This window comes from Shewanella sp. T24-MNA-CIBAN-0130, assembly GCF_040310185.1.
In the GTDB taxonomy this organism is placed as follows: domain Bacteria; phylum Pseudomonadota; class Gammaproteobacteria; order Enterobacterales; family Shewanellaceae; genus Shewanella; species Shewanella psychromarinicola.
Genome location: NZ_JBEOPP010000037.1, coordinates 1 through 48,030, shown reverse-complemented (window position 1 = coordinate 48,030; position 48,030 = coordinate 1). Strand labels below are relative to the sequence as shown.

Here is a 48,030-nt window from a genome sequence, read left to right as displayed (position 1 = left end):
GTGTACGAGCCATCAGCGTTAAGAACTAAAACACCGTCATCCAGAGTCACTTCGGTACCGGCAGAATAAGTCTGGCCGTCAACTTCAAAGCTCACTACGCTTAAATCTGAATCAACATCGCTGTCGTTATCTAATACGTTTCCGGTGGCGGCAGTATCTTCTGCAACGCTATTGCTGTCATTAACAAGTACAGACGCATCATCAACAGGCGTAACTTCAATCGTTAGTGTCGCGGTAACACCAGTATTGGTGGTATAGGTGATGACAGGGACTTGGCCATTCCAATTTTCATTTGGCGTGAACGTGTACGAGCCATCAGCGTTAAGAACTAAAACACCGTCATCCAGAGTCACTTCGGTACCGGCAGAATAAGTCTGGCCGTCAACTTCAAAGCTCACTACGCTTAAATCTGAATCAACATCGCTGTCGTTATCTAATACGTTTCCGGTGGCGGCAGTATCTTCTGCAACGCTATTGCTGTCATTAACAAGTACAGACGCATCATCAACAGGCGTAACTTCAATCGTTAGTGTCGCGGTAATGCCAGTATTGGTGGTATAGGTAATAACCGGAACTTGACCATTCCAATCTTCATTAGGAGCAAAAGTAAAAGAACCATCAGGATTGATAACGAGCACGCCACCTTCAAGCTCGATTTCTGTACCTGCAGGATAGGTTTGACCATCTACTTCAAAACTGACTACGCTTAAATCTGAATCAACATCGCTGTCGTTATCGAGTACATTGCCAGAAGCAACTTGATCTTCGTTAACTGTAATGACGTCATTTAATAAAATCGATGGGGAATCATTTTTAATAACAATTTCTTCTTGAGTCACTGCTGTTGGGGCAGCAGTTTGTCCTGTCGTGTCGTAGCCTGCATTTGCAATTGTCTCGCCAGCATCTCGTGTTACAGCAACATAACCAGAATCACCTTGGTTGACAGTTGGGGTGCCAGCGGCAGTTTCTGGTAAATCTTCAGTTGGGTCTTCGCCAGATGCAATCAATGCCTGTAAGGCTTCTATTTCATCCAAAGATTGTTGATCTGCTGCTTGTCCAACAATCGCATCATTATTAGTATCAGCTGGTGTTATGAGTGATTCATCATTAGGAGTATTAGCACTATTAAAAATAGTACCGTCATCAAAAGTTATAACAAAACCAAGCTCATCACTGCTAGCGACTATTGCGCCTGCCGGAGCTGTCTGACCAAGTTGTAGTTCCTTGGTTTCATTGTTAATAGTTATTGTCACCGAACCTTCTGAAGCAGAAAGTATTCCATTCTTTGATGTAGTCATCGATCCCATTTGAAGCTCCCAACAGCTTTGATACACTTAAGATATTAATAGGTTAATATGCAAAGTATCTGCGTATTAACCTATCAGTATTAACATTAAAATAAATAGTATTAACATTAAAATAAATTTAGAAACAATCTACTAAGAATAATATCATTGGTTGCTAAAATAGTCAATTTTTTGACGTTTAATAGATTGTTAACTAAGGTGTTGAATTTGATATATAAAGATATTATTATGATGTCTATTCTAACCATGTTGTACGTTTTAAGTCACGATAAGTTCACTATTTTGGATTAACTCTTCTGTCTATATATCGGCCTAATAAACAAAAAGTTAACAAATTTAACAAAAAAAGCCTGCAAATTGCAGGCTTTAAGTGTGTACCAAATAATAAAATCACTGTTTACATGATATTAGCCGCGTTGCGATAGCTATGGGCCGCAGTAGAGTTTTCACCCAACTGTTCTTGTGCTTGCGCCAACGCGAGCCATGATTGATGAGTGGGTGCTATGCGACATACGTTTTGCCAATGAATTTTGGCTTGTTTAGTGTCACGACTTTGAATGGCAAGTTTTGCTAGGCACATTTGATAGTCAGCATCATTTTCATGAGAGGTTTCTAATCGGCCGAGTAATTTTCGTATATCTTGATCTTGTGCACTAATTAAATCTGGTATTGCCGAAAATAAAGCCGCCGATGGCGAAGCGTTAACTTGTTTATGAATTAACTTTATCGCTTGTTCTTTGTGACCATACTGAATAAGGCCATGAGCATAAGCTAATATTAATTCATCTTGTTTACGTTCTGACTTATTTAACCAATGCCAACATTTATTCAACTCTGCTTCAGAGGTTTTTGCTGCATTCAACATTAAAATATTGTTCGTTTTAGTGTTTAATTGACTCCACTCCGTTTCAGCTAACAATTGGCGCTTTTTCAAAATAGGTAACAGCAACTTTAATGCCTGCCAATCCTGTTGCTGTAGATATAATTCTTGAGCCAGTTTCAACACTGGGGCACTGCTTTTACTTGTGGGGCTGAGTGTATCTAGTATTGCACGGGCTTTAACGAATTCACCCTGCTTGATTAAATAACGAGTACGCGAAGTATATACCGCCGTTTTTGCGATAGGGTGGACCTCTGCTTGAGTTAAATAATGATCCCGCGCGGTGATATCACCTTGATAGTGTGCTGCTCTGGCCGCTGCAAATAAGTTTAATACTGGAATTTCACCTTTTTCAGCACCTTTAGCCATGGCTCGTTCTGCCGCTGGCCAATCTTCTTCTGCCAGTGCTAAAGCGCCGATTAAAGTATGTTTTTTAGCCGCTTTTCTTCGCCATTCTTCTGGAAGATATCGGCTGCTTAGTACGATATTTAATAGAAGGACGATTAACCACTCGAGTAATTGCAGCGCAAAATAAAATACAATTAATCCAATCACTCCTACTACTAAACTGGTTTCGACTTGGTAGTCGCCAATCGCGATATACACGTAACCACTTTGCCCAACAATAAGTGGACTGAGACACAGTCCAATTAAAATGAGCACCACATAAACTAGCGTCTTAATCATTGTGCAGGCTCCTCAGTAGGCATAATCTCACCATAGATAACGAGTTGCTGCAGTAGTGGCGATGCTTGAAATTTATTGAGTGTAATTTTGTCAATCTTAACCTTGGCAAGTTTATCTAAAGACTTAATCGTTGCTTTGGTCTTTGGATCCCTTAAATCAAAGTACTGTTGTAACCACTTGTCTGCTAAAGAAATAGACTGTTGATAATTCACTTGATCAAAACGGTACAATGCTAATTGTGCTTGCAGTAATTTGTTGCGAATGTTTTCGACCAAATACCACTGTTGATCCGGTGACAATAGCGGTTCTAAATCAGTAGTACGTTTACGGATAGTGATGAAGCCATCAGTTAAATCATGCCAAGTACGGGCCAGGTTCTGTTGCCAGTCGTCAATTGAGTCCGTTACTGGAGGGGTATTTTTGGTTGCAGCAAAATTTTCATCAACACGATTTAACGTTAATTGTGTTAAGCCATCGATAAGGATATCTAGGTCAAAAATAGTATTGGTTACGTCTGTGGTTTTTAATGCTTTAACGTTGGTGATGTCATCAGCTAAGGCCTTACGCAGAGATGTTAATGCAGGATCTTTCATGGCGCTGATGCGCTCATCTGCTGACTGTAATAAACCAATTGCAGTTTGTGGATCATTTTCTAACCACAGCTTTCGGCCCGCCATGCGCACTAGGTATTCCGCTTCTGATGCCATCCAATGGTTAGGACTGCGCTGGGCAATAATGGCGACGCGTTCTTGCAATTGTTTAGTTGATTGCTGCAGATCGGCCAACTTCGCATAAGCTTTGGTATCGTTTGACTGTTGTTGATCTAGTGTACCAATGCGCTTATTGGTTGCCATTGTCGTTTGTTGTAATTCATCTTTTAACGATTTATTTTGTGTTACTTGCTCAGTGAGACTTTGTTCCAACTGAGCTTGGTCATTGCCTTGTTGATCAAGCTGCAAATAGAGCCAATAACAAGCTGCGATAGCAATAATTGCCACGATTAAACTGAACAAGACTCCAAGGCGGATCCACCAAGAGCTAGGTTTAGCTTTGCGTCGGCTCTTATTTACAGGAGAATTTACAGGAGAATTCACAGAGGATTTTGCAGAGGGATTGGACTGATTATTATTGGTTTTGTCAGCAGACTGCTGGCTGGTCGCATTGCCTTTTTTGGCCTGTGCCGGATTGTCCGTTGGACTTGGCGCAGGAGACATAACGTTCTCATCCTTGTGTGCTGGCGAGTTTGGATCTTTTTTATTGTTTTCCATGAACAGTCCTTGAAAGCAAAAATACAACCAATAAAAGCAATATTAATAAATGCGTGTCGATGCAACATAACAATACAATAACAAATTATAAAGCAAGACTCGTTAGTATAGCTTGAGTATTGGCTCCATTTGCATTGGTAATATGGCTCAATCCCATTGCTTTAGCTTGTAACTCGACGCGATTACTGGGGACTATGATATGACATGCACGTAACCATGCAAATAATTCTTTTGGTACAAGCTCGATTAAATTGGATAATGTTTCACCACTGGTAATCACAATGGTATCTATCCCAAACGATTTCCAGTGTTGAGTTATCTCTTTGCCGTCAAGTTTTGGTAGCGCGCGTTGGTAGACCTGCCAGTAGCTCACATTGGCGCCACGTAGTTGTAACTGTTCAGCGAGTGTTTCTCGTCCGCCTAAGCCTCGAACAATAATAAATGATTGTTTTTCGACATGCTGTAATTGGGGCAGTGACAATAAGCCTTCGCTATCTTGACTGTCTTCTGGCGAGCTAACGGCATGGATATTATATTGGGCTAGGCTATCTGCCGTTGCTTGACCGACAGCAAAATAACGGCAATATGAGGGGAAATTGTTGTGGAGTTTTTTTGCCGCAAAATCGACGGCATTGGTACTAATAAATAATAAATTATCAGTTTGGTCTAGTACGGCGTTAGTAATCGATTCGTTTGTATCAATGATCGCTAAAAGTGGAGTAACAAGATAAGCAACATCTCGACGTGAGAGTTGCTCCTCCATTGCTTGATTGCGCCCGAGTGGGCGCGTTAACAAGACTTTCATCGTCTGTTATCTTGATGACAAAATATTAACGGGCATACACAGCATCTAAAATAGTTTTAGCGCCGCGACTGATTAAATCTTCCGCAAGAGATTTACCAAGCGCTATACCATCCTGCTTAGCGCCCGATACTGTGCCATGGACTATTTGGCTACCATCAGGATTACCGACTAAACCTCGTAAGGTTAAGGTATCACCGTTAATTTCAGCAAAAGCACCAATAGGGACTTGGCATCCGCCTTCTAAACGGGAATTCATTGCTCTTTCAGCAAGCACTCTATAACGGGTTTCTAAATGTTCAAGTGGCGCTAATAATGCCTTAACGCGCTCATCATCGGTACGGCACTCAATACCCACCGCACCTTGGCCATTAGCTGGAAGTGACTCTTCGGCAGAGATAAAACCTGCAATACGGTCATTCAATTTTAAGCGTATTAATCCTGCAGCTGCCAAGATAATGGCTGCGTAATCACCGCTGTCGAGCTTGGCTAAACGGGTGCCAACATTACCGCGTAAATCTTTGATCACTAAATCAGGGCGAGCGGCTCTAATTTGGCACTGTCGGCGTAAACTTGATGTGCCTACCACCGCGCCCTGAGGCAATTCGCTGATAGATTTATAATTATTTGATACAAAAGCATCGCGTGGATCTTCACGTTCGCAAATAACTTGAAGCCCTAACCCTTCTGGAAAGTCTACCGGCAAGTCTTTCATTGAATGCACTGCAATATCGGCACGATTCTCAAGCATGGCAACTTCAAGCTCTTTAACAAACAGTCCTTTGCCACCGATTTTAGCCAACGGAGTATCTAAAATGACATCACCTTTGGTGCTCATCGGCAATAGTTCAACGGTTAATCCAGTGTGAATGCGTTCAAGTTCAGCTTTGACAAATTCAGCTTGCCACATTGCCAGTGGACTTTTACGTGTTGCGATACGAATTATATTTTCAGACATTGTAGTAGATCCATCAGATAGCCTCATTGAGGTAATGCTATCATTGCTCAAGCGATGATGTAACAAATCGATGGCAATTGTTTGAAGTCTGTAGAGCTTATTCTGGGCCTAGATCCTCGATTAACTTCTGGCGAAACCAAAAAAAGTGCTACCATTATCACTGTTTTGGCGAAAACGTGAGGTTGGTTGGCTTTATTGGTGGTAATTGTAATAATAAATTAGTTTCTTATAATTATTTGTTATTAACGGTTTGTTTTTAAGCGTTTGTATTAGCCAAAGTATAAAGGATGTGAGTCTTGACCGATAAAACGGCATATTATCAAAAGGATCTAGCTGAGAAACTAAATAGCATCAGATTGACTAGAGTGCTTAATGTGTTGCCTGATTTACAGCAACATTTATTTCATCTCATCCCATTTTTAATTCAATATAATCAAATAGATGTTTCTGACATTATTGATCCTAAGACGCCGTGTGGAATACACAATTTTATATTGTCAGACGCGATGATTTCAGCATGTGATGCCTTGAGTTTACCTATTTCGGAGGCTATTGATTCAAGTGCTACGGCTTTTGAAGGCATATATGCCATGGGTAGCACTGCCAGTTTTGGACAAAACCCGCAAAGTGATATAGATATCTGGTTGGTTTACAACAGTAATCTTACCCAAGACCAGCTTAACTTAATCGAATATAAGAACAAACTCATTACTGACTGGTTTGCCGGTTTTGAGTTTGAAGTTAACTTTTATCTTGTGCATCCCATGCAATTTAGAGAATGCAGCGCATTTGATAATTGCCAGTCAGTAGGCATAGAACACAGTGGTAGTAGCCAACATTGGCTATTGTTAGAAGAGTTTTACCGCTCTCACATTCGACTCGCAGGCAAAATTGTTGCTTGGTGGCCCGATGCCGATAGTCAAGATACTGAATCTGATCCTAACTTACTGTATCTTGGTGATGTCAATTCATTGCCAGCAGGAGAGTATTTTGGTGCCTCATTATGGCAGCTTTATAAGGGCTTAAATAAACCTCATAAAGCTTTATTAAAAGTGTTACTGCTTGAAACATATGCTTCTGAATACCCACATACCCAGATGATAACCCAGCAAATTTGGCAATATTGCCAACAACAAGATTTTAGTGTTGATAACGATGCTTATTTACTGCTTTATCAACGTATAGAAGCTTACTTGATTGCTCAGGGAGAGCATAATCGTTTAGAAATTGTCAGACGTTGTTTTTACTTAAAGTCTGGCGTTACGTTATCGTGTGTATCACCTCATAGTGCGACAGACTGGCGGGTTGAAAAAATTAACAGTCTCGTTAAGCAATGGGGGTGGAGCCATGAGTTAGTTGCCACATTGGATAATAGCCCTTATTGGCATGCCGGCCAGTTAAAATGGTTCAATCAGCAGCTCAGTGAACTGCTATTAGTCAGTTACAAGAATCTATTAAAATTTGCCTCGAAACAAACGCTAAGTGAACGTATGCGGGTTGAAGAACTCGGCTTGTTGGCGCGTAAATTACACACTTATTTTAGTCATGATGACCATTTGTTGCAGCCTCTAAATCGTTTATGGAGTTTATCGACCGCGGAAAAGTCGTTAACGATCCGCCATTGCTTAAAGACATCACGATTTTATTTATATCGTCAACCTTATGACGAACTGGATCAATTTCAAGTCGATACTCGTTATCAACAAAACGCCTTTGATAATCATGCTATACACGATGCTGACAACATATGCAGCCTAGTTGCGTGGTCAGTGATGAATGGTCTGGCAACTTCAGAGACTCATTGGTTTCAAGTTGGGCGCAATAAAATGCGCGCCGACAAGCTAGGCTACCTTTCGCGTAAATTGATCCCTATCATGCATCATGTGCCCACGGTGTCTAAGCGCGATTTATGTGAGCCATGGTTTTATCAAAAAATTGTGTTTATTGCGAATATGGATGGTGATCCGACGACTCAATGGTTTGGACCTGAATCGATGCTGGATTATGCAAATGCCACTGTTTTATCCCTAGGTCAAACTAAACAGAATATGTTGTCATCAGTTGCAATCGTTTGCTTAGACAGTTGGGGTGAATGGCAATGTCATCGTTTTAACGGTCACACCGCATTACTTGAAGCGATTTCATTTATTATATTGGGATTAAAGCGTTCGAATGAACAAGTTGATTTATCGATTATTAGTTGCTCAGCCAAGTTAAAGCAACAGATTTTCAATCAGCTCAAAACACTGCTGTTACGTTGTTATGGTTTAATGAAGAAGGCGGATCAGACGAATACATTGATGCATTCAATAACGATTGGTGATCAACGATACCGTCTGTATTTTAATTCTTTAGGGATGATGTATCGTAAACGTGACTCGATGGCTCATAAAAAGAGTGATGAAACTTATGTGTTGCCGCGGCCTGATTTAGCGGATGATCCTCATTCGAGTGCGCCATCGGTGATCTACCAATATACAGTGATGGGTGCGAAACAGTACTTTTTACATAAACGTAATCAAATGCTGGATGTGTATATCGCGGATGAAATTAATCAGCTTGAGCATTTACAATATCAACATACTAACATCAATGATTTTGTTGCCCAAGAAAGTCACTTATACGTATTTGACGAGAAAAAACAACGACATCCTGTTTTTAATATGCCGCAGTTTTTCCAACTTGTACGCATAGAAGGTGAATTAACCGTTATGCCCTTTGGTTTGTCAAAAGATGAGATGGGCTCAGCATTTTAAGCATAAGCCCAATATCAATCACTATTTAATAACTCACTCAATCGCTATCACAAACTCAAACAATGGGACATTTATGGGTTTATCTTGAGCACAATACCGCTTTGCTTGTTAATTGCATCAATCACGAAAGGCATAAATTCCAACCCATTACGGGTATCTAACCATTTTTCGTCATTATAATTAAAGTGATAGCCACCAGATTTCGTGGCTAGCCAAATTTCATGAAGCGGTTCTTGTTTATTGATGACGATTTGCGAACCATCTTCAAAAGCCAACTGCAAAACATTGCCGCTTGCATTGATATCGACATCGGCATCTTGCTCGTCAATTGCTTTTTCTACCGCGTTTTCTATCTCGGCAAACATTTCATCGGCTAATCGATGAAATTCAGTATCTGTAATAGCCATGTATTTCTATCCTTTGCTTTCTGCGTTATGAATGCGATTATAAGTCCATTATTAACTAGATGCACAGATGTTGAGAAAAATGAGACTGCTTTTATTTATTATGCTTGCTAGCCTATTCGTAACCGCATGTGGTCAAAAAGGGGTTTTGTACAAAACACCTGAGCCAGTGGTCAATAAAGTCGCCCCAAAATCTGCCAGCACAGATGTGCTAAAGCAAACAGAGGAACTCGACTCTCAATCCTCAATTTCACAACAAGAATAGCATTTATAAGGGACCGTATTTTGGATTACTTTTCTTATCAAAATAATTCACTATTCGCAGAAGACTGCGATGTAGCAAAATTGGCCAAGACTCATGGCACGCCGCTGTACATATATTCTCGTGCCACATTAGAGCGTCATTGGCATGCCTTTAATAATGCCGTTGCTGATCATCCTCATCTTATTTGCTATGCAGTGAAAGCCAATTCAAACCTTGCGGTATTAAATGTATTGGCCCGTTTAGGCAGTGGTTTTGATATTGTCTCTGGCGGTGAGCTCTCGCGTGTGCTGCAAGCGGGCGGCGATCCTAACAAAGTGGTTTTTTCTGGTGTGGGCAAAACCGTTGCCGAAATGGAGCAAGCTCTCAACATCGGGATTTACTGTTTTAATGTTGAGTCGAGTGCCGAACTTGAACAGCTCAATGATGTTGCCGGGCGATTAGGGAAAGTGGCACCTGTTTCGTTGCGAATTAATCCTGATGTTGATGCCGGTACTCATCCTTACATTTCGACAGGTCTTAAAGAAAATAAATTTGGCATCGCAATGGATGAAGCCGAAGTGGTTTTTGCCCGTGCGGCTCAATTAGCTCATTTACATGTTAAAGGGGTTGATTGTCATATTGGTTCTCAGCTCACTGAAATAAAACCTTTCTTAGATGCGATGGATCGCATGCTTGCGTTGATAGACCGTTTAGGTGAGCTAGGTATTGAGATAAAACATTTTGATGTAGGTGGCGGCTTAGGCGTGACTTATAACGCTGAAACCCCGCCACATCCCGATGCTTATGCTGCAGCATTACTTGAACGATTAAATGGACGTAAGTTAACGTTAATTTTTGAACCGGGTCGTGCGATTGCGGCTAACGCAGGTATTTTCGTCACTCAAGTGCTTTATTTAAAAGAAAACAGCGATAAGCGTTTTGCGATTGTCGATGGGGCAATGAATGATCTTATTCGTCCATCACTTTACAGCGCATGGCAAAATATTATTCCGGTACAACAAAATGATGCGCCAACGTTTGCTTATGATATCGTAGGCCCAGTGTGTGAGACCGGTGACTTTTTGGGTAAAGACAGGCAGTTAGCGGTAAAAGCGGGTGACTTCTTAGCGGTTCGCTCTAGTGGCGCTTATGGTTTTGCGATGGCCTCAAATTATAATTCTCGCCCAAGAGTCGCTGAAATTATGGTTGATGGTGGTGATGATTTTGTTGTTCGTCAGCGCGAAACGCTACAACAACTTTGGCAAGGCGAACATTTATTGCCATAGGCAGTAAGCTAGCGGCATAACGTTTTATAAGGAAACTTTTGTGATCCATTTCACTAAGATGCACGGACTGGGTAATGACTTTATGGTTGTTGATGGCGTAACACAAAATGTGTTTTTTTCGCCTGAGCAAATTCGCCGTCTTGCAGATCGCAATTTTGGGATTGGTTTTGATCAACTACTGTTGGTCGAGCCGCCCTATGATCCTGATTTAGATTTCCATTATCGCATCTTTAATGCCGATGGCAGTGAAGTTGAACAGTGTGGCAACGGTGCTCGCTGTTTTGCTCGTTTTGTTCGAAATAAAGGCTTAACCCAAAAAAATAAAATTCGCGTGAGTACTAATTCAGGCAAAATCACTTTACGGATTGAGCGTGATGGTAACGTGACAGTCAATATGGGTGTACCTGTTATCGAGCCAAGCCAAATTCCGTTTAAAGCCAAAAAAAGCGAAAAAACATACTTACTACAAACCTCAATGCAAACTTACCTATGTGGCGCTATTTCAATTGGTAATCCACACTGTGTCATCGACGTCGAGGATGTGCAAACCGTGGCCGTTGATGAAATTGGTAGTATGTTAACCCGTCATGAGCGCTTTCCTAAAGGCGTGAATGTGGGCTTTATGCAAGTCATTACCCCTGGACATATTAAATTACGGGTATATGAGCGTGGTGTGGCAGAGACGTTAGCTTGTGGTACAGGAGCCTGTGCCGCTGCAGCGGTTGGGCAATTACAAGGTAAGCTTGATAAGCAGGTGAGAGTTGACTTACCTGGTGGTAGTTTAGTGATCAATTGGGACGGTGAGGGTAAACCTCTGTGGATGACTGGACCGGCTGAACACGTATATGACGGACAAATACAATTATGAGTGACATTACCACTGAAGCCAGTTTAACCAATGAGGCCACTGACGATACTGTTAGCAGCGCTCAAGCAAAAGATATTAATTCAATTGGCCAAGATCTTGGTGCCGATATGATGGTGAGTATGCAGCAAGCGCCGTTTGATGAAATGTTGATCCGCGAATACTTATTGGATAATCCTGACTTTTTTAATCGCTATCCTGAGCTGTTAGTCGCCATGCGTATACCGCATACTGAACGCGGCGCGGTATCATTAGTTGAACGCCGACAAGAGCTATTGCGTCAACGAGTGGGTCAGCTCGAAGAAGAAATTACTTCGCTAATGAATATTGCGACTCATAACGAGAGAATATTTAAATTTAATACTGAGTTATCGTTTAAAATGCTTGCGAGCCAAGACTTGGGTGAGCTGCGTCTAGTGCTGTCAGAGGGGTTAAAAACCGAGTTTGGCTTTAGTCATGTCAGGTTGATTACTGTGCACGATATCGACAGTGAATTAGCTAAGATTTGGCGTCATCGAGTCCAAAACGGTTATTACTTTGGCCGGTTAACCCAGTCAGAATCTAAACGTTTGTTTGGTAGCGAAGTCGGCTCTGTGGCATTAACTAAATTATCTGATGAAAATGGTCAGGTGATATTTGCCATCGCAAGTAAAAATCCAACCCATTTTCATCCCGACATGGATTCGTTGTTATTTAGCCAATTGCGTCGTTTGCTGGACCATATGTTGCCGCAACTGTAATCGTTAATGCCAAGTGTATTGTTTAGGATACACGGATTAGGTCAATCGTTTGTAACCACTTAGTCGCCATTCTCATTTGAGATGTTGGTATCAAAATGTAATCTAAATGCTCAGGACTAAGTCATTTATGCTTAGTTCAAGGCAAAAAGCGTAGTTTAGTGTGTTAAATGAGTATTTTTCAACAATGAAATAGGCTTAAATGGCGACGGCCTGAGTAGTTACAATCTGGGAGTACCTTGATGAAGCCAACAGACTGGCAAACGATATTTAGCCAACATTTGACCTCAGAAAGACAGCTTTCAGCCTATACCGTGCGTAACTATATGTTTGAACTGCGTCGAGTTGAAGCCATCTTAACGGAACCAACCAAGCTCATAGATGCCACTCGTGAACAACTGCAATCTGTACTGGCAAGGTTACATCGTAAAGGATTGAGTCCTCGATCTTTGTCTTTGTGTTTGTCTGCCTTAAAACAGTTCTTTGATTTTTTATTGCGCGAAGGTGCCGTAACGGTAAACCCAGCACAGACATTAAGTGCACCAAAACAAAATAAACCCTTACCAAAAAATATGGATGTGGATGCCGTTAGTCATTTATTGTCCATAGCGGGCGATGATCCTTTGAGTTTGCGTGACAAAGCCATTATGGAATTATTTTATTCAAGTGGTTTACGTTTAGCCGAGCTAGCCAGCTTAGATTGCGCTGACATCAAGTTTGATCAACGTGAAGTTAAAGTCATGGGTAAGGGCAGTAAACAGCGTGTTGTGCCTATTGGTAAGCTAGCCTTACAGGCATTGACCGCTTGGCTGAATTGCCGTAATCAACTACCTTGCGCTGAAGCCGGAGAGGCGTTATTTGTCAGCAGTCAAGGCAAACGATTGTCTCATCGTAGTATTCAAGCGCGTATGGCTAAGTGGGGGCAAGAGCAAGCCATGGCGGTCAAAGTTCATCCGCATAAGTTGCGCCATTCGTTTGCAACCCATATGCTTGAATCAAGCCAAGATTTACGTGCCGTACAAGAATTACTCGGTCATGCTAACTTATCGACGACACAAATTTATACCAGTTTAGACTTTCAACACCTTGCCAAAGTGTACGATAACGCGCATCCAAGAGCAAAAAAAGACAGGGGGAAATAATGATATCGCCATTGCCTAAAGCTTCAATAATCCAATATCAGCGTCTACAAACGTTTAGCGCGATTAGTTTTGACTTAGACGACACGCTGTACAATAACCTTCCTTATGTAATGCATGCCAGTGAGCAACTGTTTTGGTTCATTAATCAAACCTATCCCGCTACAACAGCGTGGAATGTCGATCAATGGCAGCAACTCAAACATGCGCTGTTTACGCGACACCCAGAGTTAGCTCATGATACCAGTGCCGCCCGCTATGCCATGTTGCACCAAGGTCTTTTACACTTTAATTATAGCGAAGTTGAAGCCAGTAAAGGGGCACAAGATGGGATGACCTGTTTTCATCATCATCGTAGTAATTTTACCATTGATAATAATGTGATGCAGTTGCTAGAACGTCTCAGTCAACGCTACCGACTTATCGGTATCACCAATGGTAATGTCGACACCCAACGTATTGGGTTAGATAAGGTGATGCAATTTGTATTACACCCAGGTCATGGCGTTAAAATGAAACCTGCAGCCGACATGTTTACCCTCGCTTGCCGCCAGTTAGATATTAGGCCGTCGGCGTTATTGCATGTGGGCGATCATCCGCTGTCCGATATTGCTGGGGCGAAAATGGCGGGCTGCCAAAGTGTCTGGTTAAATCCATGTATGCAGCAACGGCATAAAAAAGCACAACCGGTATTACCGCATATTGAAATCAACCAATTGGATTTACTGCTCGAGTTGCTTTAGCGCGGATTTAGCCTTTTAGGTCGATACCTGCTTTAAGGCTCATTTGTTCCACTTGCTCGCGGCTAGCATGCATATCAGCATCACCTACACGAAAGTAGGTGCCGCTATAAGGATCGGTGCCGACGTAGATAGGTCTTATTTTTACGTCGACGCAGGGTACATGGATGCGAATAAGCTTTTTAGACATAATTTCGATAATTTGCACATCAGTCGGCGCTAAAATATTGTGACTGATTTTTTTCGGATTTTGTAGAATTGTCCAAATTTCACTGAGCATCGGCATCGGATTAACAATCCCTTCAATCGTAAAATCACCATGCAGTTCTTTTACGCCTAAAATAATTTCACCGCCTAAGGTATTGGCAAAAGCGCTGTAGCTTTCCCACATGCCTTCGGGCAAAGTACCCTTGCCGTCTCGTCCACCCGCTAACTTAAACTCTACTTGGGCAGACTCATGTAAATTGGCGATGTCGTCTAGGGCAAATGTTGGGTAATGATGAGGGGACATACTGACTCCATAATATTGCTGGCAATGTTACTGTATGAAGTTTCGCTAAAAAAAGGAAGCAAATCCGCTTGGGTTAAGTCGGCGTTGCTTCTCAAGAAGGGGATTTGAGTAAATTATAGCGCTAATGTTTTGGGGAACAATAGGGTGTTTTCAACGTCAATATGAGTTTGTAAGTCGGCATCAAATTCAGCCAAGGTGCGATAACATGCTTGCCATGTGTGGCAAACGCCTGCAGGAATAGTGTAGTCATTGGTTAAGCGTCGAATAGTATGAAGCATGAGGTCGGCATTATCATGCTCGTGCAACATCATGTTAATCGGGTTGCCAATATGGCCAAAACAGCCATTGACAGGCTGACCTAAGCTGAGGGATTTAATCGCTGGAAACAGGATCTGTTCTTCTTTCATCAAGTGGGGCATTAATTCGTCAATTAACTCGCGTACACATTGCGCCAATGGTTTGATCTCATCATGATCATCACCATGAGCACGAAGCATTTTTTCGGTGTACTCAATCAATAATGGCGCTGTTTCACGGATATACCTATGGTGAGTCGCTTCAATATGATCGATTAAATCAACCAGCGATAATAGTGATAACTGTTCAGTTGTTTGCGGTGTTGACATGAGCCACTCCAAAGATGCACATAATTTACATGTATATTATATGCATCTTTTAATGGCTTCAATTTACTCGCAATGGTTTTGTTAGCTGGTTCACATATTCGGTGCCAATTTATACATTATTGAGTAGACGATTCAGCGCTATTTAATCTAGTTGCTCTAGATTGATTTGGCTTGTTTTAGTTTAACGACAACGGAACAAGGCGATAATTATGGCTAATTGATATGTAAATAATTGTTTGGGTCCACTTCACCATACCAACAAACCCTTGTTGGTATGTGGCTGCAGTTATGTCATCAACGGCGACCAGCATGTCAACAATGCGGATGTAGATGAGCATTTTTCGATAATTTATCGGGTGTTCAATAGGCCGTCGATCGCCGCGTTACACTAAAGGCGATATCGCGCTATAGGTTATTGACAACATTTCGGGGGGCTCTTCGTTAAGCCTGTGAGTTGCTTAGCACATTCACTTAATCACCGACGAGGTGTATTATTGCTTTAAATCCGTAATGGCTAATTATTTGCTGTAAAGTTATCTTCAATATTAGTCGGTTAACCCCTGAAACCATTTAGTCGTAGGTTTTACATTGTCAGCAGAATATTCAGTTAAGCATATCCCTCACAGTTGGTTTGGACATTTGTATCAGCGCAGTGCCAATGCGCTTGAGTTAACGACAGAGGGCATCACCTTTATTTCAACTCAAGGGCAGTTTTTAGCACGATTTAGACAGACTCATCAATTGCTCAATGCTGGCCACCTATCGTGGCAGCAGTTAGATCACCCGCCAGTTTTTAGTGCCAGTTTACTCGGTAGCTTGCTAAGTGTGAATGCCGCCGGTACTTGTTATCAAATTCCATTTCTGAGCTATTTCGCTAAGTCTCAATTTAAACAACAAGTCGAATTACTCTGGGCCTTATCCCATGAAAACCAGTTATGTGATTTGATCTCTCGAATTGAAAAAGCAATATCGAGCCGCTATTTACGCCAGTCATTGGTTGACAAAATACGCCCGAGAATTGAGCGAGAATACCGCCGCTGGTTTCCCTGGAGTGACCGCGTCGAATTGCCCACAAAAACACGCGCGGCGTTAACTCAATTGCGCGATTTTTACCACTGGAATAATGCGGATGTGGAGCATATTCGTGAGCATTATATTCAATCTCAATTACTCGCGTTTGCTGACTTTTTCGATCATGTAGAATCAAACCCATTAACCGATAAACAGCGCCGTGCATGTATTATTGACGACGATAACAATCTGCTGTTAGCGGGTGCGGGAACCGGTAAAACCAGTGTAATGGTTGGCCGCGCGGGGTATTTAGTTGCCAGTGGCCAAGCTCAAGCGGATGATATTTTATTATTGGCTTATGGTAAAAAAGCCGCCAAAGAAATGGACCAGCGAATTAAACACCAGCTTGGCACCGATGATATTAAGGCGAGTACGTTTCATAGTTTAGGATTGAAAATCATTGCCGAGGTTGAAGGTGTTAACCCCAGCTTGTCACCTTGGGTAAACGATGAGCAGGCTAAAGATAAATGGGTGCACAATAGCTTACAAACCTTGATTGAAGATGAGCCTTATCGTAAACAAGTTTTTGACTATTTTAGTCATTTTTATTACGTGGAGAAAAACCCGTTCGAATTTACCACCGAAGGTGATTACTTTGAATATCTAAATGATAACGACATCCGCTCATTAAAAGGCGAAAGAGTGAAAAGCTTTGCTGAGCTGTATATCGCCAATTGGTTATTTATTAATGGCATTGAATATCAGTATGAAGCCAAATATGAATATGACGTCAGTACAGTTGATTTTCGTCAGTATCAAGCTGATTTTTATCTTCCACAACATCACGTTTACATTGAGTATTACGCTATCGATGGCGCCAATAATACTGCGCCTTATATCGATAACGCTGCGTATTTTGCATCAATGGAGTGGCAACGTCAGTTACATAAAAAACATCAAACTAACTGCATTGAATTATTTTATTATCAGCACAAAAAAAATCAGTTAATCAACAGGCTCGAGCAGGCCTTAACGGTATTTAAAGTTAACTATTCGCCATTGCCTGACGACGCCATATTGGCAACCCTTCATAAGCTAGGACGAGTGACTGAGTTGGCTAAACTGTTCAGTCAGTTAATCGGCTTATACAAAGCGGCTTGTGTTGATGAAAAAGGCTTAGAGCAGGTATTTGCCAATGCTGGCGATCCTCAACAAACCCGTAAAGCGTTTGAATTGTTGCAGCCCATTTTACAGCAATATCAGCAGCATTTATCTGCGAGCGGTGATATCGACTTTGAAGATATGATCGCTAAAGCGCTCGGTTATCTGCAAAGCGGCCAATATGTTAGCCCGTGGCGATATATTATGGTCGATGAGTTTCAGGATATTTCAGAACCTAGAGCGCGTTTAGTGCGTGCCCTGCGAGATTCGAGAGCGAATACGAGCAACACTGATACCTCACTATTTTGTGTTGGAGATGATTGGCAGGCCATCTATCGCTTCAGTGGTGCGGATGTCAGCTTAACGACTCAATTTTCGCGGTATTTTGGCAATACTACCGAAACATATTTAGACCTTACATTTAGATTTAATAACCGTATCGGCGAAGTAGCCAGTGCCTTTGTGAGCAAAAACCCTAATCAAATCAACAAAAATATTCATTCGTTAGTACAGGTTGTCGATCCTGCGATATCAATACTTCGCCGCGGCGCCAATGAGGGCGCAACCAAAGATGAACCGAGTAGCAATGCATTAGAGCAAGCCTTGAATGCGCTGTCTGTCCGCGTAGCTAAAGCCACTGATAAGCCCACAACTAAACCGACAGTATACTTACTGGCACGCTTTTGGTTTCAGCTGCCAGATAAAGATCTGCTGCGTCAGTTAACGGTTAACTACCCCATGTTAGTGATTGAGTGTTTATCGTTTCATGCATCCAAAGGTAAAGAGGCTGACTATGTGGTGATCATGGGGCTGACACAAGGCATACATGGGTTTCCGTCAAAAAAAATGACCCCACCAATACTCGACGCTTTCTTGCCTCAAGCTGAAGATTTTGAATTTGCCGAAGAACGGCGATTATTTTATGTCGCACTGACTCGAGCAAAGCATCGGGTTTACGTGTTAGCCGATATGACCAATGCCAGCCCATTTTTGGTCGAACTTATTCAGCAGCACTATGCCATTGAACAGAATGAATTCAGTAGGTCTTTGGTGCAAACACTGTTTGAGCAGATCAAATGTGCTCAATGTACTACGGGCACGCTAATACCGGGAACCGGCAAGTTTAAGTCATTTTTCTCCTGCTCACATTCTCCATTATGCGATCACAAACAAGCAGGCTGTGATCTCTGTGGCAGCCCAATGACTCGCAAACGCGCTAAAGGTTTCACTATTTGCTTAAACGATAATTGTGGTCACATGGCACCATTGTGCAACATATGTGGCGCTGATATGACCTTAAGAGAAAGTGCCCGTGGGGCTTTTTGGGGCTGTAAAAATTATCGAGGTAATAGTGGGCTCAGCTGTAGCCATACCATTGCTACAGAGAAAATCACTCGGCTACAGGCACATTAGTCATTAAAAAGGGATGTTTCTCATCGTCTTTAACGCTTGGTGATAAGTGGTGTGTCATTATGGGGGTAACGGATAAAACAAAACGGGCTTACCATTGCTGATAAGTCCGTTTTATTACAATCACTTAGACGCTAAGTCTTAGTTCATGCCATATTTCTTTAATTTCTTACGTAAAGTACCACGGTTGATACCTAACATATTAGCAGCGCGCGTTTGGTTGCCACGAGTGTGTTGCATGATGATGTCTAGTAAAGGCGCTTCAACTTCGCACAATACCATTTCATATACTTCAGAAGCTTCCTGACCGTCTAACTGTGAGAAGAAGTTAGTTACGGCACGTTTAACTGCGTCACGTAATAACTGCGGCTTGATAGTGCCGTTTGCTGTTTCGATTTTGCCTACGGTAAGCTGGTGAACTTCTGTGTTAGTTGTCTGATCAAACATTCTATTCTGCTCTTTATTAAATTCTAAACTAATTCATCAAAATAACATTCTACGAAGGAATGTTGCTGGGCAGCGGTTTCAAGCCTATTGAAGTCAGCACGAAATTGACGCTGTTCCTCATGGTTTAGGTACCACCCGACATGCTTTCTAGCAAATCGGACACCTTTGTATTCGCCATATAAGTCACAAAGTTTCTTAAGGTGTTCAAGCATTACTGTGCGTTGCTCTTCTGCCTTAATTGGCGCTAACTTTTTACCTGTTTCCAGGTAATGTAGGATTTCTTTAAAAATCCATGGCCTTCCTTGTGCACCTCTTCCTATCATCAGGGCATCGGCGCCAGTGTAGTCAAGTACAAACTTGGCCTTCTCCGGTGTGTCGATGTCCCCGTTGGCGATAACAGGAATTGAGACAGTCTGTTTAATTGCTTTGATAGTGTCGTACTCGGCAAAGCCTTTGTACATGCATTGTCTTGTTCGGCCGTGAACGGCGAGCGAGGCAATACCACAATCTTCAGCAATTTGGGCTATTTCAACACCATTACGATGTTCAGGCTCCCAACCTGTGCGGATCTTTAACGTTACTGGTACATCCACTGCTGCGACCACGGCTTGTAAAATCTCTTTTACTAAGCTGGGGCTTTGCATTAGCGCCGAACCCGCAAATTTTTTATTCACTTTCTTTGCTGGGCAGCCCATATTGATATCAATGATGTGCGCACCTTGTTCAACGTTGAACTTAGCGGCATTGGCCATTAAATCAGGATCTGCCCCTGCTATTTGTACCGAGCGTATCCCTTCTTCGCCAGAATGCATCATGCGCTGACGGCTTTTATCGCTGTCCCAAACATCGGGATTCGACGAAAGCATTTCTGATACGGCCAAAGCTGCGCCATAGCGTAAACAGAGATTTCGGAAGGCTTGATCGGTGACACCTGCCATTGGTGCGGCAATCAGCTGATTAGACAGTTGATACGGGCCAATTTGCATTATGTACTTCACCTTGCTCTCCAAAGGGGCGCTATAGTAGCCCTTTTTCACGGCTGTGAAAAGGTCAATAAATGACCTAAATGCAACTTTTTTGCTTGACTTTCATTAGCCGTCACATCTTTGACTAATAAATGAGGTTTTTCGACTATTTTTGAGCACTGGTGCGAGTTGCAGAGAGACTTTTTCTGTATCTAAGTGTCAATAATTGATGTTAATGACCTGTAAACGAGGACTGACGCACTCAATTATGGTTAATTGAGTGCGATTTTTCTGCGTGTTGGCTACTTACGTACCCCAGTTAAGCGGCTCCAGTCTTCCTTGTTGCTAACGGGATCCATGATGAACCATTGGCTGTAGAAGTCGGATACATCTTGGGCTTGTTCTTGTAATAAACCCGAGAGTGCTAGTTTGCCACCCACTCTCACTTTTTCGGCTATCAATGGCGCGAGTTCTTTTAATGGGCCGGCAAGTATATTAGCGACTAAGACATCGGCCTGTAGGTTAGCGGGTTGATCTTCTGGTAAATACAGTGCCAGTTTATCGACTACGTCGTTACGTTCAGCATTGGCTTTTGAGGCGTCAATGGCTTGATAATCAATATCAACACCAGTGACTTTCTTGGCACCGAGTTTAATGGCTGCAATGGCTAAAATGCCTGAGCCGCAACCAAAGTCGATGACTTCTTGGTTTGATAAATCAAGGCTATCTAACCATTCTAAACATAAGGCCGTTGTGGGGTGAGTGCCAGTACCAAACGCTAAACCGGGGTCGAGAATGACGTTAACGGCCGTCGGATCTGGAATTTTACGCCAGCTAGGACATATCCATAAGCGTTCACCAAATTGGATAGGGTGGAAGCTGTCCATCCATTCGCGTATCCAGTCTTTGTCTTCTACTTGTTCAATTTTATGCTGAAAACCTTTTCCTAGAAATGGCATAGATTCTAAAAATTCGATTGTCGGCGATAAATCTGTACCTGCATCAAATAATGCAATCATTACAGTATCTTGCCACAGCGGAGTTTCTCCTAGCTTGGGTTCAAAAATAGGTTCGTCTTGGCCATCTTCGTAAGTGATACAAATAGAACCTTGATCCATTAATAAGTCGCCAAGCATGTCGGCGTTATCGCGATGAGTGTGAATGCGTAATTGGATCCAAGCCATGGGATTTTCCTAACTGTGGTAAAAGTAATATCAAATTGGCGCTCATTATACGCAAGTTATTTTAAGATGCTCGTGTCCATGAGCGTTTATTGGTTTTTAGCTCGGCGCAAAGGGGCACTTTACGGTTAAGTTTATGGAGCAAAAAATGGCAATTGATGCAAAAGCATCTAGCCCGTAAATTTTTAAGCTAAAGAGTGGTCGCTTTTACTTGGATCACATTTCAGAATTATTCTTTCGATTATTTCAACTGCTGAATGCTAGTGACTATAGTTAGTTAAGTGTCAGTATTATTTGACTGTTTATTTGATTCTTTGTGTGATCGGCTTCTAACTCCAGCCTAATAGTAGGTGAGCATTATCACGGTTTGATTGTCGTTATTTGCAGCTATGCAACAACTCTTGATATGGTCAATGCTTGCTATTGTGCCTGACTGGAAGTGATGATTTATGGCTGCGAATTCTTTGCAAACTAAAGCCGGCAGTGGTGCCAATACTGCTAAAGGGTTTGCTAATCCCGTTTGGGCTGATCTAATAGATAAACTGCAAAGTCTATCTGGAGTGGTGCTTGGGCTTTTTTTAGTGATGCATCTGCAGTTTGAGTCGAGTCTTTTACTCGGTAAAGAAGCTTTTTATCAAGTGGCACAATTTATAGAAGGTGGCGTGTTCAGTGAAACCGATCATGGCTACTCTCTGTTGACGCAAATATTTTTCTGCTTTATATCATTAGTCGTCTCGATCCATGCGGTCCCAGCCTTGTGTCGTTTCCCTACTCAAATTGGACAATGGCGAGCTTTACGTAATCAAATGCGTTTTTTACCCCATGAAGAAACTAAAATCTGGTTTTGGCAAATGATCACTGGCTTTTTGTTGTTCTTTCTCGTCCCGATCCACTTTTTTACCATGATGACCCCCCCTGAGACTGGCCCGTATCTTTCTGCTGAGCGGGTATATCACTTTAATACATGGGCGTCATATGTGTTGTTATTGCCCATCGTCACGATTCATGCGGTGTTTGGTTTATATCGAGTAGTGGTGAAATGGGGTTTGGTTGCGCACCGTTTTGCCATGCTCAAGTTTGCTAAGATGCTGTTTGGCTATTTAATGCTGTTAGGGATGGCAAGTATGCTGGTTTATATTATTCTCGGCCGTTCTCTGGGGTTACCTGAGGTGCCATATGTGTCGACGTTATAGGCAATGAAGATTATTCATATCGTCATTCAGTCAGGCACAAGCGCGAATAAGAGCGAAAGCTGGTACACGGTAGCAAGCGGTAAAGCGAATCAATAGCGAATAAGAGCTAGGTGCTAGATCGCTTCGCTGCTAGATGCTATAGGAGCTAAAGCAGGTAAATGGTAGCTAGCGGTAGAATACGATATCAAGCGGTCAAAGCGATGAATAGCGATAGCAAACGGTAAAGAGACTAAGAGACTAAGAGCTAGGTGCTTACGAGCTAAAAGCTAAAGCTGAAAATCGATATCAAGCGATGATAGCGATCGCTTCGTTTACTGAAAAAACGAGATGCAGATTGATTTAATCGCTGGAAGCGTACTAGTAGGACGTAGTCCGCTGCAGTTTCTAGCTACAGCTTATTATTATTTAAACAAAAAAATGCCGCTAAAGTAGCGGCATTTTTGTAATGATTTGGCGATTCAGTAAATAATTACTTCGCGCGTTTCATTGCGGTAAAGAATTCTTCGTTCGTTTTGGTCATAGCCAACTTATCGATTAAGAATTCCATTGCAGATACCTCATCCATTGGATGAAGAATTTTGCGTAAAATCCACATTTTCTGAAGTTCTTCAGCTGTGGTTAATTTTTCTTCACGACGTGTACCTGAACGATTGAAATCAATCGCTGGGAACACACGCTTTTCTGCCGCCTTACGAGAAAGGTGTAACTCTTGATTACCTGTACCTTTAAATTCTTCGTAAATGACTTCGTCCATTTTCGAACCGGTATCAACAAGTGCGGTAGCGATAATAGTTAAACTGCCACCGTGTTCAATGTTACGTGCAGCACCGAAGAAACGCTTTGGACGGTGAAGTGCGTTGGCATCAACACCACCGGTAAGGACTTTACCTGATGATGGGATAACGGTGTTGTATGCACGAGCTAGACGGGTGATAGAGTCTAATAAAATGACTACGTCTTTTTTGTGCTCAACTAAGCGCTTGGCTTTTTCAATAACCATTTCAGCAACTTGAACGTGACGACTTGCTGGCTCATCAAAGGTTGAAGCAATAACTTCACCTTTAACCATGCGCTGCATTTCGGTCACTTCTTCAGGACGTTCGTCAATCAGTAATACCATCAACACCACATCCGGGTTGTTGTAAGTAATACTTTGAGCAATGCTTTGCAGTAATAATGTTTTACCGGCTTTTGGCGGCGCAACAATCAAACCACGTTGGCCTTTGCCTATCGGTGAACAAAGATCAAGGATACGCGAGGTGATGTCTTCTGTTGAACCATTACCACGTTCCATACGAAGACGTTCTTCAGCATGAAGTGGGGTTAAGTTTTCAAACAGGATTTTGTGGCGAGAGCTTTCTGGTTTATCAAAGTTGACTTCACTGACTTTTAAAAGTGCAAAGTATCTTTCGCCTTCTTTCGGCGGTCTGATTTTACCAAAAATACTGTCACCAGTACGCATGTTAAAACGGCGAATTTGGCTTGGTGAAACATAAATATCGTCAGGACCCGCAAGGTATGAGCCATCTGAACTTCTTAAAAATCCAAATCCGTCTTGGAGGATTTCTAATACACCGCCACCGAAAATGTCTTCTCCGCTTTTGGCGTGAGCTTTCAAAATAGAGAAGATGATATCTTGTTTACGGGTACGAGCCATATTTTCCAGATTCATGCTTTCAGCAAGAGAAACTAGATCCGAAATTGGCGTGTCTTTTAATTCTGTTAAATTCATGTATGGGAGTCTTGTGTTGCGCGACGAAGCTAACCGCAATCAATCAGTAGGATTGAAAAGATATTTTATGATTGATAAGCGAGAAGAGGTTAAGTTGAAAAGATCTGATGAATAAATTAGCACTATATACGTTGGGCGTCCACAAATTTAGGCTAAATATTATTTTAAAGCGGCACAAACTGTTTAAAACTTGTGCCGATTAACATTTTTAGGCTATTTCTACTTAGATTTTAGTGTCGATAAACTCTTTCAGTTGTGTCTTTGAAAGTGCGCCAACCTTGGTTGCCACTAGTTCGCCACCTTTGAACATTAACAATGTTGGAATACCGCGGACGCCGTATTTCGCTGGTGAAACGCTGTTTTGGTCTACGTTTAGTTTTGCCACGGTCAGTTTGCCTGCATACTCTTCAGCAACGTCGTTTAGGATTGGGGCAATCATTTTACAAGGACCACACCATTCCGCCCAGAAGTCGACTAATACGGGTGTTTCAGACTTTAATACGTCGTTTTCAAAGCTGTCATCGCTTAGGTATATAATTTTATCGCTCATGTTGTTCTCCGGATTTGGTTCCATTGCTAGTTTATTAATGGCTTACGATGTATATTGGGTCAGTTAAATAGCTTTTCAAGAGACCGTTTTAGTAATGTAGCTATTTCAAACGATCGAATCTTTTTTTGCAACCCCTACAGGTATGCTTGTGCTATGAGCCAAACACATTTATCGACCCAGAAATTCGCCGACTTCCCTTTAAAGCCCGAAGTACTAGCGGCGTTAAACGAGAACGGCTTTGAGTTTTGTACGCCAATACAGGCGTTATCTTTACCTATTTTACTTAATGCAAAGGATATTGCCGGACAAGCCCAAACAGGTACCGGTAAAACCATGGCCTTTTTAGTGGCCACATTTAACCATTTATTAACCGTTGCTGCACCTGAGGGGCGCAAAGCAACCGAACCTCGCGCTATTATTATGGCGCCAACACGCGAGTTAGCAATACAGATTGCTAAAGATGCCAACTTATTAGCGGCACATACAGGCTTAAGAGTCGGTATTGTTTACGGTGGCGAAAGCTATGAAACTCAACGCGCTGTATTGGATAAGGGTGTTGATATTTTAATTGGTACCACTGGACGTATTATCGATTACGTGCGTCAAGGTGTCATCAGTTTAAGCCACATTCAAGCCGTGGTGCTTGATGAAGCTGACCGTATGTTCGATCTGGGCTTTATTAAAGACATTCGCTTTTTATTCCGCAGAATGCCTGATGCTAAGTCACGCTTGAATATGCTGTTTTCTGCCACGCTGTCGATGAAAGTGCAGGAATTAGCTTATGATCATATGAATGATCCTGAGAAAGTTGAAATCGAACCGTTAGAAAAAACCTCTAAAAATATTAAAGAGGAGATTTTCTATCCGTCGATGGAAGATAAGATGCGATTATTATTGAGCTTAATCGAAGAAGATTGGCCTGATAAAGCAATTGTGTTTTCGAACACAAAACACAGCTGTGACAAATTGTGGTCTTATTTAGAAGGTGACGGTCATCGAGTCGGTTTATTAACTGGCGATGTACCACAAAAGAAGCGTATTCGTATTCTTGAGCAATTCACCTCTGGTGCTATCGACGTTTTAGTGGCAACAGATGTCGCCGCGCGCGGGTTACATATTTCTGACGTTTCACACGTGTATAACTATGATTTACCAGATGATTGTGAAGATTATGTTCATCGTATTGGTCGAACAGGTCGGGTGGGACAAAAAGGCGTTTCAATTAGTTTTGCTTGTGAAGAATACGCAATGAATTTACCTGAAATTGAAACCTTCATTAACCATTCGATTCCCGTTTCTAATTATGATCGTGATGCACTATTAGATGATATTCCGCCTCCGGCACGTATTCATCGTAAGCCTCCTACATCTCGTACGCGTGATGGCGGAAGTAAAGGTGCGCATCGAAGTGGTGGTAATACTTCGCGTCCACCACGTCATAGGACTCGTAGACCATAGTCAATGCCATTGCTAACTGTATCTCAACCCTATGCGGCGATAACGCTAGGCTCTAACAGTTTTAATATGTTGGTGGCTAATTCGGTAGGTAATAAACCGATTGTTATCGCTAAATATAAACGTAAAGTTCGCCTTGCCGAAGGTATTGGTGATGATGGCATTTTGTCTGAGCATGCTATGCAGCGTGGCTTAGCGTGTTTGGCTATGTTTGCTGACATGCTGGCGCAACATCATATTAATAGTGATAATGTGGCTGTATTTGCTACAGCTACCTTGCGGGTTATCCGTAATGCCGATGAATTTCACCAAAGAGCGATGCCTATTTTTCAGCATCAAATTGAGGTCATTTCGGGGTTGCGAGAAGCTGAGCTTATTTATCAAGGTATGGTTGCCACGACTAAAGGTAAGGGACGCCGTTTAGTTATTGATATTGGCGGCGCGAGTACCGAGTTTATTATCGGTGATGGGAGCCAGGTGCTGTTTAAAACCAGTTTGCCAATGGGCTGCGTGCTATTTAATCAACGATTTTTTAGTCAAGTGCCAGTTAACATCAGCGACTTTGAACAGGCTATAGATTACGTTAATACCATGTTGGCACCACATCGTCCTCAATTGCTCGACTTAGGTTGGCAAAGTGTTGTGGGGGCTTCTGGAGCCGTTCAGTCAGTGGTGTCGGTGTTACAGCATCGACAGCTCTCCGAGGTGATGACTCTAGATGTTTTGTATGCTTTTCGAGATGAAGTATTATCGCAATCGGATGCCAGACTTCGAGGGATTAAAGGCTTAAATGCCGAACAAGCGCCCACTTTTTCCGCGGGAGTGGCGATATTAATTGCGTTGTTTGAAAGTTTATCGATTAGTCGCTTACATCTTGCTGGTGGTGCACTTCGCGAAGGCGTGTTGCAACTGCTAGCCGATCGTATTGCTGCATCAGCCAGAGGTTGAATGCAAGATAATATAATGGCCGTAATTGAATAAAAAAAGGTCGCACTTATGCGACCTTTTTTATGCTTAAACGATTAACCATTACTGTAATATTTTGACTAAATCGGCTTCTAAACTGACCGTAGGTCGTTCAACAATACGGCCCATTTCTTTGCCTTGTTGATGCACAATAAAGGTTGGAATTCGGCTGAATGCATATTTTGCCGCAAGCCCTTCAGGATCCTGCTTATTGCGATCGACGCCAATGTATTCAACTTCAATGTTGGGATTGGCTACGGTTTCAATAATTCGCATAAAGTGCGGTGTTTCTCGATGGCAATCAGGACACCAAGTGCCAATGATAACCACAATTTTTGTCGGTTCTTTGATTGCCTTAAGTACATCAATTGCACTTGCATCAACTTGATAGTTAGCAAAGCCTTCAGCATAGCCTGGCAATTCACTCGCTATCGTTTGTGATTGGATCACGCCGGTTAAAATCACTTCTTGTTTCTCCTCGCTGCATGTGGCAATAAAGCCTTGTTGATCTTTTTCAAACGCGCAACCTGCATTTGCAGATACGACCATAGGTAACATTTGAGTACTGAAAAAGAGTGCGGTTGTTGCCAATAAAGTTCTAACGCTATTGTTCATGATAATGTCTCATTTAAGAAGTGAAGACTGTACTGTAAGGCATACTCAGTATGGAGTAATAAATACTTTTAAAACAGCTATTTGCATCTCTTTTGCGCAATCCATTGACCTGTTGTCGGGTCATTTTGCCTTGTTAGCAAAACGAATGACAAGTTTGATATGAAATAGGTCAAATATTGTGATTTTAGCTTGCTTACTCCACCCCGTAACCCAATTTGAGGTTACGTATTCAAGCATGCTTAAACCGGAGTGTTAAGGGGACATGTTTGATGATGCAAACTAGATCACGTTAATGAGCCGATAGTGGTACAAGATGAAAAAGCCAATCCGATAGAGATTGGCTTTAGCAGAACTTAAACGGTTGAATTACTTTTGCTCTTTCAGCCACTGTGCTGCACGTTTAGCAAAGTAGGTCAGAATACCGTCTGCCCCAGCGCGTTTAAAGCAAAGTAATGATTCCATCACGATGGCTTTTTCGGCTAACCAACCGTTTTGAATAGCGGCCATGTGCATGGCGTATTCACCGCTGACTTGATAAGCAAATGTGGGTACGGCTAATTCTGTTTTGACCCGGTGTACTATGTCTAAATAAGGCATACCAGGCTTAACCATCACCATGTCAGCTCCTTCTTGGATGTCTAATGCGACTTCATGCAATGCTTCGTCGCTATTAGCGGGATCCATTTGGTAGCTGTGTTTATTGCCGCCTTTTAAATTGCTAGTTGAGCCGACTGCATCACGGAAAGGACCATAATAGTTTGATGAATATTTAGCCGAGTAAGCCATAATCTGGGTATTAACAAAGCCATTTTCTTCAAGGGCTTGGCGAATTGCACCAATACGACCGTCCATCATGTCTGATGGCGCGACAATATCTGCACCCGCAGCAGCATGTGATAGGGCCTGTTTAACTAAAACCTCAGTGGTGATGTCATTTAGGATATAGCCAGTATCATCGATGATACCGTCTTGGCCGTGAGTGGTATATGGATCTAAGGCTACATCAGTCATGATACCAAGCTGCGGGAATGCTTGCTTTAATTCGCGTACAGCACGCTGTACCAAGCCATCGGGATTATAAGACTCTTCAGCAAGTAAGCTTTTCTTATCGACAGGTGTAACGGGAAATAGTGCGATAAGCGGAATGCCTAGTTCAACAAGTTCGGCGGCTTCTTTTATCAATAAATCAACCGAGAAACGCTCAATACCTGGCATTGAGGCGATTTTTTCTGAGCGTTGAAAACCTTCTAAGACAAACATCGGATAAATAAGATCGTTAACCGTTAAGGTATTTTCAGACATTAAACGACGGCTAAATTCATGTTTACGCATGCGGCGCATTCTGCGCTGTGGGAAGGCACTGGTAATAATATTCACTTTCGACTCCTGGTTTAGATCTGGTCTGTTTCGAGCTGGTAAGAGCAGACTTTATTTCGGCCGCTGCGTTTAGCTTGGTACAGGGCTTTATCTGCTTGTTCTAGTAATAATAATGGATGTTGATCACTGTCTATAATCGCCTCGCTCACACCAATACTGACCGTCATTGATATCGTGTGCCCATTATGGACAACGGCGAGTTCGCTAATGGAACGGCGAATTTTCTCTGCAACGAGTAAGGCGCCTTCTTTATCAGTGCAAGGTAAAATAATAGCAAACTCTTCACCGCCAAAACGTGATACGAGATCCGTTGGACGCTTTAAATATTCACTCAGTGTATTCGCAATCGCTTGTATTGTGAAGTCACCGGTAAGATGACCATATTGATCATTAATATCCTTAAATTTATCGATATCAATCATTAACAAGGACATTGGTGACTGCTGACGACGACTAATACGACCTTCGGCGATTAAGCGTCGGTCAAAAGCACTGCGGTTTTTTACACCTGTCAGGCCATCAATGGTATTTTGTTCCGTCAACTTTTGGTTGGCCTCATTGAGCTCACGTAAGGTCATCTCTAATTCCAAGGTGCGCTCTTGTACCATCTGCTCAAGTTTTTCATTATTTTCGGCTTCACTTCGCAGGGCTTCTTCGCGAGTTTCACGAAGTCGTTGAGCTTGTGCTAATGCCTGTTGTTGGATTTTAAATTTGGCCTTACGTTCGTCATTGTAGCGCAAGGCGAGCACTGCAGCCATGGTGAGCACTTCAAAGGTGAGTCCTATCATGATGGGCGTTTGTGGCGACATATCGGGGGTGAATAAGCCGATATAAATTAATCCGGTAATAATGCAACCAATCATTAATCCCATACGACCTATGGCATATAAAGGTGCATTTCGTTGGCCACCAAAGGCTTGAATTAATGAGAAAGCCATTAAAATGGTACAGATAGTTAACACCACAAAAGCCAATATGTATAACGCAGAGCTGTAATTAATAAACGGCATAATGACCGTTAAACTGAAACAAAGTACAGCCATGATACGACAAAGGTATAGCATTTTTAAATTATGATATTTGAGCTGCAATACTTTTTCAGTAAACATCAATGAACATCCCAGTGTAAGTGGGATCACAATGATAAAAATATATTGTTGCATAAAGGGCCATTGAGGCCACAAATACCGAAAGGAGACGCCATACAGAGACGCCGTCAATAATGTTAACCCCAGTACATAACCGCTGTAATAACTGTAACTATATGATGTAGATGCAAGTGCGATAAATAAACTGAACAGACAAATAGCGAGTAATAATCCTATTTGCATGCCATTAAATAAGTTTTTAGTTTCAGTAATTTGAGTCAGGTCATTGGATGACCACAATACCAGAGGTAGCCTAATACTGCCTTTACTGTCTATTTTGATGTAAAAAGTGTGGGTTTCACCTGGCTTAAACTGGACAGGATATAAAAAAATATTACTTTGTAATGGACGGTGTTTAAACGCAAGTGTGTCACCCATTATTTCTGTGCTGACGAGATCACCATCAATCATATGGTATATTTTGATACTGTCGAGCAAAGGGTTGTCTAAAGCAATAATGCGTGACAAATGGTCATTGGGGTTAAATATACTAAAACTCAGCCAATAATTTTCAATGCCTATCTTGTATGGTTGTTTAGGGTTGAGTTTTTGCCAGGTATTTCCAGGTTGTTGTAATAATCTGGCTAACGTTTCAATATCATCACTTTTGTTGGCGTAAACCCAGTCTTGCAGTTCAATTTTGCTAATCGAATCCGACGTGAGCCTCAGTGGCATAGTGGTTAATGTATCAGCCCAATTGCTGTGGCTAATCAAGATTAAACACATCCCAATTAATACCCTTGGCTTATATCGATTAAGTTTGCGCAAAACCTCAGCTATTATGGTGTTCATAAATGGCTGCTCAGGTGTTTATTTGCGGGTAATTGGAAAAAATCACGACTATTTTTATAGCATGCTTGCGCTAATGATGTAGGCGATTGCTGGCGTAAATTTGCCATATACTCAACAATATAAGGTAAGTATTGAGGTAAGTTTTTACTCGATTTAGGTTTTGGTCGCATACTGCGCGGTAGTAAATAGGGACTATCTGTCTCTACCATTATACGGTGGTCGGGGATCAATGGTACTAGTCGTGCTAGTTCTTGTCCTCGGCGCTCATCGCAAACCCACCCTGTAATACCGATATGCAAATCAGCCGCTAAGCATTCGATTAACTCATCTTTACTGCCAGTAAAACAGTGTAATAAGGCATTAGGGAGTAGAGCTCTGTACTCATTTACAATGGCAATGAAGTCCGCATGTGCTTCACGACAATGCATCAGCACTGGCATATTGAGTTCACAAGCCAGCTCTAATTGCGCTGCAAATACTTTTCTTTGGGCCGGACGCGGTGAAAAATCGCGATTATAATCAAGCCCACATTCACCAATAGCAACCACAGTGTCTTGCCGAGCGAGTTGTGTTAAACGCGTTTTGCTGTGTTCGTTCCAAGACGATGCATGGTGTGGATGAATACCTGTGGTGCAGTAGAGCTGTTGTGGATATTGTTGGCAGGTGGTTATTGCTTCGGCACTTTCATCGAGATCGCTGCCAATAACAATTAACGGCGAAACATGGTGTTTCGCCGCGTCATTGATAATAGTGTCAATGTCGTGCTTAAGTCTGTCACTAAGCAGATTAACTGCAATATCGATGTATTGAGTCATGAGATCAAAGTGCTGTAGTTACTTTAATCGTCTAACTCGGGTCGTCGCATTACGATCATCAGTGCCTAGTAGAAATGAATTCAAGGCACCGGTTTCAATAAAGATGCGTTGACCTTTATCGACTTTATAACGCTCAGGACTACTTTGTTTCCAAACTTGACCATTAGTAAAGGTGATGATTAATTCGCCATATGGCGCTTTTTTAACTGCAGATACTTCAAAATAAACTTTATCGACTTCATCTTCTACCACTTTCGTTTTTAAGCCAAAATCATCAACACTGAGTACTTGAGGGCTTGCAACTAATGGTGCTACAACATTAGGTGTAGCTGGCGGTTTTGGTACCTCTGATGGAGCAACCTTAGTTGTATTTGTCGTCGTCATTATATGAGCGCTAGGTTTAGCATTAGCGGCTAACTCGTCATAACAAATTAGCCGCTCGAGCTTGTCCGTTTTAGCGGCACAGTTAGACAATTGCTGACCAAGATTAGTATTGGCATATGCATTAGCCGACATCAATATGATCCCAGCAACAATTAAACTTAAACGCATTTATTCTTCCTTATTATTTGCTTCTTAGCCCGTAGAGGCTTCCTTTATCGCTTAATCATCAGCTTTTTCATTTTCTTGCTCGTCTTCTTGCTCGTCTTCTTTTTTGCTGTAAAAACGTGCGGCTATTAGGCCACCTTCAAACAATAACAACATTGGTATTGCTAGCATAGTTTGCGAGATGATATCGGGTGGCGTCAGTATCATGCCAACAACAAAAGCTCCTACAACAATATACGGACGTTTCTGGCGTAACTCATCTGGTGTGGTGACACCCGCCCAGCAGAGTAAAACCACGGCTACGGGGATTTCAAAGGCTAAACCAAAAGCAAAAAACAGTTTTAGAATAAAACTTAAATAACTGCTGATATCAGTAGCGACTTCAACACCGTCAGGGACTACGCTGGTAAAAAACCCAAAAACAACAGGGAAAACAATATAGTATGCGAAGGCAATTCCAAGATAAAACAGCAGGGTACTGCTGGCTAATAAGGGAAAAACCAAACGTTTTTCATGTTTGTATAACCCAGGTGCAACAAAAGACCACACTTGGTAAAGTACATAGGGAATTGCAATGAAGAATGCCAACACGAGTGTTAGCTTGAACGGTGCAAAAAAGGGAGCTGCAACATCAGTTGCAATCATACTGCCCGTTTCAGGTAGAGATCGCATCAATGGTAGGGCGATATAGTGATAAATATCATTAGCCCAATAAACCATAGTAATAAAGACGATTAACACACTGCCAATGGCTTTGAGCAATTTGTTGCGTAATTCAAGCAAATGGCTAATAAGCGGTTTCTGTTGCGACATGAATTACCCGTTAGATTTAGGAGTTGAACTGCTTTCGCTGGTCATTTCGGATGACTTAGCTTCTGCGACAGAAGGAGACTTGTCAGGTGATGATTTTGGCGCCACAGGGGATGTGTCTTCAACTTTGTACGGTCGATTCACAGACTCAGCGGCTTTCTTCAACTGATCAATTGACTCTTGTAACTCGGGAGACAAATTGGCTAAACCTTTGCTTTCAGCTTTTTTTAAATCAGCATGTAACTGATCAATTTTAAGCTCTTGTTCAAGTTCATCTTTGACAGAGTTAGCCATGCGCTTAAGCGCGCGGATCCAACCTGTTATTGAACGTACTGCAACCGGAAGTCTTTCGGGGCCAAGTACTACTAGCCCCAAAATACCGATCAGCAGCAGCTCCATAAAGCCGATACCGTCAAACATAATAAATTACGCCTGTTTATCTTTAGATTCAGGTTGCTTTTCTGCAGCCTGTTGCGAAGTCGCTGCAGTCTGATCATTGCCTTCTAATGATTTATTTTCATCTTCTAATGATTTCTTATCATCGTCTAATGATTTATTTTCATCTTCTGGAGTCATGGCGTTTTTAAAGCCTTTTACTGCTCCACCTAAATCACCGCCCAAAGAACGCAATTTCTTAGTACCAAATAATAAAATGACAATTAACGCTACAATTAGAAGCTGCCAAATACTGATGCCGCCCATGAAGATTATCCTCTTTAAATAAAAAATAGTTTTTGTATAAAAGTTATTTCAAGGTTCACAATACCACCCAATTCTTTAAGTATTATGAACCTCTAATAATATAGTGCTAGCTAAAATTTACGATTCTTTGGCATAGATCGCCATCCTATCGCCCAAAATAGGCAGCCAGAAGCAATGCAGGTGTATGCTAGCCACAGTGTAGCGTTCTGAGTAAATAATATTGTGCCGCAGATCAACAAAACTGCAGACGTGATTAACAGGTAGTTGCTTTTGTGTGATTTATGCTGGTATTTCAGGTACTTATCTAGCATTTGTTGCTGAGTTCCGAGTAATTTACGACCTAACTTTAAGTTGTCGTAAATCAATTCAGGAAACTCGGGGAGTTTGTCCGCCCAAAACGGTGCATTTGATTTTACTTTGTTGAACAGAGCTTTAGGACCAACCTGTTCAGACATCCAGTTTTCGAGGAACGGTTTTGCGGTTTGCCATAAATCTAATTGTGGATATAACTGACGGCCTAAGCCTTCAATATAAAGTAAGGTTTTTTCCAGCAACACCAGTTGTGGTTGCACTACAATGTCAAAGTGGCGTGCGGTTTTAAAAAGTTCCAGCAATACATGGCCAAATGATATTTCATCTAGTGGCTTGTTGAACATAGGTTCGCATACCACTTTAACAGCTTGTTCGAAGGCGATGATGTCTGTGTGTTCAGAGACCCATCCGGATTCAATATACAACTGGGCAATACGGTGATAATCGCGATTAAAAAAGGCTAAAAAGTTTTCCGCAAGGTAGCGTTTATCAACCTCGGTTAAGGTGCCCATAATGCCGCAATCTAGACCAATATAAAATGGGTCGTCAGGATGTTCGCGGCTGATAAATATATTACCAGGGTGCATATCGGCATGGAAAAAATTATCCCGAAACACTTGAGTGAAAAACAATTCAACACCGCGCTCGGCTAGCAGTTTAAAGTTGGTGCCTTGGGCGCGTAGCGCTTCTGTGTCAGAGACAGGAATACCGTAAATACGTTCCATGACCATTAATCGTTTGTAGCTATGTTCTTCGTAAACAAAAGGCACGTATAAGGAGTTTGAATCAATGAAATTATTGCGCAGTTTTATGGCGTTAAGTGCTTCGAGTTTAAGATTAAGCTCGCCTAAAATGGTGGTGCGGTAATCTTCAATCACTTCAGCAGGACGTAAGCGATTACCATCACCTAGTAATGTCTCCAGTATGTTAGCTGTTTGGATCATTAACTGTAAGTCAGCTAGAATTTGCTGCTCAACATTTGGACGTAAGACTTTAAGTACTACGTCTTTGCCGTTGGATTTTAACGTCGCGGTATGGACTTGTGAAATAGAGGCTGACGCCAATGGGGTGTCGTCAAAATCATCAAAATAAGTGCTGATTGGTGCTCCAAGCTCCGCTTCGATGGCTTGACGTGCTAACGCTGAATCAAATGGTGGCACTCGGTCTTGCAACATGGCCAATTGGTAAGCCCATTCGTCGTCAAGCAAATCACGGCGAGTCGACAGCATTTGCCCTAGTTTGATGTATACCGGACCTAAATCTTGCATCGCCAGCTTTAAGCGTTCGGCAGGTGATTTATTTTTATGTTTATTACGGATCCAAAATAAACCGTTGCGCAGAATTGAGAAATACCATGGCTTTTTGTGTCGAGGAATTAAATCATCTAAGCCAAAATGCAGAATGGTCTTAATGACATGGTAACCACGCCTGATACTTGCAGTTGTCATTTAATGATTTGATCTCTTAATTTGGTTATCTTTGCTTCGATACGTTCGGTTTGGCTTACCAGTTCATCCAGATTATCACGAAAATGCAGCCATTCAATTTTATGCGGTGCCAGACGATATTCTTCGGTTGTTAACTGGCTGATGTGCGACCGAGTTTTTTGTATAACCTGCTTTATATCATGGCTAAATTGTTTGGCGCTAGTGACAATTCTATGGGTCGGAGCATCACCTATGTAGCGTGATAATGGTTCGGCAAAATCAATATGAATGTTCTGTAAATAGTGGCTTAACGATTGAAGTAATTGAATATCACCTTCCAAACTGAGTTTATCTTGTTTGATGAGCTCAGTTAAGTTAGCGCCTTCAGTGAGCTGATATAAGGTGGATACATCAGCCCGCACCGTCACGGCTACGTCACCTTCATAATGGTTGAGTACTTGAATTTGCTTAGCAAATACTAAATAAAGCGGCCAATCTAGCTGGCTCAACTGGATACAAAAAACTTTGCCGTGCAATGATTTCTGGCGAGCATAGTCATTTTTAGCCTGTGCTGGCAGCTGGTTAAAAGCGGTTTCAATGGCTGCACAAGTTAACAAAGCAAAGTGATTAGGCATCATTAAAACTTATAACCTCGATGTAATGCGACAACACCGTCTGTCATATTGGTGTAGTCAACTTGTTCAAACCCAGCATCTATCATCATTTGTTTAAGTGTTTCTTGATCAGGGTGCATACGGATGGATTCGGCAAGGTATTCGTAGCTGTCGGCATCTTTAGTGATTAGAGCGCCCATTTTTGGCAATACCTTAAAGCTATACATGTCATAAACTTTACGCATTAATTCATGTTTAGGCGTAGAGAATTCAAGCACTAATAGTTTTCCGCCAGGCTTTAATACTCGTTGCATGGAGCGTAATGCGGCATCTTTATCGGTTACATTACGTAAACCAAAAGCGATAGTAATAATATCAAAATGGTTATCTGGAAACGGTAATGCTTCAGCATTTGCTTGCACATAACTGACGTTGTTGACGATGCCTTTGTCACGTAATTTGGTTCGACCGACTTTGAGCATAGAATCATTAATATCGGCAAGAACGACTTGACCTCGATCGCCTACTAAATGGGAAAACTTAGCAGTAAGGTCACCCGTTCCACCGGCTAAATCAAGTACTTTCATACCTGGTCGAGCAGCAGCGACTTCAATGGTGTGACGTTTCCAAAAACGGTGAATACCAAAAGACATCACGTCATTCATAATGTCGTATTTTGCCGCGACGGAATGAAACACGTCAGCGACTAACTCTGCTTTTTTATCGGCTTCGACAGTTTTATATCCAAAATGAGTATTTTTTGGTTCGCCTTCAGACATCGGTATATTCCTATAATGAGCGATAATTAATAGTAAGTGTATGCCATTGCTAATGATTGCTGAAATGCTCTAGTGTGATAGTGTGACAACTATCAATTAGCGGTCTCACTTTACACCCGATGTACATTTCACATCAACTTGAACGCAGCAATGATCTTCGTGTCGATTAGCCCCAGTATACATCAGCAGTTAAGGCTAAAAAATTGCCCTGCATTAGAGCATATAATTAGCATTTAATGAATAGCGTCCACAGATCCTAATTCAAACAAGTTAATCTTCCCTGAATATAAGCATAAATTAGCTCACTAAGAGCTTGACCTGCATCACGATAACCCGCTTCTACCCCCGCGTGATGGCATGCTGGGGCGGTTTCTGCAAAATGAGCGTAATAGCATGGACAATGCCTAGCAATATAATGCACATAATGGCATGCATCGAGTAGTGGAATACCGGCAAATGTGGCCGCGCTGCTGGGCATATTGGTGATGACATCGACATCGAGTTCTAGTGCCACTGGCAGTTGTGTTTGATTTAACGATATCGCTATTTGCTTTAATACCGTCTCGAGCGGCAGTTCACGACGAACCCAAATTTGTTGAAAGCTATGCCATGTGGCGCCAAAAAGACTTAGTTGTTCAAGGGTGACTTCGCTGTTTTTTAATTCATGTAATCCGAGAATATGATAATGATCGAGGGCGCCATTGGCGGCTGCATAACTAAATCCATTACCGCTGTGGCGACCTTCTCGTGGTCTAAAGTCACTGTGCGGATCCAGATTGACCGCTGCGACAGGTAACCCTGTGGTGGCTTTTGTGGCCATTAATAAACCGTAAGCGTTATTATGCCCGCCGCCAATGACGATGGGTTCTAACCCTGCTTGCATGATTTGACTGATCGCAGCAATGACGATGCTATCTAATTGCGCTGTTGCTTGACGTAATTGTTCGATAGTCGCTGTTGCAGGCAATGGCGTGTCGAGACTGATTTGGCCCAAAATGGCACATTCGTTGCCATTAAGAAATCGATTGGACTGTAAATTAAGCAACTGCTTCATGCTGGTGACAAAGGCATCATCTGCTCCACCTCGGCCTAGATTGGCCCGTGGTCCTACATCTTCTGCAATGGCAATAATGGCAAACTGTGCGCCAGAAGACTTAGCATCGAGCGCATTTTGCCCTAATGACAGTTCTGCGGATGCCAGATAAACCTGTTGGCCTATTTTTGTTTCATTAGGGCGTAAGTTTAATAATGTATCGCAGTGCTGTTGAGTAAATGCGCTAAACATGATTGTTCTCCAAATTACAGCCATAAAAAAACCAGCATAGCTGGTTTTTAAAGAAATAGTCTGCCAGCTTTTACAAAGCGAAGTTGGCTATGACGTTGTTATTCAATATCTAATGGTTCTGGAGATAGAATAACACCGGTATTATCAGCGTAAATATGGTCACCAGGTAAGAAGGTCACTCCACCAAAATTAACTGGAATTTCGATTTCACCCACACCGTTACTTTCAGCACCGACAGGGATCGAAGCAAGCGCTTGAATACCAATATCAAGTTCTTCAAGGGCGTCAACATCACGCACTGAACCGTAAATGAGAATACCTTCCCAGTTATTGGCAACCGCTATTTCAGCAATTCTAGCGTCAAGGAGCGCGCGTCGTAATGAGCCACCACCATCAACTAATAATACTTTACCTTCACCGTCATCTTGTAGAGCATCAGCAATAAGGCCATTGTCTTCAAAACACTTAATCGTACTGATTGAGCCACCGAAGGAGCTGCAACCACCATAGTTACTGAACATTGGTTCGACGACATCGACTACATCTATATACGTGTCGCAGAGTTCTGAGGTGTTGTATTCCATATTTCACTCCTGTAAGACAGCAAAGGTAAATTGCTGGGTAAAGCAAAGTTAAATGAATTATATGAGCTTTTTATGAAAATAAAAGTCTTATTAATCACTGGATTGTTATAAATCAACTTATGGTGTTACTTATGCGCAGATGACACATTGACCTAAATAGAGAACGGGGATCAGATTTGGAAGTAATTTTCTTTCAAATTGAACAGATTAGCCGATATATGTTGATATAAGTCATCATAATACGTTTTTTAATTACATTTATGCTCGCCAGTTTGTTAGCATATTGATAAATTAATTAATGTAAGTTTACAAAATAATGCTAGCTTTAGGGGCACGGAATCCTCGTTACGCTTACGGAAGGCAGAGGGCCTGAAATAGAGGTTCTTATGGAAAATATCAATATTATTGAAATCTTAGGTTATGCTGCATCCGTTATGGTGGCCATTTCACTAATGATGAAAGACATCGTTTTACTCAGATGGTTAAATTTTGTCGGTTGTTCTTTTTTTGTCGCCTACGGATATGCAATCGAAGCTTGGCCAGTTGCGGGCATGAATGCTTTTGTAGCATGTATTAACATTTTTCACTTAATTAAGATTTATCGTAATAAAAGCGCAAAGTCGCAAACTGCATAAATGGCACAGAAAGTGTTTCTGTATCGTTTACGATAAACAAATGCTGTTTATGTCTCCTCTTAATATGAATAAGAGGGGGCATTTTTTATATCACCCATCCGCGTCTTCGCAATACACTTGGTTTATATCATCACTTCTCGACTCACTTAGCTGTCATAAAACTTTAGACTAACTGTCACCTCGTGTTCATTATCCCTGTCTATTATCTAAACTGTTAACAAATTAATAACGTTAGTCGGGCAATTATGACCGGGTAAAGATAGAGTAATTGATATTCCTGACGTTTGGCATGGAGTTAAGCATGAAGATGAATATCAGCCAGTTAGATAAATATTGGTTTTATTGGGTCGTGCAATTTAGCCGAGATAACGGCCTAAATCAGGCCGCTAAGCGCGTATCTGCAACAGGTGATGGCCACTATTATGTTTACTTATCTGTTGCGCTATTGTTTTTTCATCCTAACGGTCAGTACTTCTTTAATTTAGTGTTGGGCAGTTTTGTGGTTGAGTTTCCGTTGTATTTACTGCTAAAAAACAGTATTCGGCGTCATCGTCCTTGTCACGCTTTAGTGGGCTTTGAGTCAGGTTTTGAGCCGTCGGATAAATTTAGCTTACCTTCAGGGCACACTGCTGGTGCCTTTGTATTGGCTAGCGTGGTGGAGCTGGTGTTTCCTGCCTTAGCACCAATAGCGTTTGCTTGGGCTTGTTTTGTCGGCTCATCGCGAATCGCCCTAGGGGTACATTATCCTTTGGATATTATTGCTGGCGCAGGGCTGGGTATGGGATCCGTATTACTTGTTGAGCAACTCATGTTTTGATAACTCATGTTTTCATCGCTCATGCAGTAATGAGTGCAGCATGTTTCCATCTTGATAATTCAGCCGTTGAGGATTGTAAGCCGAAATGAAAATTTTGTATGGAGTTCAAGGCACCGGGAATGGTCATATCAGCCGCGCGCGCGTGATGTCTAAAGCGCTTAAGCAACATAATATCGATGTCGATTTTCTATTTTCAGGCCGTACACCGCAATATTACTTTGATATGCAATGTTTTGGCGATTATCAGACCCGTAATGGCATGACATTCGTGACCGAAAATGGTCGCGTTAATACAATGAAAACTGCCAGATGCAATTTAACGACGGCCATTTTTTCTGAGATTAAGCACTTAGATTTAACGGGTTACGATTTAGTGTTAAATGATTTTGAACCCGTGAGCGCCTGGGCTGCGAAACAACAACATGTGCCTTCGATAGCCATTAGTCATCAGGCTGCATTACAATATCCTGTGCCTAAACAGGGTAACAATTGGTTTAACGAGTTTTTACTGAATCATTTTGCGCCTGTCGATATTGCTTTAGGTTGTCATTGGCATCACTTTGGTTTTCCTATTTTACCTCCTTTTGTTGAGGTGTCGCCCAATGGTGGTGATCATAGCCATCAAATTTTAGTGTATTTACCGTTTGAAGATGCCGATCGTATTGCGGCATTTTTAGCTCCATTTGATCAATATCACTTTTTTGTTTACCACAGCATGCAACCTTTGCAAGAATTAGCCGAGCATATTCATTGGCATGGCTTTGATCGTGAGGGTTTTAAACAACACATGGCCCAATGTGGTGGGGTGATCGGCAATGCTGGCTTTGAGTTAGCCAGTGAGGCGATGACCTTAGGTAAAAAATTATTGGTGAAACCTTTACTGGGGCAATTTGAACAATCGGCTAACCTTGCTGCGTTACAATTACTTGCGGTGGCAGAGAGTATGCAAACTTTAGATCCAACCGTGCTTAAGCGTTGGTTAAAAAGCCCATCACCTAAGCCGATTGCGTATCCACAGGTGGGCGATGCATTGGTGGCCTGGTTAAAAATGGGCGATTGGCATCAGCCGCAAGATTTATGTCAACATTTATGGTCACAAGTTGAGCTGCCTGAAAACTGGCATAAACGGCAATAACCTTAGGTGTAATCAAGGGATCCGCATTAAAAAGTGCGTAACAAATCGCACTTTTAATGGGCTGCCTCAATTAAGGAAGACGTTGGTAAAGGAGTTCTAGAAGCTCATCTTCTAATTCGAAACGCGACTCCATGGCTTGTGCTAAATGAGATAAATCGTTGTCGAGCTGATACAGCACTTGTTCGTCAGATGCATCGGTATATTTATCATAAAAATCCAACGCAGTATCTGTGCTTTCACTAATGCGCGGTAATAAGCCATTGGCTGTTTCTATGCTCGACTCACCAAACCTTTCACAAGCTTTAACAACGTTGTTGTATACCTCAAAGTGGCCTTCAGAAACATAATCAACTAATTGGGCACAAAACTGTTTCACTTGATCCATTTTTGGAAGTGATTTTTCGCTGCGAGAATAGGGTGCTAATCCTGCAACAATAAAATATTGGATCAATAATTTGCGGCGATTACTTATCCATTGATCGATTAAATTATGAGCACCGCCCCAGCGTCTTTCTGCTTTTTCTAGTTTTGTTAGCATGTCTTCTCTCTAATTGGCAGTCTTTATGTAACCACTAATGTATTGGACAACGTGTATTATGATCAACTGTTTTATTTATATTTGCAGTGGACCGACCCTTTAGGATGAAAAAAGAAACGGCATAACGTGGATAATAAAAAACCCCATGATAGGCATGCCATCACGGGGTAACTAAGTTTTCAAAGGCTCGATTTGTCGTGCTTCTTGATTGTTCTTGCTAGCGCATACTTTTTATACCAAACCCCATTCCTTGGCGCAACTTTTAATCCTATAAATTGCGATTTACACATCAGTATTGTGTGTTTTGTGAGCGGATAAGGCGGTTATGTTAATAAAATCGACACTAGATTTAGGAATAGCTCACATAAATTCTGCATGGGTGGTTACATTAATCAGGTAAGTGCTAAACTAGCGCCCAGCAGAAATCATAGAAATCATAACAGTCTAGGAAGAAAGCCCACATGGCAGAATTAAAGAATGATCGTTATTTACGTGCGTTACTGAAGCAACCTGTTGATGTCACTCCAGTATGGATGATGCGTCAAGCGGGACGTTATTTACCTGAGTATAAAGAAGTTCGTGCTCAAGCAGGTGACTTTATGTCTTTATGCCGTAATGCTGAATTGGCTTGCGAAGTCACTTTACAACCATTACGTCGTTATGATTTAGATGCTGCGATTTTATTCTCAGATATCCTGACTGTGCCAGATGCTATGGGCCTAGGTTTGTATTTTGAAGCCGGTGAAGGTCCACGTTTTGAGCGTCCGACTGACACCATAGATGCGATTAAAAAGTTATGTATTCCTGATCCTGAAGATGAATTAGGCTACGTGATGCGTGCCGTAAGCACTATTCGTCGCGAACTAAATGGCTCAGTGCCGTTAATTGGTTTTTCGGGATCGCCTTGGACACTGGCCACTTACATGGTTGAAGGCGGTTCAAGCAAAACATTCGAAAAAATTAAGCGTATGGCCTATGCCGAGCCCGCTGCATTGCACATGTTATTAGACAAGTTGGCAGACTCAGTGGTGTTATACCTTAATGCGCAAGTTGCAAACGGTGCACAATCGTTAATGATTTTCGATTCTTGGGGTGGCGCATTATCTCACCATGCTTATCGCGAGTTCTCATTGCGTTACATGCAAAAAATCATTGATGGCTTAACTCGCTTTGCTGACGGCCGTAAAGTACCTGTTACCTTATTTACTAAAGGTGGCGGATTATGGTTAGAGTCTATGGCTGAAACAGGTTGTGATGCATTAGGTTTAGATTGGACTGTTGATATTGGTGATGCCCGTCGTCGTGTTGGCCATAAAGTGGCACTACAAGGCAACATGGATCCATCGATGTTATATGCCACACCTGAACGTATTCACCAAGAAGTGGACCAAATTCTAGCCAGCTACGGCGAAGGTAATGGCCATGTATTTAACTTAGGCCATGGTATTCACCAGCATGTCGATCCAGATCATGCCGGTGCATTTATCAATTCTGTGCATGAGTTGTCTGGTAAATACCACAAGTAATTCAGTGGTATTGGCTAACAAAAGCGGATCTTCGGATCCGCTTTTTTGTTGCCAAAATTTAAAGTTGTTTTATGTTTTTCCAACACAGCCATTTAAAATTTACTTATCATTTTTGAGTAGGCTCTGCGTTTATCATAGTTATTTATGACTATAGAATGAAAAGGTTAAACATAATAAAATTACCCATCATTACATTTGATCTATAGATTGTGATTTAAACATAAAGTTTATTTAAAATGTGCGCTTAATAAATCAAGGAAGATATTATGCCAATTGAAATTAGTATTTGCCCTAAAGGGCGGATAACAGGTCTTACCCCCAATACACCACCATCAATCTTAGACGCACCTTTTCAGGCTCCAGGTGTTCCACAAGTTAACTTCATGGATAGTTTTAACACAGCATATGCTCAAGACCATTTATTGAATAACGAATTAGGTAAATTTAAAACTAAACCGTTACATCAAAGACAAGCCATTGCGCAGGTTAACGAAGCTGTTGGGCCTGATATGCTTTTAGCACTATCTGATTTTTATGATCAACAGTTAGATAGTTTACCAAAAGATTTTTTTGCAGAGCAGAATAAAGCAATGATGGGAGCATCCATCGGTGCAATGGGTCATCATTTATCACAATTACAAAGCGTAATAAAAGAATACCAAATGGCGCTTGAAAAAGTGCGTAATGCTTACCGTTCAAAAATGCCAAAGTTAGAAGTCCTTAAGTTTGAACAAACGGCGCGGCAGTTACATAGTCGGTTAAATTCACAGTTTCACAATGAAATTTCAAAACGACTAGCTAGCTCAAGAGCTCGTAAGGCTAGCATTTGGAACAATGCTGATCGTGGTCTTAATCAGGCTAAAAGTGCTAGAACGACAAAACCAATCTAAATTTCGTCTGCAAAAGAGCTTCGAACATTGAATAAATTCGCTGGTGTTGCAAAATTTGGCGGTAATGGTTTAGTGCTGCTGGATGTCCATTCTCGAGCGACAGCGGTAAGAGATACCTTCGAGAGCGGCGGTAATTGGGAGAAACAAGCTTTGCAAGAGACTGTCGGTTTTTCTATGGGTTTCGCAGCCGGGACAGCCGTAACAACTAGTGTTTATGGCGTCGCAGTAGGCATTACATTAGCGTTTACTCCCGTAGGATGGGCTGTGGTAATTGGTATCGGTGTGGGAGCTTCTGCTGGATTCTTAGCTGGTTATTTAGCTGACCAGTTTGGGAAAGGTATAACAGGATCTGTTTATGAATTAAGCAGTGGTTGGTGATTGTAAATGTTTGAGTATAAAGATTTATTTGTGATCATCAGTATTTTGGTAATGATAAATTTTGGTGTGTCACTGCTAATTTTTGCACAATTGACTGTTCATCCTTTAGAGAAAAAAATTAAGAGTTCTGGAGGAGAATTACCCAAATGGGACAACATGGGAATTCGTATATCGAGTTATGCTTTATCTCTGATGTTTAGTATCAAAGCAAAATCAGCGCAAATGGTAGATGAAGATTCGGTACGAAAGTTTGCAACTAAAAATGATCGTATCAGAGCTATTTATACTATAGCCTCTCTTGCCATTTTTTTATTATTTGCAATATTCTATTCGCTTTTTTTTGACGAAAACTAAAAACTAAACAGGTAGAAATTTATATGCTTATTGCAATTATTAGTGGTTCCGCTTAAGCACTGGTTCAACTCAGATTGGTTTTTTTCTGCAGGTTTCGCGGCTGGAACTGTCGCAGCAGGTAGTGCTTATAGCATTGGAGTTGGTATTGCGCTGGTATTTACACCAGTTGGATGGGCTGTTGTGATTGGAGTTGGTGCAGCCGCCTCTGTTGGTTTTCTTGTTGGATTGGGTTTCGATACAGCAGGTAAAAAAATTACGGGTAAACTTTATGATGCAAGCAGTAATTGGTAATTTATGATGGAAAATTATGAAAGTATATTTTGGTTGTGTTGCAGTATTCCGTTAGTCAATTTCTTTATAGCTTATTTGGTTTTTGCGCAAATGACCGTACACCCTATAGAGAAGAAAATTAAGGCTTCAGGTGGAAGCATACCGCAATGGGATAATATGGGGATGAGAATTCCGAGTTATGCTGTAGCAATGCTCTTACCGGTTAAAGTAAAGGCTGCACAAGCTATAGATGAAGATTCTGTTCAGAAGTTTACTTCCAAAAGTGATAAAAAAAGAGCTATATATTTTATGTGCTCGTTTGTCATTATATTAATACCAGTGATGGTTGGGTACTTTGTATTTGGTCCCAATTAGAGCCTGAGAAATTCATTAATTATAAGTATCTTTATAACGCTCAAATTTTGTGTATCACTACTTTCCATACACAGAAAATGTGGTGATCCATGGATTGGACTTTTGAGCTATAGGGCAATATATAGTTGCATTTGGGAAGTCTTATCCCATATTCACTTGTACTGTAGACTCTTATTCGCCACCGTCTATCATGGTCATTAAGATGTTAAATCACAACAAATTCAGCTCTAACCCTGCGTTACAAGCTCTATCTTAAATTCACTGCCGACGCCCGGTTGGCTGTCTATTTCAATTCTGCATTTCAATAATCCCAATAACTGCCTGACGATGGCGAGTCCGACGCCGAGTTGTGGCAGACTTTGATTCGCTTCAAACGACAATGTGGTCATCGATAATTGTTTCAGGGCGTCAACTTCATGCTGGTGCATGCCAGCGCCTGTGTCGCGCACGGTTAACCATTGTTGGCCGTTGTGGAGCGCATTGATGATTTGTATCTTGCCGCCTGCGGGAGTGTAACGCAGGGCGTTATCGACCAAGTTGTTGAGTATGCGGCGCATCAGTGCAGGGTCGGTATAGATTTGGCTGGCATGGTTGATGTCAAAATCTAACTGAACCCCGAGTTTTTTCGCTCGTGGGGTAAAGGTTTGTTCAATATCGCAAAGCAGTTCACTTAAGTTGACTTGTTGCAGTTGCGCATCGATTTGGCCATTTTCGAGGGCGGCTAATTCTAACAGTTGAGCCAGTAGCTGCTGTAAGGTTTGGCCTGAGTTTGCCGCGTATTGGATCAGTGCTTGGTCACGTTCGTTTTCGGGCAATATTAACCAAGTATCGATATAGCCTAATAGTGCAGTAAGCGGGGTTTTTAAGTCATGTGACAAATGCAGTAAAAAGTCGTGTTTGGCCTGTTGTTGGCGTTTAACTTGCTGTTGTTGCAATTGGATTTCTTGCAATAAATGATTGATATGATGGCTCAGCAGGCTTATTTCTAAGCTGCCACGATAGCGCTGGGGGAGTATCAGTTTGTCTGACATCGGGGTGTTTTTAAGTTCTGTTAAGTCTTGAGCGAGTTTTTGGATTGGGCGGGTAAAATAGCGCAGTAAAATTACAAATAGCACTAAAGCAAAAATGATCCAAAATCCAATAGTGGCGCCCCAGATTTTAGGTTGGTTTTCGGCATTTATGAGTGTTTGCCAACTGTCATAATCTTCACCGCCAATGATGACATACAAATAACCACTGTGCAGTCCATCTTCGGTGATGAGTTTACTGGCGGAAAAAATCTTGTGGGTATCTTCGCTGCGCGGATCTGTGCCAAGTACTGGCAGGTTGTCGCCATTTAAAAACTGTTGAATGATTGCAGTATCGACCCGGTGAATTTTAATTTTTTCTTCTTTGGCGTCATAGGCTATCACTTTGCCATCTGGGTCTAAGGTGTAAATTTCAAAGCTTGGACCTAACAGCATAAAATCATGAAAGGCTTCTTTAAGCGCGGCGTCTGACGTTATCCCTTGTGATAGTAAAGGGTTGATGTGTGCCATGTGTTCAGCAAGTTGTAGATGCAGTGATTGCTGAATTTGGTTACGGTTAAATTCATGGTTAAGTTGCAACCATTGCCATAACGCTACAAACAGTAATAACACTATTATCGTTGATGCTAAAAACAATCGATTAAATAAACGATTCATTAGTGGGCTTGCACCTCTGGTGGTGAAAATTTGTAGCCTACGCCCCACACTGTTTTGACGAGATCATGTTCAGGTGAGCACACAGAAAGCTTATTGCGTAAGCGATTAATATGGCTGTTTACTGTGTGCTCATAGCCGTCGTAGTGATAACCCCATACCGCTTCTAACAATTGCATGCGGCTAAAGACTTGTTGCGGGTGTTTGGCTAAAAAAAGCAGTAAATCAAACTCGCGGGCGGTGAGGGTTAATGCTTTATTAAAGTAAGCGGTCAATTAAGCGGTGGAGCCCGATATCATCAAGCTTTTAGATCGGCATGCCAAGGTAATAAATCACTTAA

48 protein-coding genes and 1 pseudogene are annotated in these 48,030 nt (G+C 41.8%); 20 read left to right on the top strand and 29 right to left on the bottom strand.

The window, feature by feature from the left end; all coding sequences use genetic code 11:
- The 5 genes from AAEZ02_RS14710 to hemC form a co-directional block, all read right to left on the bottom strand.
- Positions 1 to 1,307: retention module-containing protein (locus AAEZ02_RS14710; protein WP_351123732.1), on the bottom strand; the 1,307-nt coding region annotated here is incomplete at its 3' end.
- Between the two features lie 397 nt (positions 1,308 to 1,704).
- Positions 1,705 to 2,874 (bottom strand): heme biosynthesis HemY N-terminal domain-containing protein, encoded by a 1,170-nt coding sequence (locus AAEZ02_RS14705; RefSeq protein ID WP_101032988.1) that lies wholly within the window; start codon positions 2,872 to 2,874, stop codon positions 1,705 to 1,707.
- Positions 2,871 to 4,142 (bottom strand): uroporphyrinogen-III C-methyltransferase, encoded by a 1,272-nt coding sequence (locus tag AAEZ02_RS14700; RefSeq protein ID WP_124014049.1) that lies wholly within the window; start codon positions 4,140 to 4,142, stop codon positions 2,871 to 2,873. Before AAEZ02_RS14700 ends, AAEZ02_RS14705 begins: the two co-directional genes overlap by 4 nt.
- Before the next feature lie 85 nt (positions 4,143 to 4,227).
- Complete coding sequence (locus AAEZ02_RS14695) at positions 4,228 to 4,947, bottom strand: uroporphyrinogen-III synthase (RefSeq protein ID WP_101032986.1); 720 nt, start codon at positions 4,945 to 4,947, stop codon at positions 4,228 to 4,230.
- Between the two features lie 25 nt (positions 4,948 to 4,972).
- On the bottom strand, positions 4,973 to 5,902 hold the full coding sequence (gene hemC / locus AAEZ02_RS14690; protein WP_101032985.1) for a hydroxymethylbilane synthase: 930 nt from the start codon (positions 5,900 to 5,902) through the stop codon (positions 4,973 to 4,975).
- A gap of 296 nt (positions 5,903 to 6,198) precedes the next feature.
- Between hemC and AAEZ02_RS14685 the strand changes: the two genes are divergently transcribed.
- The gene (locus AAEZ02_RS14685; RefSeq protein ID WP_351123729.1) at positions 6,199 to 8,658 is read left to right on the top strand and encodes a class I adenylate cyclase; all 2,460 of its coding nucleotides are present in this window, start codon (positions 6,199 to 6,201) and stop codon (positions 8,656 to 8,658) included.
- 71 nt (positions 8,659 to 8,729) lie between these two features.
- Here the strand turns inward: AAEZ02_RS14685 and cyaY are convergent, their stop codons facing one another.
- Positions 8,730 to 9,065 carry an iron donor protein CyaY gene (gene cyaY / locus AAEZ02_RS14680; RefSeq protein WP_101032983.1) on the bottom strand — a complete coding sequence of 112 codons (336 nt, stop codon included), beginning with the start codon at positions 9,063 to 9,065 and terminating at the stop codon, positions 8,730 to 8,732.
- Positions 9,066 to 9,144: 79 nt separating this feature from the next.
- Between cyaY and lptM the strand changes: the two genes are divergently transcribed.
- The 6 genes from lptM to AAEZ02_RS14650 all read left to right on the top strand — a co-directional run bounded on the left by lptM (position 9,145) and on the right by AAEZ02_RS14650 (position 14,076).
- Positions 9,145 to 9,327, top strand: a complete 183-nt coding sequence (gene lptM / locus AAEZ02_RS14675) for an LPS translocon maturation chaperone LptM (RefSeq protein WP_198554847.1) — start codon at positions 9,145 to 9,147, stop codon at positions 9,325 to 9,327.
- Positions 9,328 to 9,347: 20 nt separating this feature from the next.
- Complete coding sequence (lysA, locus tag AAEZ02_RS14670) at positions 9,348 to 10,592, top strand: diaminopimelate decarboxylase (RefSeq protein WP_124014051.1); 1,245 nt, start codon at positions 9,348 to 9,350, stop codon at positions 10,590 to 10,592.
- 40 nt (positions 10,593 to 10,632) lie between these two features.
- On the top strand, positions 10,633 to 11,460 hold the full coding sequence (dapF, locus tag AAEZ02_RS14665) for a diaminopimelate epimerase (RefSeq protein WP_101032980.1): 828 nt from the start codon (positions 10,633 to 10,635) through the stop codon (positions 11,458 to 11,460).
- Between the two features lie 107 nt (positions 11,461 to 11,567).
- On the top strand, positions 11,568 to 12,197 hold the full coding sequence (locus AAEZ02_RS14660) for a DUF484 family protein (RefSeq protein ID WP_101034757.1): 630 nt from the start codon (positions 11,568 to 11,570) through the stop codon (positions 12,195 to 12,197).
- Between the two features lie 239 nt (positions 12,198 to 12,436).
- A complete protein-coding gene (gene xerC / locus AAEZ02_RS14655; RefSeq protein WP_124014052.1) occupies positions 12,437 to 13,336 on the top strand; it encodes a tyrosine recombinase XerC in 900 nt (299 codons plus the stop codon).
- Complete coding sequence (locus AAEZ02_RS14650; protein WP_124014053.1) at positions 13,336 to 14,076, top strand: HAD-IA family hydrolase; 741 nt, start codon at positions 13,336 to 13,338, stop codon at positions 14,074 to 14,076. Before xerC ends, AAEZ02_RS14650 begins: the two co-directional genes overlap by 1 nt.
- A 7-nt stretch (positions 14,077 to 14,083) precedes the next feature.
- On the opposite strand, the gene AAEZ02_RS14645 is transcribed toward AAEZ02_RS14650, so the two are convergent.
- The gene (locus AAEZ02_RS14645; protein WP_101032977.1) at positions 14,084 to 14,584 is read right to left on the bottom strand and encodes an AlbA family DNA-binding domain-containing protein; all 501 of its coding nucleotides are present in this window, start codon (positions 14,582 to 14,584) and stop codon (positions 14,084 to 14,086) included.
- A 113-nt stretch (positions 14,585 to 14,697) separates the two neighbouring features.
- Positions 14,698 to 15,210 (bottom strand): hemerythrin domain-containing protein, encoded by a 513-nt coding sequence (locus tag AAEZ02_RS14640; RefSeq protein ID WP_335688245.1) that lies wholly within the window; start codon positions 15,208 to 15,210, stop codon positions 14,698 to 14,700.
- Between the two features lie 588 nt (positions 15,211 to 15,798).
- Between AAEZ02_RS14640 and AAEZ02_RS14635 the strand changes: the two genes are divergently transcribed.
- Complete coding sequence (locus AAEZ02_RS14635) at positions 15,799 to 18,795, top strand: UvrD-helicase domain-containing protein (protein ID WP_351123723.1); 2,997 nt, start codon at positions 15,799 to 15,801, stop codon at positions 18,793 to 18,795.
- Positions 18,796 to 18,933: 138 nt separating this feature from the next.
- Here AAEZ02_RS14635 and fis read toward each other — a convergent pair whose 3' ends face one another.
- From fis to prmA, 3 genes are all read right to left on the bottom strand, one after another.
- On the bottom strand, positions 18,934 to 19,239 hold the full coding sequence (gene fis / locus AAEZ02_RS14630) for a DNA-binding transcriptional regulator Fis (RefSeq protein WP_011635942.1): 306 nt from the start codon (positions 19,237 to 19,239) through the stop codon (positions 18,934 to 18,936).
- A gap of 23 nt (positions 19,240 to 19,262) precedes the next feature.
- Positions 19,263 to 20,225, bottom strand: a complete 963-nt coding sequence (gene dusB / locus AAEZ02_RS14625; RefSeq protein ID WP_124014067.1) for a tRNA dihydrouridine synthase DusB — start codon at positions 20,223 to 20,225, stop codon at positions 19,263 to 19,265.
- A gap of 281 nt (positions 20,226 to 20,506) precedes the next feature.
- On the bottom strand, positions 20,507 to 21,388 hold the full coding sequence (prmA, locus tag AAEZ02_RS14620) for a 50S ribosomal protein L11 methyltransferase (RefSeq protein WP_124014057.1): 882 nt from the start codon (positions 21,386 to 21,388) through the stop codon (positions 20,507 to 20,509).
- Between the two features lie 446 nt (positions 21,389 to 21,834).
- Here prmA and AAEZ02_RS14615 point away from each other — a divergent pair, with 446 nt between their 5' ends.
- Entirely contained in the window at positions 21,835 to 22,578 is a 744-nt protein-coding gene (locus tag AAEZ02_RS14615; RefSeq protein ID WP_351078305.1) for a fumarate reductase cytochrome b-556 subunit, read from the top strand.
- A 469-nt stretch (positions 22,579 to 23,047) separates the two neighbouring features.
- Here the strand turns inward: AAEZ02_RS14615 and rho are convergent, their stop codons facing one another.
- Together rho and trxA are read right to left on the bottom strand one after the other, a co-directional pair.
- Positions 23,048 to 24,310 (bottom strand): transcription termination factor Rho, encoded by a 1,263-nt coding sequence (gene rho, locus AAEZ02_RS14610; protein WP_101032971.1) that lies wholly within the window; start codon positions 24,308 to 24,310, stop codon positions 23,048 to 23,050.
- A 223-nt stretch (positions 24,311 to 24,533) separates the two neighbouring features.
- The gene (gene trxA, locus AAEZ02_RS14605) at positions 24,534 to 24,860 is read right to left on the bottom strand and encodes a thioredoxin TrxA (RefSeq protein WP_101032970.1); all 327 of its coding nucleotides are present in this window, start codon (positions 24,858 to 24,860) and stop codon (positions 24,534 to 24,536) included.
- Positions 24,861 to 25,013: 153 nt separating this feature from the next.
- Between trxA and rhlB the strand changes: the two genes are divergently transcribed.
- Entirely contained in the window at positions 25,014 to 26,318 is a 1,305-nt protein-coding gene (gene rhlB, locus AAEZ02_RS14600) for an ATP-dependent RNA helicase RhlB (protein WP_101032969.1), read from the top strand.
- 3 nt (positions 26,319 to 26,321) lie between these two features.
- A complete protein-coding gene (locus AAEZ02_RS14595; RefSeq protein WP_101032968.1) occupies positions 26,322 to 27,263 on the top strand; it encodes a Ppx/GppA phosphatase family protein in 942 nt (313 codons plus the stop codon).
- Between the two features lie 81 nt (positions 27,264 to 27,344).
- On the opposite strand, the gene AAEZ02_RS14590 is transcribed toward AAEZ02_RS14595, so the two are convergent.
- The 13 genes from AAEZ02_RS14590 to rraA form a co-directional block, all read right to left on the bottom strand.
- Positions 27,345 to 27,896 (bottom strand): thioredoxin family protein, encoded by a 552-nt coding sequence (locus AAEZ02_RS14590; RefSeq protein ID WP_101032967.1) that lies wholly within the window; start codon positions 27,894 to 27,896, stop codon positions 27,345 to 27,347.
- Between the two features lie 366 nt (positions 27,897 to 28,262).
- Positions 28,263 to 29,273: a porphobilinogen synthase gene (gene hemB, locus AAEZ02_RS14585; protein WP_101032966.1), complete on the bottom strand. Its 1,011-nt coding sequence runs from the start codon at positions 29,271 to 29,273 to the stop codon at positions 28,263 to 28,265.
- A gap of 14 nt (positions 29,274 to 29,287) precedes the next feature.
- Positions 29,288 to 31,213: a sensor domain-containing diguanylate cyclase gene (locus AAEZ02_RS14580; protein ID WP_101032965.1), complete on the bottom strand. Its 1,926-nt coding sequence runs from the start codon at positions 31,211 to 31,213 to the stop codon at positions 29,288 to 29,290.
- Positions 31,210 to 32,028: a TatD family hydrolase gene (locus AAEZ02_RS14575; protein WP_124014060.1), complete on the bottom strand. Its 819-nt coding sequence runs from the start codon at positions 32,026 to 32,028 to the stop codon at positions 31,210 to 31,212. Before AAEZ02_RS14575 ends, AAEZ02_RS14580 begins: the two co-directional genes overlap by 4 nt.
- Positions 32,029 to 32,046: 18 nt before the next feature.
- Complete coding sequence (locus AAEZ02_RS14570; protein ID WP_101032963.1) at positions 32,047 to 32,580, bottom strand: hypothetical protein; 534 nt, start codon at positions 32,578 to 32,580, stop codon at positions 32,047 to 32,049.
- A gap of 51 nt (positions 32,581 to 32,631) precedes the next feature.
- Positions 32,632 to 33,390, bottom strand: a complete 759-nt coding sequence (tatC, locus tag AAEZ02_RS14565; protein ID WP_101032962.1) for a twin-arginine translocase subunit TatC — start codon at positions 33,388 to 33,390, stop codon at positions 32,632 to 32,634.
- A 3-nt stretch (positions 33,391 to 33,393) separates the two neighbouring features.
- Entirely contained in the window at positions 33,394 to 33,807 is a 414-nt protein-coding gene (gene tatB, locus AAEZ02_RS14560; RefSeq protein WP_124014061.1) for a Sec-independent protein translocase protein TatB, read from the bottom strand.
- A gap of 6 nt (positions 33,808 to 33,813) precedes the next feature.
- Positions 33,814 to 34,089: a twin-arginine translocase TatA/TatE family subunit gene (gene tatA, locus AAEZ02_RS14555; protein ID WP_101032960.1), complete on the bottom strand. Its 276-nt coding sequence runs from the start codon at positions 34,087 to 34,089 to the stop codon at positions 33,814 to 33,816.
- A 110-nt stretch (positions 34,090 to 34,199) separates the two neighbouring features.
- Positions 34,200 to 35,849, bottom strand: coding sequence for a ubiquinone biosynthesis regulatory protein kinase UbiB (gene ubiB / locus AAEZ02_RS14550; RefSeq protein ID WP_101032959.1), 1,650 nt, complete (start codon positions 35,847 to 35,849; stop codon positions 34,200 to 34,202).
- Positions 35,846 to 36,466, bottom strand: coding sequence for a ubiquinone biosynthesis accessory factor UbiJ (locus AAEZ02_RS14545; RefSeq protein WP_335688268.1), 621 nt, complete (start codon positions 36,464 to 36,466; stop codon positions 35,846 to 35,848). The genes ubiB and AAEZ02_RS14545 overlap by 4 nt, the downstream gene beginning before the upstream one ends.
- Positions 36,466 to 37,221 carry a bifunctional demethylmenaquinone methyltransferase/2-methoxy-6-polyprenyl-1,4-benzoquinol methylase UbiE gene (gene ubiE / locus AAEZ02_RS14540; RefSeq protein WP_101032957.1) on the bottom strand — a complete coding sequence of 252 codons (756 nt, stop codon included), beginning with the start codon at positions 37,219 to 37,221 and terminating at the stop codon, positions 36,466 to 36,468. Before ubiE ends, AAEZ02_RS14545 begins: the two co-directional genes overlap by 1 nt.
- Before the next feature lie 256 nt (positions 37,222 to 37,477).
- Positions 37,478 to 38,506 (bottom strand): formimidoylglutamase, encoded by a 1,029-nt coding sequence (locus tag AAEZ02_RS14535; protein WP_351078289.1) that lies wholly within the window; start codon positions 38,504 to 38,506, stop codon positions 37,478 to 37,480.
- A gap of 98 nt (positions 38,507 to 38,604) precedes the next feature.
- Positions 38,605 to 39,090 (bottom strand): ribonuclease E activity regulator RraA, encoded by a 486-nt coding sequence (gene rraA / locus AAEZ02_RS14530; RefSeq protein ID WP_101032955.1) that lies wholly within the window; start codon positions 39,088 to 39,090, stop codon positions 38,605 to 38,607.
- Positions 39,091 to 39,476: 386 nt separating this feature from the next.
- Here rraA and AAEZ02_RS14525 point away from each other — a divergent pair, with 386 nt between their 5' ends.
- The 3 genes from AAEZ02_RS14525 (at position 39,477) to AAEZ02_RS14515 (ending at position 41,677) form a co-directional block, all read left to right on the top strand.
- Complete coding sequence (locus AAEZ02_RS14525) at positions 39,477 to 39,725, top strand: YgjV family protein (protein ID WP_101032954.1); 249 nt, start codon at positions 39,477 to 39,479, stop codon at positions 39,723 to 39,725.
- A 301-nt stretch (positions 39,726 to 40,026) separates the two neighbouring features.
- Entirely contained in the window at positions 40,027 to 40,542 is a 516-nt protein-coding gene (locus AAEZ02_RS14520) for a phosphatase PAP2 family protein (protein ID WP_351078285.1), read from the top strand.
- A gap of 85 nt (positions 40,543 to 40,627) precedes the next feature.
- On the top strand, positions 40,628 to 41,677 hold the full coding sequence (locus AAEZ02_RS14515; protein WP_124014065.1) for an MJ1255/VC2487 family glycosyltransferase: 1,050 nt from the start codon (positions 40,628 to 40,630) through the stop codon (positions 41,675 to 41,677).
- Positions 41,678 to 41,747: 70 nt separating this feature from the next.
- Here the strand turns inward: AAEZ02_RS14515 and rsd are convergent, their stop codons facing one another.
- The gene (gene rsd / locus AAEZ02_RS14510) at positions 41,748 to 42,215 is read right to left on the bottom strand and encodes a sigma D regulator (protein ID WP_101032951.1); all 468 of its coding nucleotides are present in this window, start codon (positions 42,213 to 42,215) and stop codon (positions 41,748 to 41,750) included.
- Positions 42,216 to 42,676: 461 nt separating this feature from the next.
- Between rsd and hemE the strand changes: the two genes are divergently transcribed.
- The 6 genes from hemE (at position 42,677) to AAEZ02_RS14480 (ending at position 46,008) form a co-directional block, all read left to right on the top strand.
- Positions 42,677 to 43,741 carry a uroporphyrinogen decarboxylase gene (hemE, locus tag AAEZ02_RS14505; protein ID WP_124014066.1) on the top strand — a complete coding sequence of 355 codons (1,065 nt, stop codon included), beginning with the start codon at positions 42,677 to 42,679 and terminating at the stop codon, positions 43,739 to 43,741.
- A 266-nt stretch (positions 43,742 to 44,007) separates the two neighbouring features.
- Entirely contained in the window at positions 44,008 to 44,631 is a 624-nt protein-coding gene (locus tag AAEZ02_RS14500; RefSeq protein ID WP_351078280.1) for a hypothetical protein, read from the top strand.
- A 27-nt stretch (positions 44,632 to 44,658) separates the two neighbouring features.
- The gene (locus AAEZ02_RS14495; protein WP_351078277.1) at positions 44,659 to 45,009 is read left to right on the top strand and encodes a hypothetical protein; all 351 of its coding nucleotides are present in this window, start codon (positions 44,659 to 44,661) and stop codon (positions 45,007 to 45,009) included.
- Between the two features lie 6 nt (positions 45,010 to 45,015).
- The gene (locus AAEZ02_RS14490) at positions 45,016 to 45,363 is read left to right on the top strand and encodes a hypothetical protein (protein WP_351078275.1); all 348 of its coding nucleotides are present in this window, start codon (positions 45,016 to 45,018) and stop codon (positions 45,361 to 45,363) included.
- A gap of 30 nt (positions 45,364 to 45,393) precedes the next feature.
- The gene (locus AAEZ02_RS14485; protein ID WP_101032947.1) at positions 45,394 to 45,654 is read left to right on the top strand and encodes a hypothetical protein; all 261 of its coding nucleotides are present in this window, start codon (positions 45,394 to 45,396) and stop codon (positions 45,652 to 45,654) included.
- Positions 45,655 to 45,660: 6 nt separating this feature from the next.
- Positions 45,661 to 46,008, top strand: coding sequence for a hypothetical protein (locus tag AAEZ02_RS14480; protein ID WP_101032946.1), 348 nt, complete (start codon positions 45,661 to 45,663; stop codon positions 46,006 to 46,008).
- Between the two features lie 227 nt (positions 46,009 to 46,235).
- Here the strand turns inward: AAEZ02_RS14480 and AAEZ02_RS14475 are convergent, their stop codons facing one another.
- Both AAEZ02_RS14475 and AAEZ02_RS14470 read right to left on the bottom strand, forming a co-directional pair.
- The gene (locus AAEZ02_RS14475) at positions 46,236 to 47,693 is read right to left on the bottom strand and encodes a sensor histidine kinase (RefSeq protein ID WP_351123718.1); all 1,458 of its coding nucleotides are present in this window, start codon (positions 47,691 to 47,693) and stop codon (positions 46,236 to 46,238) included.
- Positions 47,693 to 47,953 (bottom strand): annotated as a pseudogene (locus AAEZ02_RS14470) (winged helix-turn-helix domain-containing protein); the annotation flags it as partial. The pseudogene AAEZ02_RS14470 and the gene AAEZ02_RS14475, both read right to left, overlap by 1 nt.
- Positions 47,954 to 48,030 lie beyond the last annotated feature (77 nt).

What these genes read in the sequence shown, in the direction of transcription:
- AAEZ02_RS14705 (WP_101032988.1), bottom strand. Translation starts at nt 2,874, where the DNA reads ATGATTAAGACGCTAGTTTATGTGGTGCTCATTTTAATTGGACTGTGT.
- AAEZ02_RS14700 (WP_124014049.1), bottom strand. Translation starts at nt 4,142, where the DNA reads ATGGAAAACAATAAAAAAGATCCAAACTCGCCAGCACACAAGGATGAG.
- AAEZ02_RS14695 (WP_101032986.1), bottom strand. Translation starts at nt 4,947, where the DNA reads ATGAAAGTCTTGTTAACGCGCCCACTCGGGCGCAATCAAGCAATGGAG.
- hemC (WP_101032985.1), bottom strand. Translation starts at nt 5,902, where the DNA reads ATGTCTGAAAATATAATTCGTATCGCAACACGTAAAAGTCCACTGGCA.
- cyaY (WP_101032983.1), bottom strand. Translation starts at nt 9,065, where the DNA reads ATGGCTATTACAGATACTGAATTTCATCGATTAGCCGATGAAATGTTT.
- lptM (WP_198554847.1), top strand. Translation starts at nt 9,145, where the DNA reads ATGAGACTGCTTTTATTTATTATGCTTGCTAGCCTATTCGTAACCGCA.
- AAEZ02_RS14660 (WP_101034757.1), top strand. Translation starts at nt 11,568, where the DNA reads ATGATGGTGAGTATGCAGCAAGCGCCGTTTGATGAAATGTTGATCCGC.
- xerC (WP_124014052.1), top strand. Translation starts at nt 12,437, where the DNA reads ATGAAGCCAACAGACTGGCAAACGATATTTAGCCAACATTTGACCTCA.
- AAEZ02_RS14650 (WP_124014053.1), top strand. Translation starts at nt 13,336, where the DNA reads ATGATATCGCCATTGCCTAAAGCTTCAATAATCCAATATCAGCGTCTA.
- AAEZ02_RS14645 (WP_101032977.1), bottom strand. Translation starts at nt 14,584, where the DNA reads ATGTCCCCTCATCATTACCCAACATTTGCCCTAGACGACATCGCCAAT.
- AAEZ02_RS14640 (WP_335688245.1), bottom strand. Translation starts at nt 15,210, where the DNA reads ATGTCAACACCGCAAACAACTGAACAGTTATCACTATTATCGCTGGTT.
- fis (WP_011635942.1), bottom strand. Translation starts at nt 19,239, where the DNA reads ATGTTTGATCAGACAACTAACACAGAAGTTCACCAGCTTACCGTAGGC.
- dusB (WP_124014067.1), bottom strand. Translation starts at nt 20,225, where the DNA reads ATGCAAATTGGCCCGTATCAACTGTCTAATCAGCTGATTGCCGCACCA.
- prmA (WP_124014057.1), bottom strand. Translation starts at nt 21,388, where the DNA reads ATGGCTTGGATCCAATTACGCATTCACACTCATCGCGATAACGCCGAC.
- AAEZ02_RS14615 (WP_351078305.1), top strand. Translation starts at nt 21,835, where the DNA reads ATGGCTGCGAATTCTTTGCAAACTAAAGCCGGCAGTGGTGCCAATACT.
- rho (WP_101032971.1), bottom strand. Translation starts at nt 24,310, where the DNA reads ATGAATTTAACAGAATTAAAAGACACGCCAATTTCGGATCTAGTTTCT.
- trxA (WP_101032970.1), bottom strand. Translation starts at nt 24,860, where the DNA reads ATGAGCGATAAAATTATATACCTAAGCGATGACAGCTTTGAAAACGAC.
- rhlB (WP_101032969.1), top strand. Translation starts at nt 25,014, where the DNA reads ATGAGCCAAACACATTTATCGACCCAGAAATTCGCCGACTTCCCTTTA.
- AAEZ02_RS14595 (WP_101032968.1), top strand. Translation starts at nt 26,322, where the DNA reads ATGCCATTGCTAACTGTATCTCAACCCTATGCGGCGATAACGCTAGGC.
- AAEZ02_RS14590 (WP_101032967.1), bottom strand. Translation starts at nt 27,896, where the DNA reads ATGAACAATAGCGTTAGAACTTTATTGGCAACAACCGCACTCTTTTTC.
- AAEZ02_RS14580 (WP_101032965.1), bottom strand. Translation starts at nt 31,213, where the DNA reads ATGAACACCATAATAGCTGAGGTTTTGCGCAAACTTAATCGATATAAG.
- AAEZ02_RS14575 (WP_124014060.1), bottom strand. Translation starts at nt 32,028, where the DNA reads ATGACTCAATACATCGATATTGCAGTTAATCTGCTTAGTGACAGACTT.
- AAEZ02_RS14570 (WP_101032963.1), bottom strand. Translation starts at nt 32,580, where the DNA reads ATGCGTTTAAGTTTAATTGTTGCTGGGATCATATTGATGTCGGCTAAT.
- tatC (WP_101032962.1), bottom strand. Translation starts at nt 33,390, where the DNA reads ATGTCGCAACAGAAACCGCTTATTAGCCATTTGCTTGAATTACGCAAC.
- tatB (WP_124014061.1), bottom strand. Translation starts at nt 33,807, where the DNA reads ATGTTTGACGGTATCGGCTTTATGGAGCTGCTGCTGATCGGTATTTTG.
- tatA (WP_101032960.1), bottom strand. Translation starts at nt 34,089, where the DNA reads ATGGGCGGCATCAGTATTTGGCAGCTTCTAATTGTAGCGTTAATTGTC.
- ubiB (WP_101032959.1), bottom strand. Translation starts at nt 35,849, where the DNA reads ATGACAACTGCAAGTATCAGGCGTGGTTACCATGTCATTAAGACCATT.
- AAEZ02_RS14545 (WP_335688268.1), bottom strand. Translation starts at nt 36,466, where the DNA reads ATGATGCCTAATCACTTTGCTTTGTTAACTTGTGCAGCCATTGAAACC.
- ubiE (WP_101032957.1), bottom strand. Translation starts at nt 37,221, where the DNA reads ATGTCTGAAGGCGAACCAAAAAATACTCATTTTGGATATAAAACTGTC.
- AAEZ02_RS14535 (WP_351078289.1), bottom strand. Translation starts at nt 38,506, where the DNA reads ATGTTTAGCGCATTTACTCAACAGCACTGCGATACATTATTAAACTTA.
- rraA (WP_101032955.1), bottom strand. Translation starts at nt 39,090, where the DNA reads ATGGAATACAACACCTCAGAACTCTGCGACACGTATATAGATGTAGTC.
- AAEZ02_RS14525 (WP_101032954.1), top strand. Translation starts at nt 39,477, where the DNA reads ATGGAAAATATCAATATTATTGAAATCTTAGGTTATGCTGCATCCGTT.
- AAEZ02_RS14520 (WP_351078285.1), top strand. Translation starts at nt 40,027, where the DNA reads ATGAAGATGAATATCAGCCAGTTAGATAAATATTGGTTTTATTGGGTC.
- AAEZ02_RS14515 (WP_124014065.1), top strand. Translation starts at nt 40,628, where the DNA reads ATGAAAATTTTGTATGGAGTTCAAGGCACCGGGAATGGTCATATCAGC.
- rsd (WP_101032951.1), bottom strand. Translation starts at nt 42,215, where the DNA reads ATGCTAACAAAACTAGAAAAAGCAGAAAGACGCTGGGGCGGTGCTCAT.
- hemE (WP_124014066.1), top strand. Translation starts at nt 42,677, where the DNA reads ATGGCAGAATTAAAGAATGATCGTTATTTACGTGCGTTACTGAAGCAA.
- AAEZ02_RS14500 (WP_351078280.1), top strand. Translation starts at nt 44,008, where the DNA reads ATGCCAATTGAAATTAGTATTTGCCCTAAAGGGCGGATAACAGGTCTT.
- AAEZ02_RS14490 (WP_351078275.1), top strand. Translation starts at nt 45,016, where the DNA reads ATGTTTGAGTATAAAGATTTATTTGTGATCATCAGTATTTTGGTAATG.
- AAEZ02_RS14480 (WP_101032946.1), top strand. Translation starts at nt 45,661, where the DNA reads ATGGAAAATTATGAAAGTATATTTTGGTTGTGTTGCAGTATTCCGTTA.
- AAEZ02_RS14475 (WP_351123718.1), bottom strand. Translation starts at nt 47,693, where the DNA reads ATGAATCGTTTATTTAATCGATTGTTTTTAGCATCAACGATAATAGTG.